The 55220-nt window shown below is 71.3% G+C and carries 51 protein-coding genes and 2 pseudogenes (1 of these 53 only partly in view); 32 read left to right on the plus strand and 21 right to left on the minus strand.

What is annotated here, in order from left to right:
* The 3 genes from lplAB to HNQ79_RS05295 all read left to right on the plus strand — a co-directional run.
* Positions 1–832: the 3' portion of a lipoate-protein ligase LplAB gene (gene lplAB / locus HNQ79_RS05285; RefSeq protein WP_185027365.1), read on the plus strand. 245 nt of this gene lie to the left of the window's left edge; 832 of the gene's 1077 nt are visible here — the last part of the coding sequence; its start codon lies beyond the left edge, outside the window; its stop codon occupies positions 830–832.
* Between the two features lie 298 nt (positions 833–1130).
* Positions 1131–2600 (plus strand): DNA-3-methyladenine glycosylase 2, encoded by a 1470-nt coding sequence (locus HNQ79_RS05290; protein WP_185027696.1) that lies wholly within the window; start codon positions 1131–1133, stop codon positions 2598–2600.
* A 14-nt stretch (positions 2601–2614) separates the two neighbouring features.
* Positions 2615–3118, plus strand: a complete 504-nt coding sequence (locus tag HNQ79_RS05295; RefSeq protein WP_185027367.1) for a methylated-DNA--[protein]-cysteine S-methyltransferase — start codon at positions 2615–2617, stop codon at positions 3116–3118.
* Positions 3119–3127: 9 nt separating this feature from the next.
* Here the strand turns inward: HNQ79_RS05295 and HNQ79_RS05300 are convergent.
* Both HNQ79_RS05300 and HNQ79_RS05305 read right to left on the minus strand, forming a co-directional pair.
* Positions 3128–3361 (minus strand): annotated as a pseudogene (locus HNQ79_RS05300) (hypothetical protein); the annotation flags it as partial.
* Positions 3362–3466: 105 nt separating this feature from the next.
* Positions 3467–4450, minus strand: a complete 984-nt coding sequence (locus HNQ79_RS05305; protein ID WP_185027369.1) for an ArsR family transcriptional regulator — start codon at positions 4448–4450, stop codon at positions 3467–3469.
* A 105-nt stretch (positions 4451–4555) separates the two neighbouring features.
* Between HNQ79_RS05305 and HNQ79_RS05310 the strand changes: the two genes are divergently transcribed.
* Positions 4556–5761, plus strand: a complete 1206-nt coding sequence (locus tag HNQ79_RS05310) for an MFS transporter (protein WP_185027371.1) — start codon at positions 4556–4558, stop codon at positions 5759–5761.
* 114 nt (positions 5762–5875) lie between these two features.
* Here the strand turns inward: HNQ79_RS05310 and HNQ79_RS05315 are convergent, their stop codons facing one another.
* Positions 5876–6373 carry an NUDIX domain-containing protein gene (locus HNQ79_RS05315; RefSeq protein WP_185027372.1) on the minus strand — a complete coding sequence of 166 codons (498 nt, stop codon included), beginning with the start codon at positions 6371–6373 and terminating at the stop codon, positions 5876–5878.
* 239 nt (positions 6374–6612) lie between these two features.
* Positions 6613–8310, minus strand: coding sequence for a BCCT family transporter (locus HNQ79_RS05320; protein ID WP_185027374.1), 1698 nt, complete (start codon positions 8308–8310; stop codon positions 6613–6615).
* Between the two features lie 151 nt (positions 8311–8461).
* On the opposite strand from HNQ79_RS05320, the gene HNQ79_RS05325 reads away from it, so the two are divergent.
* Positions 8462–9649 (plus strand): glycerate kinase, encoded by a 1188-nt coding sequence (locus HNQ79_RS05325; RefSeq protein ID WP_229923195.1) that lies wholly within the window; start codon positions 8462–8464, stop codon positions 9647–9649.
* Positions 9650–9890: 241 nt separating this feature from the next.
* On the opposite strand, the gene HNQ79_RS05330 is transcribed toward HNQ79_RS05325, so the two are convergent.
* The gene (locus HNQ79_RS05330) at positions 9891–11108 is read right to left on the minus strand and encodes a PucR family transcriptional regulator (protein ID WP_185027378.1); all 1218 of its coding nucleotides are present in this window, start codon (positions 11106–11108) and stop codon (positions 9891–9893) included.
* 228 nt (positions 11109–11336) lie between these two features.
* On the opposite strand from HNQ79_RS05330, the gene HNQ79_RS05335 reads away from it, so the two are divergent.
* The 5 genes from HNQ79_RS05335 (at position 11337) to HNQ79_RS05355 (ending at position 16362) form a co-directional block, all read left to right on the plus strand.
* On the plus strand, positions 11337–12167 hold the full coding sequence (locus HNQ79_RS05335) for an ABC transporter ATP-binding protein (RefSeq protein ID WP_229923194.1): 831 nt from the start codon (positions 11337–11339) through the stop codon (positions 12165–12167).
* Positions 12164–13033, plus strand: coding sequence for an ABC transporter ATP-binding protein (locus HNQ79_RS05340; protein WP_229923193.1), 870 nt, complete (start codon positions 12164–12166; stop codon positions 13031–13033). The genes HNQ79_RS05335 and HNQ79_RS05340 overlap by 4 nt, the downstream gene beginning before the upstream one ends.
* Positions 13030–13920, plus strand: coding sequence for a branched-chain amino acid ABC transporter permease (locus tag HNQ79_RS05345; protein ID WP_185027380.1), 891 nt, complete (start codon positions 13030–13032; stop codon positions 13918–13920). The genes HNQ79_RS05340 and HNQ79_RS05345 overlap by 4 nt, the downstream gene beginning before the upstream one ends.
* Before the next feature lie 76 nt (positions 13921–13996).
* Positions 13997–15082 carry a branched-chain amino acid ABC transporter permease gene (locus tag HNQ79_RS05350; protein ID WP_229923229.1) on the plus strand — a complete coding sequence of 362 codons (1086 nt, stop codon included), beginning with the start codon at positions 13997–13999 and terminating at the stop codon, positions 15080–15082.
* Complete coding sequence (locus HNQ79_RS05355; protein ID WP_185027385.1) at positions 15079–16362, plus strand: ABC transporter substrate-binding protein; 1284 nt, start codon at positions 15079–15081, stop codon at positions 16360–16362. Before HNQ79_RS05350 ends, HNQ79_RS05355 begins: the two co-directional genes overlap by 4 nt.
* Positions 16363–16422: 60 nt before the next feature.
* On the opposite strand, the gene HNQ79_RS05360 is transcribed toward HNQ79_RS05355, so the two are convergent.
* Positions 16423–17028: a cysteine hydrolase family protein gene (locus HNQ79_RS05360; protein WP_185027387.1), complete on the minus strand. Its 606-nt coding sequence runs from the start codon at positions 17026–17028 to the stop codon at positions 16423–16425.
* A gap of 469 nt (positions 17029–17497) precedes the next feature.
* Here HNQ79_RS05360 and HNQ79_RS05365 point away from each other — a divergent pair, with 469 nt between their 5' ends.
* From HNQ79_RS05365 to HNQ79_RS05375, 3 genes are all read left to right on the plus strand, one after another.
* Positions 17498–17701 carry a cold-shock protein gene (locus HNQ79_RS05365; RefSeq protein ID WP_069572018.1) on the plus strand — a complete coding sequence of 68 codons (204 nt, stop codon included), beginning with the start codon at positions 17498–17500 and terminating at the stop codon, positions 17699–17701.
* A 402-nt stretch (positions 17702–18103) separates the two neighbouring features.
* Positions 18104–19618, plus strand: a complete 1515-nt coding sequence (locus tag HNQ79_RS05370) for a DEAD/DEAH box helicase (protein WP_185027389.1) — start codon at positions 18104–18106, stop codon at positions 19616–19618.
* Between the two features lie 63 nt (positions 19619–19681).
* Complete coding sequence (locus HNQ79_RS05375; protein WP_185027391.1) at positions 19682–19990, plus strand: SCO5918 family protein; 309 nt, start codon at positions 19682–19684, stop codon at positions 19988–19990.
* 292 nt (positions 19991–20282) lie between these two features.
* On the opposite strand, the gene pssA is transcribed toward HNQ79_RS05375, so the two are convergent.
* The 9 genes from pssA to HNQ79_RS05420 all read right to left on the minus strand — a co-directional run bounded on the left by pssA (position 20283) and on the right by HNQ79_RS05420 (position 31180).
* On the minus strand, positions 20283–21137 hold the full coding sequence (pssA, locus tag HNQ79_RS05380; RefSeq protein ID WP_185027393.1) for a CDP-diacylglycerol--serine O-phosphatidyltransferase: 855 nt from the start codon (positions 21135–21137) through the stop codon (positions 20283–20285).
* The gene (locus HNQ79_RS05385; RefSeq protein ID WP_185027395.1) at positions 21124–21792 is read right to left on the minus strand and encodes a phosphatidylserine decarboxylase; all 669 of its coding nucleotides are present in this window, start codon (positions 21790–21792) and stop codon (positions 21124–21126) included. Before HNQ79_RS05385 ends, pssA begins: the two co-directional genes overlap by 14 nt.
* Before the next feature lie 168 nt (positions 21793–21960).
* The gene (locus HNQ79_RS05390; RefSeq protein ID WP_185027398.1) at positions 21961–23166 is read right to left on the minus strand and encodes an acyl-CoA dehydrogenase family protein; all 1206 of its coding nucleotides are present in this window, start codon (positions 23164–23166) and stop codon (positions 21961–21963) included.
* 3 nt (positions 23167–23169) lie between these two features.
* Complete coding sequence (locus HNQ79_RS05395) at positions 23170–23739, minus strand: MaoC family dehydratase (protein ID WP_185027400.1); 570 nt, start codon at positions 23737–23739, stop codon at positions 23170–23172.
* Positions 23740–23744: 5 nt separating this feature from the next.
* Entirely contained in the window at positions 23745–24704 is a 960-nt protein-coding gene (locus HNQ79_RS05400) for an HpcH/HpaI aldolase/citrate lyase family protein (RefSeq protein WP_185027402.1), read from the minus strand.
* Positions 24701–26713 (minus strand): ethylmalonyl-CoA mutase, encoded by a 2013-nt coding sequence (locus tag HNQ79_RS05405; protein ID WP_185027404.1) that lies wholly within the window; start codon positions 26711–26713, stop codon positions 24701–24703. Before HNQ79_RS05405 ends, HNQ79_RS05400 begins: the two co-directional genes overlap by 4 nt.
* A gap of 5 nt (positions 26714–26718) precedes the next feature.
* The gene (ccrA, locus tag HNQ79_RS05410; RefSeq protein WP_185027406.1) at positions 26719–28056 is read right to left on the minus strand and encodes a crotonyl-CoA carboxylase/reductase; all 1338 of its coding nucleotides are present in this window, start codon (positions 28054–28056) and stop codon (positions 26719–26721) included.
* A 405-nt stretch (positions 28057–28461) separates the two neighbouring features.
* Positions 28462–29295: a TetR family transcriptional regulator gene (locus tag HNQ79_RS05415; protein ID WP_373312457.1), complete on the minus strand. Its 834-nt coding sequence runs from the start codon at positions 29293–29295 to the stop codon at positions 28462–28464.
* Positions 29296–29374: 79 nt separating this feature from the next.
* Positions 29375–31180, minus strand: coding sequence for a 3-hydroxyacyl-CoA dehydrogenase family protein (locus HNQ79_RS05420; RefSeq protein WP_185027410.1), 1806 nt, complete (start codon positions 31178–31180; stop codon positions 29375–29377).
* Positions 31181–31599: 419 nt separating this feature from the next.
* On the opposite strand from HNQ79_RS05420, the gene HNQ79_RS05425 reads away from it, so the two are divergent.
* Entirely contained in the window at positions 31600–32175 is a 576-nt protein-coding gene (locus HNQ79_RS05425) for an adenylosuccinate lyase (protein WP_185027412.1), read from the plus strand.
* A gap of 44 nt (positions 32176–32219) precedes the next feature.
* Here HNQ79_RS05425 and HNQ79_RS05430 read toward each other — a convergent pair whose 3' ends face one another.
* Complete coding sequence (locus tag HNQ79_RS05430; protein WP_185027414.1) at positions 32220–33272, minus strand: Rv2578c family radical SAM protein; 1053 nt, start codon at positions 33270–33272, stop codon at positions 32220–32222.
* Between the two features lie 136 nt (positions 33273–33408).
* Here HNQ79_RS05430 and HNQ79_RS05435 point away from each other — a divergent pair, with 136 nt between their 5' ends.
* The 8 genes from HNQ79_RS05435 (at position 33409) to HNQ79_RS05470 (ending at position 43589) form a co-directional block, all read left to right on the plus strand.
* Positions 33409–33852, plus strand: coding sequence for an SRPBCC family protein (locus HNQ79_RS05435; protein ID WP_185027416.1), 444 nt, complete (start codon positions 33409–33411; stop codon positions 33850–33852).
* A 220-nt stretch (positions 33853–34072) separates the two neighbouring features.
* A complete protein-coding gene (locus HNQ79_RS05440) occupies positions 34073–36538 on the plus strand; it encodes an MFS transporter (protein WP_185027418.1) in 2466 nt (821 codons plus the stop codon).
* Positions 36539–36833: 295 nt separating this feature from the next.
* Entirely contained in the window at positions 36834–37559 is a 726-nt protein-coding gene (locus HNQ79_RS05445) for a class I SAM-dependent methyltransferase (protein WP_185027420.1), read from the plus strand.
* 113 nt (positions 37560–37672) lie between these two features.
* A complete protein-coding gene (locus HNQ79_RS05450; RefSeq protein ID WP_185027422.1) occupies positions 37673–38506 on the plus strand; it encodes a M55 family metallopeptidase in 834 nt (277 codons plus the stop codon).
* The gene (locus HNQ79_RS05455; protein ID WP_185027424.1) at positions 38499–39830 is read left to right on the plus strand and encodes a M20/M25/M40 family metallo-hydrolase; all 1332 of its coding nucleotides are present in this window, start codon (positions 38499–38501) and stop codon (positions 39828–39830) included. Before HNQ79_RS05450 ends, HNQ79_RS05455 begins: the two co-directional genes overlap by 8 nt.
* Before the next feature lie 63 nt (positions 39831–39893).
* The gene (locus HNQ79_RS05460) at positions 39894–41882 is read left to right on the plus strand and encodes a S9 family peptidase (protein WP_185027426.1); all 1989 of its coding nucleotides are present in this window, start codon (positions 39894–39896) and stop codon (positions 41880–41882) included.
* Complete coding sequence (locus tag HNQ79_RS05465; RefSeq protein ID WP_185027428.1) at positions 41879–42835, plus strand: S66 peptidase family protein; 957 nt, start codon at positions 41879–41881, stop codon at positions 42833–42835. Before HNQ79_RS05460 ends, HNQ79_RS05465 begins: the two co-directional genes overlap by 4 nt.
* 127 nt (positions 42836–42962) lie before the next feature.
* Positions 42963–43589, plus strand: coding sequence for a GNAT family N-acetyltransferase (locus HNQ79_RS05470; RefSeq protein WP_185027430.1), 627 nt, complete (start codon positions 42963–42965; stop codon positions 43587–43589).
* 95 nt (positions 43590–43684) lie between these two features.
* Here HNQ79_RS05470 and HNQ79_RS05475 read toward each other — a convergent pair whose 3' ends face one another.
* From HNQ79_RS05475 to HNQ79_RS05495, 5 genes and pseudogenes are all read right to left on the minus strand, one after another.
* Positions 43685–44053 carry a VOC family protein gene (locus tag HNQ79_RS05475; protein ID WP_185027432.1) on the minus strand — a complete coding sequence of 123 codons (369 nt, stop codon included), beginning with the start codon at positions 44051–44053 and terminating at the stop codon, positions 43685–43687.
* A gap of 95 nt (positions 44054–44148) precedes the next feature.
* Positions 44149–44994 (minus strand): methyltransferase domain-containing protein, encoded by an 846-nt coding sequence (locus HNQ79_RS05480; RefSeq protein ID WP_229923192.1) that lies wholly within the window; start codon positions 44992–44994, stop codon positions 44149–44151.
* Positions 44995–45181: 187 nt separating this feature from the next.
* A complete protein-coding gene (gene ligD / locus HNQ79_RS05485) occupies positions 45182–46153 on the minus strand; it encodes a non-homologous end-joining DNA ligase (protein WP_185027704.1) in 972 nt (323 codons plus the stop codon).
* Positions 46153–48000 (minus strand): transketolase, encoded by a 1848-nt coding sequence (locus HNQ79_RS05490; protein WP_185027706.1) that lies wholly within the window; start codon positions 47998–48000, stop codon positions 46153–46155. The genes ligD and HNQ79_RS05490 overlap by 1 nt, the downstream gene beginning before the upstream one ends.
* Positions 48001–48154: 154 nt before the next feature.
* Positions 48155–48920 (minus strand): annotated as a pseudogene (locus HNQ79_RS05495) (NAD(P)/FAD-dependent oxidoreductase); the annotation flags it as partial.
* A 469-nt stretch (positions 48921–49389) separates the two neighbouring features.
* Between HNQ79_RS05495 and HNQ79_RS05500 the strand changes: the two are divergent.
* The 10 genes from HNQ79_RS05500 (at position 49390) to HNQ79_RS05545 (ending at position 55089) form a co-directional block, all read left to right on the plus strand.
* Positions 49390–49743: a gas vesicle protein GvpO gene (locus tag HNQ79_RS05500; RefSeq protein ID WP_185027434.1), complete on the plus strand. Its 354-nt coding sequence runs from the start codon at positions 49390–49392 to the stop codon at positions 49741–49743.
* Positions 49744–49790: 47 nt separating this feature from the next.
* On the plus strand, positions 49791–50213 hold the full coding sequence (locus tag HNQ79_RS05505; RefSeq protein ID WP_185027436.1) for a gas vesicle structural protein GvpA: 423 nt from the start codon (positions 49791–49793) through the stop codon (positions 50211–50213).
* Positions 50210–50926, plus strand: coding sequence for a GvpL/GvpF family gas vesicle protein (locus tag HNQ79_RS05510; RefSeq protein ID WP_185027438.1), 717 nt, complete (start codon positions 50210–50212; stop codon positions 50924–50926). Before HNQ79_RS05505 ends, HNQ79_RS05510 begins: the two co-directional genes overlap by 4 nt.
* A 4-nt stretch (positions 50927–50930) precedes the next feature.
* Positions 50931–51170 carry a gas vesicle protein GvpG gene (locus tag HNQ79_RS05515; protein WP_185027440.1) on the plus strand — a complete coding sequence of 80 codons (240 nt, stop codon included), beginning with the start codon at positions 50931–50933 and terminating at the stop codon, positions 51168–51170.
* Positions 51167–51832 (plus strand): DNA primase, encoded by a 666-nt coding sequence (locus HNQ79_RS05520; protein WP_185027442.1) that lies wholly within the window; start codon positions 51167–51169, stop codon positions 51830–51832. Before HNQ79_RS05515 ends, HNQ79_RS05520 begins: the two co-directional genes overlap by 4 nt.
* On the plus strand, positions 51825–53087 hold the full coding sequence (locus tag HNQ79_RS05525) for an SRPBCC family protein (RefSeq protein ID WP_373312455.1): 1263 nt from the start codon (positions 51825–51827) through the stop codon (positions 53085–53087). The genes HNQ79_RS05520 and HNQ79_RS05525 overlap by 8 nt, the downstream gene beginning before the upstream one ends.
* Entirely contained in the window at positions 53087–53452 is a 366-nt protein-coding gene (locus HNQ79_RS05530) for a gas vesicle protein (protein WP_185027444.1), read from the plus strand. The genes HNQ79_RS05525 and HNQ79_RS05530 overlap by 1 nt, the downstream gene beginning before the upstream one ends.
* Positions 53449–54360 (plus strand): GvpL/GvpF family gas vesicle protein, encoded by a 912-nt coding sequence (locus tag HNQ79_RS05535; RefSeq protein WP_229923191.1) that lies wholly within the window; start codon positions 53449–53451, stop codon positions 54358–54360. Before HNQ79_RS05530 ends, HNQ79_RS05535 begins: the two co-directional genes overlap by 4 nt.
* Positions 54357–54572 (plus strand): gas vesicle protein, encoded by a 216-nt coding sequence (locus tag HNQ79_RS05540; RefSeq protein WP_221507338.1) that lies wholly within the window; start codon positions 54357–54359, stop codon positions 54570–54572. The genes HNQ79_RS05535 and HNQ79_RS05540 overlap by 4 nt, the downstream gene beginning before the upstream one ends.
* Before the next feature lie 190 nt (positions 54573–54762).
* Positions 54763–55089: a gas vesicle protein K gene (locus HNQ79_RS05545; protein WP_185027714.1), complete on the plus strand. Its 327-nt coding sequence runs from the start codon at positions 54763–54765 to the stop codon at positions 55087–55089.
* Positions 55090–55220: the final 131 nt, after the last annotated feature.

The following is a 55220-nucleotide window of genomic DNA, read 5'->3' on the forward strand; positions in this document are numbered from 1 at the left end:
GCTGACGGCGGAGGGAATCGCCGTCGCCGTGCGGCGGGCGCTGGCGCACGCCACCGACTGGACGGACTACGACTGGCAGCTCGTCCACGAGGGACCTCAGCCCCCGGCCCTGCACATGGCGCTCGACGAGGTCCTCACCGCCGAGGTGGCGGCCGGCCGTCGCCCGCCGACGCTGCGGGTGTGGGAATGGGGCGCCCCGGCCGTCGTCATCGGCAGCTTCCAGTCGCTGCGCAACGAGGTCGACCCGGCGGGCGCGCAACGGCACGGGATCCAGGTCGTACGGCGGATCAGCGGCGGCGGCGCGATGTTCATCGAGCCGGGGAACACGATCACCTACTCGCTGTCCGTGCCGACCGCGTTGGTGCAGGGGCTGTCGTTCGCCGACAGCTACGCCTACCTCGACGACTGGGTGCTGGGCGCGCTCGCCGACATGGGCGTCAATGCCTGGTACCAGCCGCTCAACGACATCGCGACCGACGCGGGCAAGATCGCCGGGGCCGCGCAGAAGCGGATGGTGAGTGACGCCGGCGGGGCGGTGCTGCACCACGTGACGATGGCGTACGACATCGACGCCGACAAGATGACGGACGTGCTGCGGATCGGCAAGGAGAAGCTGTCCGACAAGGGGACGAAGAGCGCGAAGAAGCGAGTCGATCCGCTGCGGCGGCAGACCGGGCTGGCGCGGGAAGCCGTCATCGAGCGGATGATCGGGTCCTTCCGGGGGCGGTACGGGCTGGAGAAGGGTTCCGTGACGGAGGCGGAGATGGCGCGGGCGGAGGAACTGGTGCAGGAGAAGTTCGGAACGGGGGAGTGGACGGGGCGCGTGCCGTAGCCCCGGCGGCGGGCGGGGGAATGTGGCCGGAGGCCTCGCGGGTGGCGAAGGGGCGCACATGGCGGAGGTCCCTCGGCGGCGGGGCGGGGCGGCCGAGGCGCACAGAACGGCCGGGGCGGCCCCCGCAGAGCGGCGCATCCCCCACCGCTGCCCGCCGGGCTGCTCGCCTTCCGCTGCCGCTCTTCCGGCAGCCGTTGGTCTGCGCAGGCTGTTGTCGGATTTCCGCCAGCGGACAGAGCGGTGGGTGGCGGATGCTGGGGTCATGTCACCCCCTCCGGCCGGCCAGGCCACGCGTGCCATGCACCACGACACCGAACGCTGCGTCCGCGCCGTGCAGTCCAAGGACGCGCGGTTCGACGGCTGGGTCTTCACGGCGGTGACGACCACCCGGATCTACTGCCGGCCGAGCTGCCCCGTCGTACCTCCCAAGCCGCAGAACATGACCTTCTACCCGAGCGCCGCAGCCTGTCAGCAGGCCGGGTTCCGGGCGTGCAAGCGCTGCCGGCCCGACACCAGTCCCGGGTCCCCCGAGTGGAACGCCCGTGCCGACTCGGTCGCGCGGGCCATGCGGCTCATCCGTGAGGGGGTCGTCGACCGCGAGGGGGTCCAAGGCCTCGCGGCGCGGCTCGGGTACTCGGCCCGGCAGATCGAGCGGCAGCTGCGTGCCGAGCTGGGCGCCGGGCCGCTCGCACTGGCCCGCGCCCAGCGGGCGCAGACGGCCAGACTGCTGATCGAGACGACCGCACTGCCGATGGCGGCCATCACCTTCGCCGCCGGGTTCTCCTCGGTACGCACGTTCAACGAGACGGTACGGGAGGTCTTCGGGCTGCCGCCGGGCGAGCTGCGGACACGGGTAAGGAAGAGGGACGGGGCACAGACGCCGGGAGTGATCGCTCTGCGGCTGCCGTTCCGTGCCCCGCTCAACCCGGACAACCTGTTCGGTCACCTCGCCGCGACCGCCGTCCCCGGGGTGGAGGAGTGGCGCGACGGCGCGTACCGGCGCACCCTGCAACTCCCCTACGGACACGGCATCGTGGCCTTGACGCCGCGCCCCGACCACATCGCCTGCCGGCTGGCGCTCACGGATCTGCGGGACCTGACCCACGCCATCAGCCGCTGCCGCTGGCTGCTCGACCTGGACGCCGACCCGGTCGCCGTCGACGAGCGGCTGCGAGCCGATCCGCTGCTCGCCCCTCTGGTGGCACAGGCGCCCGGGCGGCGGGTTCCGCGCACCACCGACCCCGCCGAGTTCGCCGTACGGGCCGTGCTCGGCCAGCAGGTTTCGACGGCTGCCGCCCGTACCCACGCCGGCCGGCTCGTCACCGCCCACGGCGCCGTCGTCGACGACCCGGAAGGCGGGCTCACCCACCTCTTCCCGACCCCCGACGCGCTCGCCGGCCTCGACCCCGAGGCGCTCGCGCTGCCCCGCAGCCGCCGCACCACGCTCACCACGTTGGTCTCCCATCTCGCTGACGGGACAATACGGTTGGGTGTCGACTGCGACTGGGACCGGGCCCGCGCCCAGCTCCTCGCACTCCCCGGCTTCGGGCCGTGGACCACCGAGGTCATCGCGATGCGCGCCCTCGGCGACCCGGACGCCTTCCTCCCCTCGGACCTCGGAATCCGGCGCGCGGCACAAGGGTTGGGGCTGCCGCACACCCCGGCGGCACTCACCGCGCGTGCCGCCGCCTGGCGGCCCTGGCGGGCGTACGCCGTCCAGTACCTGTGGGCGACCGATGCCCACCCCATCAACCACCTACCGCAGTAGGGGAGTCGTACCTCATGTCCTCCATCACGCAGCACACCGTCGTCGACAGCCCGTACGGGCCGCTCACCCTGGTCGCCACCGACGGCGTCCTCTCCGGCCTCTACATGGCCGACCAGCGCCACCGTCCCGCCGAGGAGAGCTTCGGCGTACCGGACCCGGAGCCGTTCCCCGAGGTGATCGAGCAGCTCGACGCCTACTTCGCCGGGGAGCTGCGGGAGTTCACCGTCCCCGTGCGCCTGCACGGCACACCGTTCCAGCGCGGCGTGTGGGAGCAGCTCCAGCGCATTCCCTACGGGGAGACCCGCTCGTACGGCCAACTCGCCGACCGGCTCGGCAAGTCGGGGGCCTCGCGAGCCGTAGGCCTCGCCAACGGCAAGAATCCCGTCGGCATCATCGTCCCCTGCCATCGGGTCATCGGCTCCACCGGCAGCCTCACCGGCTACGGCGGCGGCCTCGACCGCAAGCAGCGACTGCTCGCCTTCGAGAGCGGCGTCCCCGCCGTAGCCGCCCTCTTCTAGCGCGGCCCACTAGCGCCGTCCGGCACGGCGGCCCGAAACGGCCGCCCCGGCAGCGCCCGGCACGCCCCGCGTGCTGCTCCGGCTCTGGCCCAGACCCGCGAGCAGCGCGGGCAGCGCCGTCCCGATCGGCTCCCGCACCACCTCGTCGGCGAGGGCGTCGTACGGCGTCGGCTCCCCGTTCACGATGATCAGCCGCGCTCCGTGCTCCGCCGCCAGGCCCGCCAGAGACACGGCGGGCTGCACCGCCGGCGCTGCGCAGCGGCCCGTACACGACATGCACGTCCGCCGCGAGGTTCGTCGCCAGCACCGCGCACAAACGGATCCTGGTGCGCGGCTGATGAGCAATCATCAAGGCCCGGTCTCCAGCGAGTTCACCAGCACGTCGCCCGAGTCCGTCCGGTAGTACAGGACCGAGCGGCCGGCCCTCCTGCGGCGTACCAGACGGGCGTCCAGCAGCACCTTCAGGTGGCGGCCCACCGAGCCCAGTGCCAGACCCGTCAGCGCCACCAACTGGGTCGTGCTCTTCGGGGAGCCGAGGAGGACGAGGATGCCCGCCCGCGCCGGGCCCAGGAGTGCCGCCAGCGCCCCGGGCGCGGAGGTGCGGCCGCGGTCCGCATCGGCCAGGGCGCCCGCGCACGGGTACACCACGGCGAACCGGCGCCGTCCCTCCCACGACACCCAACTCGTGGCGAAACTCACCGGGACGAACAGCAACTGCGCCCGGGCGACTTCGCGCGGCGGGTGGTCCTGGGTGTTGATCTGCAACCGGTCGCCGCCCAGCCAGCGCATCCCCGGCCGCATGCCCCCCAGCGCCGCCACCCAGCCTGCCCGGCTCAACTGCGCCGTGCGCGCCACGATGTCCGCCTCCAGCACCCGGCGGCGGCGCGGCCATTCGGGGAGAACGGTCTCCTGCCACACCCAGTCGAGGAGGGCGGCGGCCCGTTCCGCCAGATCGGTGCGGAGGAGTTCGGCGGGCGGTGGCCCGCCGAGCGCGACGGCGAGATCGTCGAGGACGGACTCCGCGGGGGCGGCGCGCACCCGCTCCAGCTCCCGGGCGAAATCCTGCTTGCCGTCGCCGACCGGGGCCGGGGTGATGAAGTCCGCGTTCCAGGTCGGGCGGAACGCGCAGTGCAGGAGAAGGGGAAGCAACGGGTCCTCGGCGACCCTGCGACGGAAGGCGGGCAGGTGCGTGTCGAGCCAGGACCGATCGCCGGGGTGTGCGGCCGGTGCGTGCAACTGCAGCAGCTTGAGGCTCGAAATGGCCTCCGACAGCGGGGAGACGACGAACCGACCGCCCGCCAGGGTGTCCGTGTCGACCTGCCACCAGCCCATCTCCTCGGCGCCCCCGTCGCGTCGTCCGGCGTGCTGCCGTCGGGTTGTTTCGCCCCCGCGCGAAACACTAACCCCGCCCTCGGCCGCACGCCGAGACTCCCGGACATGCGCACCTACCGAGAGTTGTTCCTGCAGCCGGAGTTCACCCCGCTGTTCCTGACCGCCTCCGCCAAAGCGGCGGCGCAGACCGTCACCGGCCTCGCACTCGGCGTCCTCATCTACACGTCCACCGGGTCGCCGCTGCTGTCCTCGCTCGCCATGTTCGGGCCCTCCCTCGCCCAGCTGGTCGGCGCGACCACTCTGCTGTCCGCCGCCGACCGCGTACCGCCGCGTGCCGCCCTCGCCGGACTCGGGCTGATCTTCGGCATGGCCACCGCGGTACAGGCGATCCCGGGGCTGCCGGTAGGGGCGGCCTTCTCCGTACTGCTGGTGATCGGCGTCTTGGCGTCGCTCAACGGTGGTGTGACGTACGGTCTGTTGAACGAGATTCTGCCGATGAAGGGTTTCCTGATCGGCCGCTCGGTGATGAACATGGCCAACGGTGCCATGCAGATCTGCGGGTTCGCCGTCGGCGGTGTCCTGGTCGCGGCTCTCTCGCCCCGGGGCGCGCTCCTGGTCGGCGCCGTCCTCCATCTCGCGTCGGCCGGCTTCGCCCGCTTCGGGCTCGGTCGGCGGGCCGCGCGTGCCACCGGCCGGGCGTCGGTGGCGGCGACCTGGCGCACGAACGCCCTGCTCTGGTCGTCGAAGCCACGCCGGTACGTCTACCTCATGCTGTGCGTGCCCAACGGACTGATCGTGGGCTGCGAGTCGCTGTACGTCCCGTACGCACCGGAGCGCGCGGGGTTGCTCTTCGCCTTCGCAGCGGCCGGGATGCTGATCGGGGACACGGTGGTCGGCCGGTTCGTCCCGCGACGGTGGCGGGACGGGGGCGGCCCGCCGCTCCGGTTGCTGCTGGCCGTGCCGTACCTGCTGTTCTTCCTGAAGCCGGGCCTGCCGGTCGCCCTGGGCGTGGTACTGGTCGCCTCCGGCGGCTTCGCGGCGACTCTGCTGCTCCAGGAGCGGCTCATGGCGCTCACCCCGGACGAGCTGAGCGGGCACGCACTGGGGTTGCACACCTCGGGAATGCTGGCGATGCAGGGAGTGGGCGCCGCGCTGGCCGGCGGGCTGGCGGAGGTGACGTCGCCGGGGGCGGCCATGGGGATGACGGCGGCAGCCTCGGTTCTCGTCACGCTGGGGTTGGAGAGGGGGGTACGGGGAGACAGGCCGAAGGCGGCGGTGCCGGGGGCTTGCGAGGGCCGCGGCGTGGGCTGAGAACACGGTGGTGGGGTGCCCTCCACAAGCCGCCCGTCCGCCGCGCCCCGCGGCACCGCCACCCCGGCCCGGCGCCGCGTCCCGGCGCTCCCCGGCTCCTGGCGCCGCGTCCCGCTACGCGACCCGCCGCCCGTCCACCAGTTCCACCGCTCCCGTACCGTCCGCCTGGGCTGCCAGGGCGGCCAGGATCCGGTCGCCCAGCGCGTTGAGCGCGTAGTCCTTCACCTCGTCCACCGGCACCAGCCGCCACGACACCAGCTCGTCCTCCTGAAGCCGGATCGCGGCCAGTCGCTCCGCTTCGAGCACCCCTCCGTCGTACAGGTACGCGGCGATCGGCGGGCGGCCCTCGCCGCGCGCCCAGTCGGCGACGAGCAACGGGCCCAACTCGACGTCGAGACCGATCTCTTCGAGCGTTTCCCGGCGCGCGGCCTCGCGCGGCGTCTCTCCCGTGTCGGACTCCACCGTGCCGCCGGGCAGCGCCCAGCCCTCGCGGTAGTTCGGCTCGACGAGCAGCACCCGGCCCTCCGTGTCGCGGAAGAGGGCGGCCGCCCCGGCGAGGACGCGGGGGAGCGAGGAGATGTACGTGGCGTAGTCCTGAGGTTCCTGGGTCACCCGGCCAGCGTAGGGGCGCGCGGTGGGCGCCCGCACGCGGTCGCGGTGGGGAAGCGGCACGGGAACGTACGTCCTGGTGGACCACGTGCCGCGGGGGCATCGAAGCGGGAGCCGCACGGGACCGTGACCGAAGCGCAAGCCGTGCGGCCGTCGCCGGCCGGGGAGCCGGCGTACGACGGCGAACACGCCGGAGGGGCGCGGCCGTGGCAGGCCGCGCCCCTCCGGACAACCCACGGGTCTCACTCGTCCGTACGGGACTTCGCCGCACGCCGCAGCCGGGGATGCCGCCGGTCCGGGCCCTGCTCGGTGATCGCGTCGCCGACCATCGCCCGTACCGCGTCCCGCAGTCCGTGCAGCGCGTGATGGCGGGTCGGACCCGCACCCGGGTCCTCGCGCAGTTCCTTGATCAGCGCCCAGCACAGGCCGAGCATGACCAGGACGAACGGCAGCGCCACCAGGATCGTCGCCGTCTGGAGGGAGTTGAGGCCGCCCGCGACCAGCAGACCGGCCGCCACCGACGCCATCAGCACGCCCCACAGCACCACCAGCCAGGTGGACGGGTGCAGCGCGCCCCGGCTGGTGAGCGAACCCATCACCAGGGACGCCGAGTCCGCGCTCGTCACGAAGTACGTCATGACCAGCAGCATCGCGATGATCGAGGTGATGGTGCCGATCGGCAGCGCTTCCAGCATCGCGAACAGCGAGGCCTCCGCGCCGTCCTTGACCGTGCTCGCCAGGTCGGCGGCCTTCGTCTGGTCGAGCCGGATGGCCGAGCCGCCCATCACGCAGAACCACACGACCGTAGCGCCGCTGGGCACCAGCAGCACGCCGATCAGGAACTCGCGGATCGTACGGCCCCGGGAGATGCGGGCGATGAACGTGCCCACGAACGGGGCCCAGGACAGCCACCACGCCCAGTAGAAGATCGTCCAGGCGCCCAGCCAGTCCGCGTCGCCGAACGCGCCCGTGCGGGTCGCCATCGGCAGGAGCTGGTCGAGGTAGCCACCGACGGCAGCCGGGATCGCGTCCAGGATGTACACGGTCGGACCGAGGAGGAAGACGAACACCATCAGGCAGGCGGCCAGCACGATGTTGATCGTGCTCAGCCACTTCACCCCCTTGTGCAGCCCCGAGAAGGCGGACAGCACGAAGGCCGCCGACAGCGCGCCGATGATGATCAGCTCAAGGCCCTTGCTGTCCTCCACCCCGGTGACGATGTGGAGACCCTGGGCCACCTGGAGGGCGCCCAGGCCCAGGCTGGTCGCCGTGCCGAAGACGGTCGCGAAGACGGCGAGCAGGTCGATCACCTTGCCCTGCCAGCCCTCCGCCCGGCGGTCGCCGAGGAGCGGCACGAACGCCGCGCTGAGCCTGTTGCCGCGGCCCTTGCGGAAGGTCGCGTACGCGAGAGCGAGTCCGGCCATGCCGTAGATGGCCCACGGGGTGAGCGTCCAGTGGAAGAAGGAGTACTGGAGCGCGGCCTGCGCGGCGTCCCCCGTCCTGGAGGCGGCGTCGGTGCCCGGCGGAGGGGTGACGTAGTGCTGGAGCGGCTCGCCCACGCCGTAGAACATCAGGCCGATGCCCATGCCCGCGCTGAACATCATCGCGATCCAGGCCAGATTGGTGAACTCCGGCTCCGAGTCGTCCTTGCCGAGCCTGATCCGGCCGAACCGGCTCAGCGCGATGAACAGGCACATCAGCAGGAACACATCGGCGGCGATGACGAACAGCCACGCGAAGTTCTCGAGGACCCAGGCGAGCGCGTGCGACGAGGAACTCGCGAAGGAGTCCTTGCCGAGGAAGGCCCACGCCACGACGGCCGCCACGGCGAGTACACCGATGAGGATGACGGTGCGGTCGGGCCTGCCGTCCTGCAGCGGGCCCTCGCCGGGGGCGTCCGGCAGCGGTGGACCGGGGGATTCCGTTGTTTCGGTACTCATGCCGCACACCTTATGTCTCCCCATGTCGTGATATTGAAGGGTGGCGCGCCGTCAGAGGGCTTGCGGTGCGGTGCCTGGGCCCATGGGCAGGGGGCGGTGCCTGCGGTTATGGTCGTGGCGGCGCGACTGCCTGTTCGAAAGCAAGGGATGCATGGTGGCGGACGGAGCAGTACACAACAGCGGTACGCAGCACGGCGGGGTGGCCCACGTGCTCGTCGCCGCCGACAAGTTCAAGGGCTCACTCACGGCCGTACAGGTCGCGGAGCGGGTGACGGCCGGGCTGCGCAGAGCGGTACCCGGCCTGAGTGTGGAGGCACTGCCCGTCGCCGACGGCGGCGACGGCACGGTCGCGGCAGCGGTGGCCGCCGGATTCGAGCGCCGGGAGGTTCGGGTCAGCGGCCCCCGCGGCGAAGGCCTGACAGCCGCGTACGCCTTCCGCGAGTCGGACGGCACCGCGGTGGTGGAGATGGCGGAGGCGTCCGGCCTCCAGCACCTCCCGCCGGGCGTGTTCGCCCCGCTCACCGCGACCACGTACGGATCGGGCGAACTGCTGCGGGCCGCGCTCGACGCGGGTGCGAAGACGATCGTCTTCGGCGTCGGCGGCAGCGCGACCACGGACGGCGGGGCCGGGATGCTGGCCGCACTGGGCGCCCGCTTCCTCGACGCGGAGGGTGCGCAGGTGGGCCCCGGCGGCGGAGCCCTCGCCTCCCTCGCGTCCGTGGACCTGTCGGGTCTCGACGCGCGTTTCGGCACCGAGGGCGGCGTGGACCTCGTCCTCGCAAGCGACGTCGACAACCCGCTGACCGGCCCCAAGGGCGCGGCGGCGGTCTATGGCCCGCAGAAGGGCGCCGACGAGACGGACGTCGAGACGCTGGACGCCGCTCTGGCGCACTACGCGTCCGTGCTCGGCCCGGCGGCCGGCGGACCGGACGTCGCCGACTCGCCTGGCGCGGGGGCCGCGGGCGGCATCGGGTACGGGGCACTCACCGCGCTCGGGGCGCGTTTCCGTCCCGGCATCGAGGTCATGCTCGACGTGCTCGGCTTCACCCCGGCACTGGAGCGCGCCACCCTGGTCATCACCGGCGAGGGCTCGCTCGACGCCCAGACACTGCACGGAAAGGCCCCGGCGGGGGTCGCCGCGGCGGCCCGCGCACGAGGCATCGAAGTCATCGCGGTGTGCGGACGCCTGGCCCTGCCGCCGCAGGAACTGGGCCGCGCGGGCATCCGCCGGGCCTACGCGCTGAGCGCACTGGAGCCGGACGCGGCGAAGAGCATGGCGGAGGCGGGGCCGCTGCTGGAGAGGGTGGCGGAGCAGATCGGCAGGGACTTCCTGCGGTAGGCGGGGCTCGCGGGCACAGGGGCGTGCGAGGTGGGGAGGGAGGCTCGCCGGGACGGTGCGCGGCAGCAACCGGAGGCGGGTCGCGACGTGGGGCCGGGGGCGCGCCTTCGGTGGGGGCCGCCCCCTTGCCCGCCCGTTCCGGCCCCGGAGGGCGGCCCGCCGCACAAGAGGGCTGCCGGGGGCAGGGGGCCCACGTCAGGCGGCCCCGCCGTCCACGGGCGCTGCGGGCGGGGGACGCGCGCTAGCCCGTCGAGAGGCGGAACGCGTCCAGGGCCAGGGTCATCTCCGTGAGGTCCCGTGGCCGCGACAGCGACCGCGACGTCAGCTGCTCCAGGCGCCGCAACCGGTTGAACACCGTGTTGCGGTGGCAGTACAGCCGGGTCGCCGCCCGCCCCGCCGATCCCTGCGCCCCCAGCCATGCGTCCAGCGTCTCCAGCAGTACGGCCCGGTCCCCCGGATCCAGTTCCAGCAGCGGCCCGAAGACCTCCGCCACCAGTCGCGCCGCCAACTCCGGCTGGCTGACCACCAGCGCGGTGGGCAGCCGTTCGTCCAGCCGCACGATGCGCCGTACGTGCGGCAGGTCCGGCGACGCGCACGACCATGTCCGCAGCGCCGTCTCCGCCAGCCGACGGGCCAGCCCCAGTTCGCCCAGCCCGGACACCACCGGGCTCATCCCGCCGGTCCCCGCGCACCGCCGTTCCAGTTCCGCCGCCAGCTCGGCGAGTCCGGTCTCCGGCTCCAGTGCGACCACCGCCACCTCGTAGTCGGTCCGCATCCGCCAGAAGAAGCGCATCCCGGCGGCCGCCGTCACCCGGTGGAACTGCTCGCGGCCGTCCCGCCGTTCCGCCCGCAGCGCCACCACCGCGTACCGTCCCTGTTCGGGCAGGTCGAGTCCGGCCGCCGCCCGCGCGACCAGCCCCGCCGAGTCCTGTCCCTCCAGCAGGGCGTCCAGCAGTGCCTGTACGCGTTCGTCGGTGCGCCGGTGCATGTCCTCCTCCGTGTTCCGGTACGCCTGCGCGACGGTCGCCGCCTGCCGGTCCACCGCCGCCCACATCTGGGCCGCCGTGTGGACGAGGACGGGCAGCGACTCGGGGTCCTTGGCGGTGACGATGTCCAGGAGTTCGTCCCAGACGAGGTAACCCGCCTTGCGGTACGCGTGCAGCAGCAGGTCCAGCGGAAGGCCCTGCTCCGCCCGGCGCCGGCCGAGTTTCTCGGCGTACTCCAGGTCGCGCCGGGGCGCCGACCGGGGGGCCGGGATGGCCTCGATGCCGTACCGCAGTGCCTCGTTGATCTGCTGCCAGTGTTCGTCTGCCGGTACGGCGATGTCGTATTGCGGCGAGTGGGCGCGGAGTTCGGCGATGAGCAGGTCCGTGAGGTGCCCGACCCGTTCGACCAGGACCTCGGACGCGCTCTCCAGCACGGACCACTCGCGATCCGTGCGCGTTCTGCGGGCATCCATGACCGGTGAGGATGCCACTGGTGGGGCCTTCTGGACAGACCCTTTGTGCCCGAGCACAACGGCTGCCCAGGAGTGCTGGTCATCGGCAGCGATTACGGCATACCCGCTGGACGGTTACACGTGTCAACTGTTGGTGTGTGCCCCCACAGGGGTCCAGACGGCAGTCCCGGCGGAAGTCCGGACTGAGAGCCGCAGAGATCTGCAGACGTGGAAGGAGGTCCCACCCGCGTGTCAGAAACATCAGCCTCACCGCCCTCGGCCGCCGCACTCGAAGTGCGCGGTCTCTCCGTCGGGTACGGCCCGGTGCGCGCCCTGCGCGAGGTCTCGCTCGACGTCCCGGCCGGCGCGGTGGTCGCCGTACTGGGCGGCAACGGCGCAGGCAAGTCCACTCTGCTCCGAGCGATTTCCCGCACCCTCGGCTACCACCGGGGCGCGGTCACCGCCGGCACGGTCAGTTACGGCGGACGCGACCTGCACGGCGCCGGGGCCGCTCGCGCAGTGGCCGCCGGAATCGTCCAGGTGCCGGAAGGGCGGCAGGTGTTCGCCCGTATGACGGTCGCGGACAACCTCCGCGCGGGCGCCCTGGGCGCCACCGGCGGACGCACCGCCACCCGGGCCGCCCTCGCCCATGTGCACGAACTCTTCCCCGTACTCGCCGACCGCGCCCGCCAGCACGCCGGCCTTCTCTCCGGCGGCGAGCAGCAGATGCTCGCGCTGGGAAGGGCGCTGATGTCCGGTCCGAAACTCCTCATGCTGGACGAACCCTCCCTCGGCCTGGCCCCCCTGATGGCCGCCCGCATCGCCGAGACCATCCAGCAGATCAACGCCACCGGCACCTCGGTCCTGCTGGTCGAGCAGAACGCGGCCCTCGCCCTGCGGCTCGCCTCCACGGCGTACGTACTGGACGTCGGCGAGGTCGCCCTGCACGGCCCGGCCGCCGAACTGGCCGCCTCCGACGAGGTGCGCCGCCGCTACCTGGGCGTCGTCGACGAGACGGCCGCCGAGGACGCGGACCGGGCACGGACGGCGGCCCCGACGCTGAGCAGGTGGACCGCATGACCGACGCACCCTCCTCGCCCACCCGCTCCGGAGCAACGGACACGGCCTCGGCCACCCGCACCCCCGGAACGGCCGCCCCCGCTACGGCCGACAGCGCCGACGCAACCCTCCAGGTCACCGACGTGACGGTCCGGTTCGCCGGACTCACCGCTCTCGACCAGGTCTCCTTCACCGTCGAGCCGGGCAGCGTGCACGCGGTCATCGGCCCCAACGGCGCGGGGAAGTCCACCTGCTTCAACGTCCTCTCCGGGGTCTACCGGGCCACCTCCGGCAGCGTCCGCTTCGGCGGCACGGAACTGACCGGTCTCGCCCCGCACCGCATCGCGGCGCTCGGCGTGGCCCGCATCTTCCAGAACCTCGCGCTCCCGCCGCGGGCCACCGTCGCCGACAGCCTGATGCTCGGACGCCACCGGCTGACCCGCGCGGGCTTCCTCGCGACCGGCCTGCGACTGCCCTCCGCGTCCCGCGAGGCACACAGGCACCTCGAACGCGTCCGCGAGATAGCCGACTTCGTCGGTCTCGCCGACGACCTCGACCGGCCGGCCGGAGAGCTTCCGTACGGCAAACAGAAACTCGTCGAACTCGCCCGCGCCCTGTGCATGGAACCCAAGCTCCTCCTCCTGGACGAGCCGGTCGCCGGCATGACCGCGGACGAACGGCGCGACACCGCCGCCGTCGTCGCGGGGGTACGGGACAGCCTCGGCATCTCGATCGTCCTGGTGGAACACGACATGGGGGTGGTGATGCGGCTCGCGGACGCGGTGACCGTACTCGACTTCGGAAAGCGCATCGCCGGCGGCACACCCGCCGAGGTGCAGGACGATCCCGCAGTCGTCCAGGCGTACCTGGGAGCGCCCACGCCATGACGACACTCATCGAACTCCTCCTCGGCGGCCTGTCCATGGGCGCCGTCTACGCACTGATCGCACTCGGCTTCGTCGTGATCTTCAAGGCGACCGAAGTCGTCAACTTCGCCCACGCCTCGCTGCTTCTGGCGGGCGGCTACGTCACCGCGGTCCTCCACGACGACCTGGGGTTCTGGTTCGCGCTCGCCGTCGGCATCGCGGGCGCGGCGGTCGTCGGCGCGGCGGTGGAATTCTTCGTGATGCGCCGGTACCGGGGCAGCGACCACAGCGTCCTGGCCATCGTCACGATCGGTGTCGACATCCTCCTGGTCACCGAACTGACCCGGCGCATCGGCACCCGGGTGCTCTCGCCCGGCGACCCGTGGGGCGACAAGGTCGTCACCTTCGGCGCCGTCTCCATGGCCCAGACCCGGATCGCCGCACTCCTCGCCGCGGCCCTCCTGATCACCGCGTTCCTGCTCGCCTTCCGCTACACCTCGTGGGGCGTGGCCATGCGTGCCGCCGCCGAGAACCCGCAGACGGCAGCGCTGATGGGGGTGCGTCTGGGCCGGGTCTCGCTGTCCGCCTGGGCGGTGGCCGGCGCACTCGCCGCGGTCGCCGCGCTCTTCCTGACGGTCTTCCCCACCCCGGGCCTGGAACGCGCGACCTCGCTCGCCGCGCTGAAGGCCTTCCCGGCGGCCATCCTCGGCGGCCTCGACTCCACCACCGGCGCCCTCGCGGGCGGCCTCATCGTCGGCGTCATCGAGTCCCTCGCCACCGGCTACCAGAGCGACCTGTCCTTCCTCGGCAGGGGTATCGGCGACCTTGCGCCGTACCTGGTGATGGTCGTGGTGCTGCTGATCCGTCCCGCGGGTCTCTTCGGCACGAAGGAGCCTGCCCGTGTCTGACACCGACCAGCGCACCCCGCCCGTCGCCCCGCCCGCCGAGGAGGCGAAGTCCGGGCGGCCGGGCAGGAGCGCGGCCCTGCGCACCCCCCGTACATACGCCTGGGCGGCTTTCGCGATCCTCCTGCTGGCGCTGCCCTTCTACCTGGACCGCTTCTGGCTCCAGGCCGGCCTGTTCGCCATGGCCGCCGCCATCGCCGCCATCGGGCTCAACCTCCTCACCGGGGCCACCGGGCAGCTCTCCATGGGGCACGCCTTCTTCCTCGCCGTCGGCGCGTACAGCTACTGCGTGCTCGCCGCCGACCCCGTCACCGAGAACGGCCACACGCTCACCGGCTTCGGCCTGCCCGGCTGGATCGCCGTCGTCCTCGCGGTCGGCATCTCGGGCATCGCGGGCGGCCTCTTCAGTCCCATCGCGGGCCGCCTGCGCGGTGCCTACCTCGGTATCGCCACCCTCGCGCTGATCTTCATCGGGCAGCACGTGCTGTTCAACGCGAGCAACCTCACCGGCGGCTTCAACGGCCGTTCGGTTCCGCCCCTTTCGCTCTTCGGCATCACCTTCGACGACTCGCAGACCCTTGTCGGGGGCATCCCCTTCGAGTCCGCCGAGAAGCTCTGGTACGTCGCCCTGGCGGCCCTCCTGTTCTGCGCGTTCTTCGCCCGGGGTGTCCTGCGCGGACGCCCCGGCCGTGCGATGAACGCCATCCGTGACCACCGCATCGCGGCCGGCGTCATGGGCGTGCCCGTCGCCCGCTACCGGGCGTCCGTCTTCGTCCTGTCCTCGATGTACGCGGGAGGGGCCGGTGTCCTTCTGGCGCTGGTCTTCCAGCGGACCGTGCCCGAGTACTTCGGCATGATCCTCTCCCTCGAGTTCCTCGCCATGATCGTCATCGGCGGGCTCGGCTCGGTGCGCGGCGCGGTCATCGGGGCCGCGTTCGTCTCGCTGCTTCCCCAACTCCTCACCCGCTACAGCGAGTCACTGCCGCTGGTCACCGCGCCGGGCACCGGCGCGGGTGGCATCGCACCAGGGGAGGCGTCCCGCTACCTGTACGGCGCGGCGGTCGTCGCCGTCGTCCTGTTCCTGCCGGGCGGCCTCTCCCGTCTCCGTTTCCCGAATCTCCGAAGCATCCGCAGCACTCGCACGCCGCGAAAGGGCTCGAAATGAAGGCTCGCACCGTACGGAAGAACAGCCGCGCCCGCGCCGCGGTCCTCGCCACCGCCCTCGCGCTCACTCTCGGGGTGACCGGATGCAGCAGCAAGGCCGGGACCGGCAGTGAGGGCAAGGAGGACGAGAAGGGCGTCAGGGTCGGTGACGGCATCACCGACAAGACCATTCCGCTCGGCGCCCTCACCGACCTCACGGGCGTCTACGCCTCACTGGGCAAGAGCATCACCCAGGCCCAGCAGCTGTGGGCCAAGGAGGTCAACGCGGCGGGCGGCATCTGCGGGCGCAAGGTCGAACTGGTCGTCCGCGACCACGGCTACGACCCGCAGAAGGCCGTCTCCGCCTACACCGAACTCGAACCGAAGGTCGCCGGGTTCGTCCAGTTCATCGGCTCCCCCTTCGTCGCCGCCGTCAAGCAGCGCGTGGACGGCCAGGACAAGGGCCTCGTCCTCCCGCAGGCCTGGTCGGCGTCCCTCCTCGGCAGCCCGTCCATCCGTACCATCGGCACGACGTACGACATCGAGACCATCAACGCGATCGACTTCCTCCTCACCCAGAAGAAGATCACCAAGGGCGACCGGATCGGTCACGTCTACTTCGAGGGCGACTACGGCGAGAACGCGCTCCAGGGCTCCAAGTACGCGGCCGAGAAGGCCGGGCTGACGATCGTCGAGCAGAAGATCAAGCCCACCGACAACGACATGTCGGCCCAGGTCGCCGCCCTCAAGCAGGCGGGAGTCAAGGCCATCGTCGTCAGCGCGGGACCGCGCCAGGCGGCCTCCCTCGTCGGCGTCGCCGCGGCCGGCAGGTTCGGCGTGCCCGTCATCGGCAACAACTCGGCCTTCGCACCGCAGATCCTCGCCACCCCGGCCGGACCCGCCCTGATGAAGAACTACCACGTGGCCAGCCCCTCGCTGCCCATCGGTTCCCCGGAGCCCGGACCCGCCAAGCTCGCCAAGGACTACGCCGCGGCCTACCCCAAGGACGACCTCGACAACGGCGTCGTCGCGGGCTACTCGGCGGGCAAGGTCTACGGCGAGGCCCTGACCAAGGCGTGCGCGGACAAGAACCTCACGCGCGAAGGCATCGGCAAGGCACTCCTGACCATGAAGTCCTACGAGAACGGCTTCGGCATCACCCACGACTTCTCCGACCCCAAGGCCCCCAGCACCCGACAGTCGGTGATCATGCAGCCGGACTCGAAGACACCGGGCGGGCTGAAGGTCGTGCAGGAGCCGACGGCGTCGAAGGCCGCGGAGGAGTTCACGTTCGGCGAGTAGCAGGCGGGACGGGCGAGGGGCGCGTGCCCGGTGGGCGCCGCGTCCCTCGCCCGTCCGTGTTCAGCGCTTGGCCGCCGCCACCAGCTCCGCCGTCGTCGTGACCGTCGCGAAGCCGCCGCCGTGCAGCGTGACCGCCGTGGCGCGGGCGAGTTCGTCGGCGGACTGCCGCCAGCCGAAGGGGCCCTCCAGATCGAAGGTGTAGGTCGCGTCGAGGGCGAACAGGACCTCGTAACCGAGGTTTCCGCCCATGCGCGCCGTGGTCTCCACACACATGTTGGTCTGGATGCCGACCACCACGAACCGGGTGATGCCCGACGCCCTGAACCAGGCGTCCAGGTCCGGAGTGCCGTAGAAGGCGGAGTTGACGGTCTTGGTGACGAGGAGCTGGGGCCCCGCGCCCAGGCCGCGCCGTTCCTCCACGTAACCCTTGAACCCGTTTCCGGGCTGCCCGGGGCGCAGCGGCGAGAGCGGCTCGACGGAGTCGTGGCGCACGAGCACCACCGGGCGGCCGGTGGTCTGCCACACGTCGAGGAGGGTCTCGATGTGCGCGTCGGCCGCCGGGTTGTTGCGGCGTCCCCAGTGTTCCGACTCTTCGAGGCCCTGCTGTACGTCGACCACGACCAGGGCGGTGTCCTGCGTGACGACGGGCGGTGTCTGCGTGTTCATGGGCCGATCCTGCCGCCCGCGACGGGCGCGCCCCAGTGGGCAGAACGTCGAAACCCCACCAATTCCTGCCAGTTGCCGGTGCCGCACCCCGATCCCGGCCCGGCCGGTGACGGACGCCGACACGCCGACGGCTCCGGCACCTCCGGGAGTCCGCGGCGGGGGAGCAGGGGCCCCTGGACCGGCGAGCACCGGAAATACTGTCGCGGCCGGTGCAGAAAAGCCCTCCGGCGGGGCTGGAGATAATGTCCCGCGGAAACCCGCCCGGGAAATGTCGCCGTGCTGCGCCGGTTCTTCCGTGCTACTGTCCATCTCAGTTGCAGTTGTGGTTCCCATAGACTTCAAGCGTTCACATTCGGATCTCTTTTCGATCGGACGCTTTGTATTTCCGGTTCTCCGGACGGGGCAATCATTGCGGCGACGCGGGATCCGCACAGTGCGGGACCCGGGTACTGCCCCAAGGAGATTTGACATGGCTACTGGCACCGTGAAGTGGTTCAACGCGGAAAAGGGTTTCGGCTTCATCGAGCAGGACGGCGGCGGCGCTGACGTCTTCGCCCACTACTCGAACATCGCCGCCCAGGGCTTCCGTGAGCTGCAGGAAGGCCAGAAGGTTAACTTCGACGTCACGCAGGGCCAGAAGGGCCCGCAGGCGGAGAACATCACCCCCGCCTGATCACTCAGGCCAGGCCTGATCGCTCAGGCCCGCCCGGTATGACCGGGTGACGCACGACGCAGCTGGGGCCCGCACCTTGGGGTGCGGGCCCCAGCTCGCTGCATTTCTGGAGCGGTGGACCTGCGGTTCGGTGTTTCTTCCCCTCCCGCGCCACGTTCCGTCCGCATCTCTCGTACGCCGCACGCACTCGCGCAGCGGCCGTACGGCGGACATACCGGATCCCCTGGATCATGGTCGGCCGGCCCCTGCGCCCGGCGACCCCCCTGTTCTACGAATTCGGCCGGCTGTCGAATGGCCGTAATTCGTTTTCGCATTTTTCCCGGCTCGTTCCTGCGATTCCACCCGGTGTTCACCCACCGCCCGGAATTCCTCGATACGTGCCGCATCGAGGAAAGGTTCCGCATGGACCGCACCACCCGTACCGCTCGTACCAACGACCGGTACTCCCGTACCCGCACCGGTGGCTCCTCCGCCGGCACCGCGGGCTCGGGCCGCGGAGGCTACCGCTCCGCACCCGCGGGTCGCTCCCGCACCGGCGGCGGCTACGGACGCCGACCCGCCGCGATCCAGGGCGAGTTCGCCCTGCCGGTCTCCGTGACGCCGCCGCTGCCGGCCGTCGAGGCGTTCGCCGACCTGGAGATGCCCACCCAGCTGCTCGCCTCGCTCGCCACGCAGGGCGTGACCGTGCCGTTCCCGATTCAGGGCGCGACGCTCCCCAACTCCCTCGCCGGACGTGACGTACTCGGCCGTGGCCGCACCGGTTCCGGCAAGACCCTCGCCTTCGGGCTCGCCCTGCTGGCCCGTACGGCAGGAAAGCGGGCCGAGCCGCGTCAGCCGCTGGCCCTCGTACTGGTGCCGACCCGCGAGCTCGCGCAGCAGGTCACCGACGCGCTCACCCCGTACGCCCGCTCCCTGCGGCTGCGCATGGCCACCGTCGTCGGCGGCATGTCGATCGGCCGCCAGGCGCACATGCTGCGCGGTGGAGCCGAAGTCGTCGTCGCCACGCCGGGCCGGCTGAAGGACCTCATCGAGCGCCGGGACTGCGTCCTGGACCAGGTGGAGATCACCGTCCTCGACGAGGCCGACCAGATGGCCGACATGGGCTTCATGCCGCAGGTCACCGAGCTCCTCGACCAGGTGCGTCCCGGCGGCCAACGGATGCTGTTCTCCGCGACCCTGGACCGCAACGTGGACCTGCTGGTGCGCCGCTACCTGAACGACCCGGTGGTCCACTCGGTCGACCCGTCGGCGGGCGCGGTCACCACGATGGAACACCACGTCCTGCACGTGCACGGTGCCGACAAGCACGCGACCACCACCGAGATCGCCGCCCGCGACGGCCGGGTGATCATGTTCCTCGACACCAAGCACGCGGTCGACAAGCTCACCGACCACCTGCTCAGCAGTGGGGTACGGGCGGCGGCGCTGCACGGCGGCAAGTCCCAGCCGCAGCGAACCCGCACCCTGGAGCAGTTCAAGACCGGTCACGTGACCGTCCTGGTGGCGACCAACGTCGCCGCCCGCGGCATCCACGTCGACAACCTCGACCTGGTCGTCAACGTGGACCCGCCCAGCGACCACAAGGACTACCTGCACCGCGGCGGCCGTACGGCACGGGCGGGGGAGTCCGGCAGCGTCGTCACGCTCGTCACGCCGAACCAGCGCCGTGACATGAGCCGCCTGATGAACGCCGCCGGCATCACCCCGCAGACCACCCAGGTGCGTGCGGGCGACGCCGAGCTGAACCGCATCACCGGCGCCCAGGCCCCCACCGGGGTACCGGTCGTCATCGCCGCGCCGGTCACGGAGAGGCCCCGCAGGGGCGGCTCCGCCTCCCGCGGCCGCCGCCGTCCCGCCCAGGCACGGCGCGGCACCGGGGCCCCGCAGCAGGCGGCTCCGGCCCGCCGTGCGGCCTGACCCGTACCGCCCGAACGTGCTCGAAAGCTTCCCGCACCATCCCTTCCACCTTGTTGAGGCACCATGCGCGTAGTCATCGCCCGCTTCCCCTTCGAGCTGGTCAAGAGCGAGGTGCAGGACGCGATGAAGGGGATCAAGCCCGAGCCCGTCACGGGTGAGTCCGTCACCATCGGCCGCCGGACCTACCCCGTCAAGCAGGTCGGCGAGGTCATCACCCGGCAGGACCGCCGCGACTTCACCGCGAGCGAGGTGAGCCGGGCGCTGACCCGTCTCGGCTTCACCTGCCGCGACACGTTCGCCCCGGTGCCGGCTCCGGTGCTCACACCGCTGCAGAACGCGGCGAGCCTGCTGGGCTCGGCCGCGCACGTCTGACCCTCCGGGGCTTCGGCCCCCATGGTTCTGCCCCCGTCCGGGGTTCCGGGCGGGGGCAGAATTATGTGCGGGTGGGTGGAGGCCGGACGCGCGGTTCCGTCCCCCCCGTCTGGACGCTCTGTCCCGCCCCGTCCCGCCCCGTCCGCTCGGGCGACGGGCCCGGCTCCGTACGCGCGCGCGGCCCTGCCCTCCCGGGGCCGCCCCGCTCGCGTGCGGGACGCAGAACGAGGGAGGGCCCTCACCCCGGTGAACACCGGGGTGAGGGCCCTCCCTCGTTCGTACAGGCCGACCGCTACGGCAGCTGTGCCGCCCTTGCCTCGCGCCGGTTGTCCCGGAACGTGTTCACCCGTCGCGCCGTCGCGAACAGCGGGATGACCGCGCCCATGACCACCTGGAGCGCACAGCCCGTCTGGAGCAGGAGCTGGCCGCCGGGCGCGTCGAACGCCCACGCCGCCAGCAGGCCCATCGCGCCCACGATCCAGCTGAGCATCGCCACCGCGAGGATTCCCCGCGGCTTGGGGTATTCGACCCGCGACACCATCAGCCACGCCACGCCGATCACGGCGAGAAGAGTGGGGATGAAGGGCAGCTCGAGCAGGACGATGGAGACGACCGTGAGCGCACCGAAGGGGCTCGGCATGCCCTGGAACATGCCGTCCTTCATCGTGACGACCGAGAACCTCGCCAATCGCATGACCACCGCCAGCAGCACCACGATCGCGGCGAGGGCCGCGACCCGCTGCTGGGCGTCGTCCGCGACCATTCCGTACACGAGCACGAAGTAGGCCGGGGCGAGCCCGAAGCTGACCAGGTCGGAGAGGTTGTCCAGTTCCGCGCCCATCGGCGAGCTGCGCAGCTTGCGGGCCACCAGTCCGTCGCACAGGTCGAAGATCGCGGCGAGGAGCATCAGGATGACGGCGGTGGCGGCGCTGTTGCGCGCCATGCCGGTCTCCTGGCTGCCCTGAAGGTGCGGAATGAGGATTCCGGTGGTGGTGAAGTACACCGCCATGAAGCCGCACGTCGCGTTGCCGAGCGTGAGGGTGTCCGCTATCGACAGCCTCATACTGAGCGGCATGTCCTCCGCGTCGTCGTCCGCGTCGGCCTCCGGAACCCAGCCGGCCTGCGTCTCGGGATCAGTCACGGTCAATTCGAGTCACCCCCGCGGTAGTGGTTTGGCCCACCTCGACCGCGACATCGACACCTTCCGGAAGGTAGATGTCCACGCGCGAACCGAAGCGGATCAGGCCGATCCGCTCGCCCTGCTCGACCTTGGTCCCCTGCGGGATGTAGGGCACGATGCGGCGGGCCACAGCCCCGGCGATCTGCACCATCTCGATGTCGCCGAGCTCGGTGTCGAAGTGCCAGACAACGCGCTCGTTGTTCTCGCTCTCCTTGTTGAACGCCGGAACGAACCCGCCGGGCACGTGCTCGACGGAGGTCACCGTGCCGGCCAGGGGTGCGCGGTTGACGTGGACGTTCAGCGGGCTCATGAAGATCGCGACACGTGTACGTCCGTCCTTCCAGGGCATGATGCTCTGGACCACGCCGTCGGCCGGCGAGATGACCCGGCCCTCGGCGATCTCGCGCTCGGGGTCGCGGAAGAACCACAGCATCCCCGCCGCGAGAGCGGTGGTGGGGACGGCTGCGGCGGCCCAGCGACCCGACTTGCGCGCCTTGGCCATGGTGAGGGCCGCGGTGGCGACGGTCGGCAGGAGCCACGGCGATGCTCCGCGCGCAAGGCGGCCCTTGGGGAGTCCCAGGGGGGAGCCATCGCGTGGTGCAGAGGTTTGGCTGTGGGGCATGGAAGACCTTCGTAGCGGATGATGCCGCGCGGTGACGGGGGACGGCGGCTTTCCGGCGATGCTATCGGTTGCGGGGTGCAACTGGGCAAGCCGGAAAGCGAGTCAGCGTCCGGAGGACGATGACAGGGTGTGATCTTCTTCGCGTCGAAATCGCCGCAAATCGAACATTCAGCCCTGGAACCGGTATTCCTCCAGCAGGCGCCGCCCAATGATCATTTTCTGGATCTCGGCGGTACCTTCACCGATCAGCAGCATGGGAGCCTCGCGGTAGAGGCGCTCGATTTCGTACTCCTTCGAGAAGCCGTAGCCGCCGTGAATGCGGAACGCGTCCTCGACGACCTCCTTGCAGTACTCGGAGGCCAGGTACTTGGCCATCCCTGCTTCGAGGTCGTTTCGCTCCCCGCTGTCCTTTTTGCGTGCTGCATTTACCATCATCGCATGAGCGGCCTCGACCTTGGTGGCCATCTCGGCCAGCTTGAACTGGATCGCCTGGTGCTGGGCGATCGGTTTGCCGAAGGTGTGCCGCTGCTGGGCGTACGAGACCCCCAGCTCGAAGGCACGCTGCGCGACTCCGCAACCACGGGCGGCGACGTTGACCCGGCCGACCTCTACGCCGTCCATCATTTGGTAAAACCCTCGTCCGGTGGCGCCGCCGAGAACGCGATTGGCCGGAATGCGCAGGCCGTCCATGATCAGCTCGGTGGTGTCGACACCCTTGTATCCCATTTTGTCGATTTTGCCGGGAATGGTGAGCCCCGGGCGGACTTCGCCGAAGCCCGCTTCCTTCTCGACCAGGAACGTCGTCATCGACTTGTGCGGAGCCGTGCCTTCGGGGTGACCCTCGTCACTGCGGCACAGGACCGCGACGAGCGTGGACGTGCCGCCGTTCGTCAGCCACATCTTCTGGCCGTTGAGCACGTACTCGTCGCCGTCGCGGACGCCCTTGGAGCTGATCGCGGAGACGTCGGAGCCGAGCGCCGGCTCCGACATCGAGAACGCGCCGCGCACCTCGCCGAGCGCCATCCGCGGCAGGAACGTGTCCTTCTGCTCCTGCGTGCCGTGCTGCTTGAGCATGTACGCCACGATGAAGTGCGTGTTGATGATGCCGGACACGCTCATCCAGCCGCGGGCGATCTCCTCCACACAGAGCGCGTACGTGAGAAGCGACTCACCCAGCCCGCCGTACTCCTCGGGGATCATCAGGCCGAAGAGGCCGAGTTCCTTGAGGCCTTCGACGATCTGCGTGGGGTACTCGTCGCGGTGCTCCAGCTCGGTGGCGACCGGGATGATCTCCTTGTCGACGAAGTTCCGGACGGTGGAGAGGATTTCCTGCTGGATGTCGGTCAGACCTGCGGTCTGGGCGAGACGGGCCATGGCTCACTTCTCCTTGAGCTTCGGTTCGGAAGCCGAGGGGCCACCCCGCAGGGGCGCCGACTGAGAGTGCTGGGGGGAGACGGGCGGGCGGCCCGGCTGTTCGCCGCCGCGCTCCTTGATGTACGTCTGGGTCGGGACCATCACCTTGCGGCGGAAGACGCACACCACGGTGCCGTCCTGCTTGTAGCCCTTGGTCTCGACGTAGACGATGCCGCGGTCGTTCTTCGACTTGGAGGGCGTCTTGTCGAGGACGACGGTCTCGCCGTAGATGGTGTCGCCGTGGAAGGTCGGCGCGACGTGCTTGAGCGACTCGACCTCCAGGTTGGCGATCGCCTTGCCCGAGACGTCCGGCACCGACATGCCCAGCAACAGGGAGTAGATGTAGTTCCCGACGACGACGTTCTTGCCGAAGTCGGTGGTCTTCTCCGCGTAGTTGGTGTCCATGTGGAGCGGGTGGTGGTTCATGGTGAGCAGGCAGAACAGGTGGTCGTCGTACTCGGTGACCGTCTTGCCGGGCCAGTGCTTGTAGACCGCGCCGACCTCGAACTCCTCGAAGGTGCGTCCGAACTGCATGGTGATCAGGCCTCCGGGGCTTCGAACTTCGAGGTGCGCTTCAGGCCGGCGGCCCGGCCCTTGCCCGAGACCACGAGCGCCATCTTGCGGCTGGCCTCGTCGATCATCTCGTCGCCGAGCATCGCGGAGCCCTTCTTGCCGCCGGCCTCCGAGGTGTAGTACTCGTACGCGTCCAGGATCAGTTCGGCGTGGTCGAAGTCCTCCTGGGACGGCGAGAAGATCTCGTTCGACGCCTCGACCTGCCCCGGGTGCAGCACCCACTTGCCGTCGAAGCCGAGCGCCGCCGCTCGCTTGGCGACCTCGCGGTAGCCGTCCACGTTGCGGATCTGCAGGTAGGGGCCGTCGATCGCCTGGAGGTCGTTGGCGCGGGCCGCCATCAGGATCTTCATCAGGATGTAGTGGTACGCGTCGGCGCCGTAGCCGGGCGGCTGCTCACCGACGACCAGGGTCTTCATGTTGATCGACGCCATGAAGTCCGCCGGACCGAAGATGATCGCCTCGGTACGCGGGGAGGCCTCGGCGATCGCGTTCACGTTGTTGAGGCCGCGCGCGTTCTCGATCTGCGCCTCGATGCCGATCCGGCCGACCTCGAAGCCCATCGTCTTCTCGATCTGGGTGAGGAGGAGGTCGAGCGCGACGATCTGCTGGGCGTCCTGCACCTTCGGCAGCATGATGCAGTCGAGGTTCGGGCCGGCGCCCTCGACGACGGTGACGACGTCGCGGTACGTCCACTCGGTCGTCCAGTCGTTGACCCGGACCACGCGCGTCTTGTCGGTCCAGTCGCCCTCGTTGAGGAACTTCACGATGGTGTGCCGCGCCTCCGGCTTGGCGAGCGGCGCGCAGGCGTCCTCCAGGTCGAGGAAGACCTGGTCGGCGGGCAGGCCCTGGGCCTTCTCCAGGAAGCGGGGGTTCGACCCGGGGACCGCGAGACAGGAGCGGCGGGGGCGAAGGCGGTTGACGGTCATGCGGGGACCTCCAGAGGGTCGAGCTTGTTCGCTTTCCGGATCTCGTCGACGATACGGCCGATGATCTCCGTGATGCCGAAGTCCTTCGGGGTGAAGACGGCGGCGACGCCCGCCCGCTTCAGCTCGGCGGCGTCGGCGTTCGGGATGATCCCGCCGACGATGACGGGGATGTCCGGTGCCCCGGCCTCCCGCAGACGCAGCAGGACGTCGGGTACCAGTTCGGCGTGCGACCCGGAGAGGATCGACAGGCCGACGCAGTGCACGTCCTCGGCCAGCGCCGCGTCCACGATCTGCTCGGGCGTGAGCCGGATCCCCTGGTAGACCACCTCGAAGCCGGCGTCGCGCGCGCGGACGGCGATCTGCTCGGCGCCGTTGGAGTGCCCGTCCAGGCCGGGCTTGCCCACCAGCAGGCGCAGCCGTCCGGCTCCGACGTCCTCGGCCGTACGCCGCACCTTCTCGCGTACCAGGGCCAGCGGCGTCCCGGGCTCGGCGGTGACCGCCACCGGTGCACTGCTGACCCCCGTCGGCGCGCGGAACTCGCCGAACACGTCCCGCAGCGCCCAGGACCACTCGCCGGTGGTGACGCCCGCGCGGGCGCACTCCACCGTCGCCTCGAACAGGTTGCCCGTGCCGGCCGCGGTGGCCTTGAGGGCGGCCAGTGACTCCTGCGCCCGGGCCTCGTCGCGGTTGTCGCGCCATTCGTGGAGCTTGGCGACGACGCGGGCCTCGTTCGCCGGGTCGACCGTCATGATCGCGGCGTCGAGATCGGCGGTGAGCGGGTTCGGCTCGGTCGTCTCGTACACGTTGACGCCGACGATCTTCTCGTCGCCGCTCTCGATGCGGGCCCGCCGTTCGGCGTGCGAGGAGACGAGCTGCGACTTGAGGTAGCCGGACTCGACGGCGGCCATCGCGCCGCCCATCTCCTCGATGCGGCCCATCTCGGCGAGGGACTCCTCGACGAGTTCTTCCACCTTGGCCTCGACGACGTGCGAGCCCGCGAAGATGTCCTCGTACTCCAGCAGGTCGCTCTCGTGCGCCAGGACCTGCTGGATGCGCAGGGACCACTGCTGGTCCCAGGGCCGGGGGAGGCCCAGTGCCTCGTTCCAGGCCGGGAGCTGGACGGCGCGGGCGCGGGCGTCCTTGGAGAGGGTGACGGCCAGCATTTCCAGGACGATGCGCTGGACGTTGTTCTCCGGCTGTGCCTCGGTCAGCCCCAGGGAGTTGACCTGGACCCCGTAGCGGAAGCGGCGCTGCTTGGGGTTCTCGATGCCGTACCGCTCGCGCGTGACCTTCTCCCAGATGCGGCCGAAGGCGCGCATCTTGCACATCTCCTCGATGAAGCGGACGCCCGCGTTCACGAAGAAGGAGATGCGGGCGACGACCTCGCCCTTGCGCTCCTCGGGGACCTGGCCGGAGGCGAACACCGCGTCCAGGACGGCGATCGCCGTGGACATCGCGTAACTGATCTCCTGGACCGGGGTGGCTCCCGCCTCCTGGAGGTGGTAGCTGCAGATGTTGATCGGGTTCCACTTGGGAATGCGGTTGACCGTGTACGTGATCATGTCGGTGGTCAGCCGCAGGGAGGGGCCGGGCGGGAAGACGTGCGTCCCGCGCGACAGGTACTCCTTGACGATGTCGTTCTGCGTCGTCCCCTGGAGCTTCGTCGGGTCGGCACCCTGCTCCTCGGCGACCACCTGGTAGAGGGCCAGCAGCCACATGGCGGTGGCGTTGATGGTCATCGAGGTGTTCATCTGCTCCAGCGGGATGTCCTGGAACAGCCGCCGCATGTCGCCGAGGTGGGACACCGGGACCCCGACCCGGCCGACCTCGCCGCGGGCGAGGACGTGGTCGGGGTCGTAGCCGGTCTGGGTGGGCAGGTCGAAGGCCACCGAGAGGCCGGTCTGCCCCTTGGCGAGGTTGCGCCGGTACAGCTCGTTGGACGCCTCGGCGGTCGAGTGACCGGCGTAGGTCCGCATGAGCCAGGGGCGGTCCTTCTTGCGCTCAGTCATCTGACTCAGACATTCCGGAAGCGGTTGATGGCGTCGAGGTGCTTCTCGCGCATCTCGTGGTTGCGGACGCCGAGTCCCTCGCGCGGGGCGAGCGCGAGCACGCCGACCTTGCCCTGGTGCAGGTTGCGGTGGACGTCGTACGCGGCCTGGCCGGTGTCCTCCAGGGAGTACACCTTGGACAGCGTCGGGTGGATCTTGCCCTTGGCGATCAGGCGGTTGGCCTCCCACGCCTCGCGGTAGTTCGCGAAGTGCGAGCCGATGATCCTCTTCAGCGACATCCACAGGTAGCGGTTGTCGTACTCGTGGTTGTAGCCGGACGTCGAGGCACAGGTGACGATGGTGCCGCCCTTGCGGGTGACGTACACGCTCGCGCCGAACGTCTCGCGGCCCGGGTGCTCGAAGACGATGTCGACGTCCTCGCCGCCGGTGAGCTCCCGAATGCGCTTGCCGAAGCGCTTCCACTCACGCGGGTCCTGCTCGTGCTCGTTCTTCCAGAACTTGTAGTCCTCGGCGTTGCGGTCGATGATCGCGTCCGCGCCCATCGCCCGGCAGATGTCCGCCTTCTGATCGCTGGAGACCACGCAGATCGGGTTCGCGCCACCGGCGAGGGCGAACTGCGTGGCGTAGGAACCGAGTCCGCCGCTCGCGCCCCAGATGAGGACGTTGTCGCCCTGCTTCATGCCGGCGCCGTTGCGCGAGACCAGCTGGCGGTACGCGGTGGAGTTGACCAGCCCGGGGGAGGCGGCCTCCTCCCAGCTGAGGTGGTCGGGCTTCGGCATGAGCTGGTTGGACTTCACCAGGGCGATCTCGGCGAGGCCGCCGAAGTTCGTCTCGAAGCCCCAGATGCGCTGCTCCGGGTCGAGCATGGTGTCGTTGTGGCCGTCGGAGCTCTCCAGCTCGACGGACAGGCAGTGCGCGACGACCTCGTCACCGGGGTTCCACGCGTTCACACCGGGGCCCGTACGCAGCACGACGCCCGCCAGATCGGAACCGATGATGTGGTACGGCAGGTCGTGACGCTTCGTCAACTCACTGAGGCGGCCGTACCGTTCGAGGAAGCTGAAGGTCGAGACCGGCTCGAAGATCGAGGTCCAGACCGAGTTGTAGTTGACCGAACTGGCCATGACCGCCACCAGGGCCTCGCCCGGCCCGAGTTCCGGCACCGGCACGTCGTCCAGGTGGATCGACTTGCGCGGGTCCTTCTCACGGGTGGTGAGCCCGTCGAACATCTCCGTCTCGTCCTTGTGCACGGTGATCGCGCGGTACGACTCGGGAACGGCGAGAGCGGCGAAGTCGGCGGCAGTCGCTTCCTGCGACTGGATCGCGTCCAGGATTTCCTTCACGGGAGGCCTCCGGCGGAGCTCGGTCTTGAGGGGAGTGAGGGTGTGGAGCGTGAGGTGGAGGTGTGCCGTCGGTTCGGCGGTGATGCGGGTGGTGCGGCGGCGCGGGGTGGTGCGCGAGAGGTGCCTGTGACGCAGGCGTCCGGGCGCGCACACCAGTGGTGTGCGGGGACAGCCGGCGTACGAAAGGACTCTGCACGCCGGCCGCCCGGACGACTTCAACGTATGGCACCCCGTGACAAGTGACAAGGCACTGAGTGCCAACAATTTCCTACAGAGATGCTCTCACCCCTTCCTGACCTGCGCATATGAGCGATGATCGATCGGTGCCTGTCCGATCGGGCCCGTATTGCCATACGGAAAAGGCCGCCCCCGGGGTCGGGGACGGCCTTCAGCGTGGCGTGCGTCTCAGCGCTGCTTCAGCGCCTCTTCGATGGTGCGCATGACCTCGTCCAGCGGGGCGTCGGTGCGGGCCACCGCGACCAGCACCTCGCCGTTCGTGTGCACCGTCGTCTCCGCGGCGGCGCCGGGCTCCGGCCTCGTGCTGCGGCCCGCGCCGATCCCCGAGCCGAAGGTGTCGCGGACGATGGCGAACGCGTGGTCGAGCTGGGTCTCCACGTCGCCCTGGCCGCCGGCCCGCAGCCAGCGGCGCAGGACGTGGTTGTGCGCGGTCACGACCGCCGACGCGGCGACCTCCGCGAGCAACGGGTCGTCGTTGCCGGGCTGGTGGTCGTGCTCGTCGAAGTGGCCCAGCAGGTAGCGGGTGAAGAGGCGCTCGTAGCGGGCCACCGAGGCGATCTCCGCCTCTCGCAGGGTGGGCACCTCGCGCGTCAGCTTGTAGCGGGCCACCGAAACGGCCGGAGCCGCCGCGTACATCCGCATGACTTCCTTGATGCCGCGGCACACGGTGTCCAGCGGGTGCTCGTGCGGGGGAGCGGCCTGCAGGACCGCCTCCGCCCGGACCAGGGTGTCGTCGTGGTCCGGGAAGATCGCCTCCTCCTTCGAACGGAAGTGGCGGAAGAAGGTCCGGCGGGCGACCCCGCCGGCCGCGGCGATCTCGTCGACCGTGGTCGCCTCGTACCCCTTCGTCGCGAAGAGCTCCATCGCGGCGGCCGACAGTTCACGGCGCATCTTGAGTCGCTGGGCCGCCGCGCGGGTGCCCGCGGCACTTTCCGGGGCGTCGGGCGCAGAGGTCGTACGAGAAGTCCTGGGGGCCTGGGGCATGCCCTGAACGTAACCCATCCGCGCAGGGGGCCGCGCCTGCGGGGGCGGGCTGCCGGCTCCTGCCAGCAGTCCGCCCCAGCCAGGCCCGCCCGCCTGCTTACCGGCGCGCATACTCCCGGAAGCCGCGCCCGGTCTTGCGGCCCAGACAGCCCGCCGCGACCAGGTGCTCCAGCAGCGGCGCGGGCGCCAGGCCCGGGTCGCGGAACTCGCGGTGCAGGACCTGTTCGATGGCGAGCGAGACGTCCAGGCCGACCACGTCCAGGAGTTCGAAAGGCCCCATCGGGTAGCCGCCGCCCAGCTTCATCGCGGCGTCGATGTCGTCCAGCGACGCGTAGTGCTCCTGGACCATCTTGATCGCGTTGTTCAGGTACGGGAAGAGGAGGGCGTTGACGATGAATCCGGCCCGGTCGCCGCAGTCCACCGGGTGCTTGCGGATCCTCGTGGTGAGGTCGCGGGCGGTGGCGTGCACGTCGTCGGCGGTCAGGACCGTGCGGACGATCTCCACCAGCTTCATCGCCGGGGCGGGGTTGAAGAAGTGCATCCCGACGACGTCCTCGGGCCGCGAGGTGGCGCGGGCGCAGGCGACCACGGGCAGCGAGGAGGTGGTGGTGGCGAGGATCGCGCCGGGCTTGCAGACCTTGTCGAACGCGGCGAACAGCTGCTGCTTGACCGCGAGGTCCTCGGCGACGGCCTCCAGCGCCAGGTCCACGTCCGCGAGGGCGTCCAGGGAACCCGTCGGGGTGATCCGCGCGAGGGCCTGGTCACGGGCCTCGGCGGTCATCCTGCCCTTGTCGACGGAGCGCGAGAGCGACTTGTGGACACGGGCCTTGGCGGCGTCCGCCTTCTCCTGGCCGCGGGCCACGAGGACGACCCCGTACCCCGCCTTGGCGAAGACCTCGGCGATGCCGGAGGCCATCGTTCCGGAACCCGCGACGCCGACGGTGCGGATCTCCCGGCCGGTGGTCAGCGGCGGAGCCTCCAGTGGCGTCAGCGCGTCCCGCACGACCGTTCCGCTGCCGGCCTCTTCGTACGTGTAGAAACCGCGGCCCGCCTTGCGGCCGGTCAGCCCGGCCTCGCTGAGCTGCCTGAGGATCGGCGCGGGGGCGTGCAGCCGGTCGTGCGACTCCGAGTACATCGCCTCCAGGACCGTGCGGGCGGTGTCGATGCCGATCAGGTCCAGGAGGGCGAGCGGACCCATCGGCAGGCCGCAGCCGAGCCGCATCGCGGCGTCGATGTCCTCGCGGGAGGCGTACTTGGACTCGTACATCGCGGCCGCCTGGTTCAGGTAGCCGAACAGCAGCCCGTCCGCGACGAAGCCGGGGCGGTCGCCGACCGCGACCGGCTCCTTGCCCAGGTCGTGCGCCAGGTCGGTGACGGCGGCGACGGCCGTCGGGGCGGTGAGGACCGAGGAGACGACCTCCACCAGCTTCATCGCCGGGGCCGGGTTGAAGAAGTGCATGCCCAGCACCCGCTCGGGGCGCGCCGAGTCGGCGGCGAGCCGGGTCACCGAGAGGGCGTTGGTGCCGGTGGCGAGGATGGTATCCGGGCGGACGAGGGTGTCCAGCTCGCGGAAGACCTGGTGCTTGACCTCGTACGACTCGGGAACGACCTCGATGACCAGGTCCGCGTCGGCGGCCGCCGACAGCTCGACGGAGGTGCGGAACCGGGCGAGGATCTCCGCCCGCTCGACCGCGTCCAGCCGCTCCTTGCGCACCGAGCGGGCCGTGGACGCTTCGAGAGCGGCGACCGCCCGGTGGGTGGCGGCGCTGCTGATGTCGATGCCGATCACCGTGCGGCCGGCGCGGGCCAGCACCTCGGCGATGCCGGTGCCCATCGTGCCCAGACCGACGACGGCGACGGTGCGGAGGGAGGAGAGAGGGGTGGTGGAGGCAGGGATGTCCATCACGGGACTCCAGAGGAAGAAGGTGACGACTGAAAGGGGGCGTCTGCGAGCGGACCCGGTCCGCGGGGGACGGGCCGAACGGAAAGACGGACGCCGACGCACAGGAAGTGTGCGGACGCCGCGTGCCGTACCGGGTGGAGGATTTCGGCGGGCCCTGTCCCGGGCCTTGCCGTACGCGTACCGAAACGCCGAACCGACTGAACTTCTCCGTGCCGCGCGGGCCCGGAGTACCCCCTCGTGGCGGCTGCGTCACCAGGCCGCCAAGAGTTGATCGTGCAGCGGGTGTTGAGCCCTGTGGTGGGGGCGACCCGCTCACTTGAGACTAACCGGCGGGTAACGAGCGCGCCAGCCCCCGGCGGGCGCCCCCGCATGTGATCCATGTCGCGTCCGCGGTCCACGGGCTGGCTAGGCTGACGGGCATGGACGAGGAACTGCGGTCCCTGATCGACCGGCTGGGCGAGGAAGCGGAGGGCGCCGAGGAGTCCGCGGCGTACGAACGGCTGATCGCGACGGAGGACCAGGAGGCACTGGTCCGTGTCCTCACCGAACCCCAACAGCCCCTCTGGGCGCGCGAGATCGCCGCCTTTCGGCTGGGTGTCGCCGGGGACCGGCGGGCCTTCGAAGCACTGGTCCTGCTGCTCAACCACCGGGATCCGGAACGCTGCGTGTCCGCCGCGTACGCGCTGGCCCGGCTCGGCGACCCGCGCACCGCCCGCGCCGCCGCGGCCCTCGCCACCAACACCATGCGCACCGCGTACGCCCTGCATCCGGTGCGGCTGCTGACCGAACTGCGCGCCCCGGAGTCCGTACCGGCACTCATCACCACCCTGCGCGGGCTGCTCGCGCCGGGCGAGCCGCACTGGCGGGTGGCGCTGGCCTGCGTGGAGGGCCTGGGTCAACTGCGGGACGCACGCGCGCGCCCGGTACTGGAGGCGGCACTGGGTCAGCCGCGCCTGCGCGCGGCAGCCGCCGCCTCGCTGAGCCGGCTCGTGTAACGCACCTCGGCTTTTGCCGTGGCACACCCGGTTCCCCGCCCCCGTCACATCAGGCTGAGCTGGGTGGGTCCGGTCGGCTCCGGGTGTGGGGGTGCTGGGGCGATGCGGCGGGCTTCCGCGCTGCGGGTGGGGCCGATTCCGTACTCGGCCGCCAGTTCGTGGACGGTACGGGTGATGCGCCGCTGGTACCAGGTCGGGGCGTAGGCCCCGGAGGCGTACAACTGCTCGTACCGGCCGACCAGTTGCGGGTGGTGCGCGGACAGCCAGGACATGAACCACTCCCGTGCCCCCGGCCGCAGGTGCAGGGCGAGCGGGGTGACGGAGGCCGCCCCGGAGGCGGCGATGGCGCGGACCGTGGCGCGCAGCTGCTCCCGGGAGTCGCCGAGGAAGGGGATCACCGGGGCCATCAGCACGCTGCAGGAGAGGCCGTGATCGGTGAGGGTGCGCACGGCGTCCAGGCGGCGCTCGGGGGAGGGGGTGCCGGGCTCGACCGTGCGCCACAGCTCGCTGTCGACGAAGCCGACCGACAGGGAGACGCCGACCTCGGTCACCTTCGCCGCCTCCTGGAGGAGGGGCAGGTCGCGCAGGATCAGGGTGCCCTTGGTGAGCAGCGAGAAGGGGTTCGCGTAGTCGCGCAGGGCCTCGATGATGCCCGGCATCAGCCGGTAGCGGCCCTCCGCGCGCTGGTAGCAGTCGACGTTCGTGCCCATCGCGATGTGCGCGCCCTGCCAGCGGCGGTCGCCGAGCCTGCGGCGGACCAGCTCGGCGGCGTTGACCTTGACCACGATCTGGGAGTCGAAGCCGAGGCCGGTGTCAAGGTCCAGATAACTGTGGGTCTTGCGCGCGAAGCAGTACACGCAGGCGTGAGAGCAACCGCGGTACGGGTTCACCGTCCATTCGAACGGCATCCGGGACGCGCCCGGCACCCGGTTGACGATCGACCGGGCCCGCACCTCGTGGAAGGTGATCCCGCGGAACTCCGGGGTGTCGAAGGTACGGGTGCGCACCGAGTCCGCGTCGAAGAGCGCGGCCCCCGGTGCTGCGTCGCCGTCCGTCGGGCCATCGGCCGCGTTCTCGGTCAGCTGGTTCCAGCGCATGGACGCCTCCTAGGCAGTGCGGACCAAGAATAGAACACATGTTCCCTTCGGTGCCACCACCCGGATTGTGGCGGTCGCCCCCGAGGTGGTTGGGTGAGCGCAGCCACCCGGAAGACCGACTACTGGAGGAAGAGGCATGGCGCAGGTAGAGGCCACGACCGAGCGGATCATCGCGGCGGATGCGGAGACGGTGTTCGACACGCTGGCCGACTACAGCGGCACGCGCGAAAAGCTCCTGCCCGCACACTTCAGCGAGTACGAGGTGCGCGAGGGCGGCGACGGCGAGGGCACCCTCGTCCACTGGAAGCTCCAGGCCACCAGCAAGCGCGTCCGGGACTGTCTGCTGGAGGTCACCGAGCCGACCGACGGCCAGCTCGTGGAGAAGGACCGCAACTCCTCCATGGTGACCACCTGGACGGTCACCCCGGCCGGGGACGGCTCGTCCAAGGCCGTTGTCGCCTCCGTGTGGACGGGTGCCGGCGGAATCGGCGGATTCTTCGAAAGGGCCTTCGCGCCCAAGGGACTTGCCCGCATCCACGACGAGCTGCTGGCCAACCTCGCCCACGAGGTCGAGAAGTAACTCCGCCCACTCCCGCGGCCGTTACGGGAAGCTCCGCCACTCACCGGTTCGAGTGGTCTTCCGTGACGGCCGGTTGTGCGTCGTCAGGGCTCCCACCGGCCCAGATGCCCACCCCGTAGCTGCCGCGCGTCAATCATCGTGCTTGCCCCGCCTTGTCGCCGAATGCAACAAATGGGCGGCGCAGGCGCGACGAGACGGCGCGACGAAGGGGAGCGGAAACGTGGGCGGCATCACTCTGGTCAAGGACGGCAGGGACGCGCCGCAACCCGGCGACCTGCCCGCCGGGACACCGGCGTTCGAGGAGACGCGGGGATGGCCGGCGCCGGGCCCGGCGCACGGGGAGGCCCCGCCGGGACCGTACGGCAGCCCCCGCCGGGTCCGGCTCGTCTTCTGCGGACTGATGCTCGCGCTGCTGCTCGCCGCGCTGGAGCAGATGATCATCGCCACCGCCCTGCCCGCGATCGTCGGCGACCTCCAGGGCCTGGACCGGATGTCCTGGGCGATCACCGCGTACCTGCTGACCTCCACCATCGGGCTGCCGGTCTACGGGAAACTCGGCGATCTCTTCGGCCGCAAGGGCGTCTTCCTCTTCGCCATCGTCGTCTTCGTCGTCGGCTCCGCACTGGCCGGCTGGTCCCGGACGATGGACCAGCTCATCGCCTTCCGCGCGCTTCAGGGGGCAGGCGCGGGCGGGCTCATGATCGGCGTGCAGGCGATCGTCGCGGACCTGGTGCCGCCCCGTCGGCGCGGCCGCTTCATGGGCCTCATCGGGGCCGCCTTCGGACTCGCCTCGGTGGCAGGACCCCTGCTCGGCGGCTTCTTCACCGACCACGCCTCCTGGCGCTGGTGCTTCTACATCAACGTCCCCTTCGGCCTGGTCACCTTCGCCGTCGTCGCCGTCGTCCTGAAGCTGCCGAAGCCCGCCGTCCGCCCCCGCCTCGACCTCATGGGCGCCGCACTGCTCGCCGCCGCGTCGACCTGCCTGGTCCTGCTGAGCAGCTGGGGCGGTACGGAGTACGCATGGGACTCCCGGGTGATCCTCGGGCTCGCGGCGGGCGCGGCCGGAACGTCCCTGCTCTTCGTGGTCGTCGAGTACCACGCCGCCGAACCGCTCATCCCGCTGCGGCTGTTCCGCGACTCGGTCTTCAACGTCACCGGACTCGTGGGAGCCGTCGTCGGCGTCGCCCTGTTCGGCGCGGCGAGCTACCTCCCCACCTTCCTCCAGATGGTCGACGGCGCGAGCGCCACCGAGTCCGGGCTGCTCATGCTGCCGATGATGGGCGGCGTCGTCATCGCCTCGATCGTCTCCGGACAGCTCATCAGCGCCACCGGCCACTACCGCGTGTACCCGGTCCTCGGCTGCGCGCTGTCGGCGGCCGGGATGTGGCTGCTGTCCCGGCTGGAGCGGGGCACGCCGCAGCTCGACTACAGCATCTGGATGGCAGTACTCGGCGTCGGCGTCGGGCTGGTCCTGCCGGTGCTGGTGCTCGCCGTACAGAACTCCGTGCACCCGGGCGACCTCGGCACCGCCACCAGCGCCAACAACTACTTCCGTCAGATGGGCGGCTCCCTCGGCGCCGCGGTCTTCGGCACGCTCTTCGCCGGGCGGCTCGTCGACGCACTCGCCGATTCGCTGCCGGCGGGCGTCGCTCTGCCCGACGCCTCCTCCCTCACCCCGCAGCTGGTGCACGCGATGCCGCCGCGACTGCGCGACGCCTACGTGGAGGCGTATGCCGTGGCCATGCCGCGGATCTTCCTCTACTTGGTGCCGGTGCTCGTGCTCGGCCTGCTCATCGCCTGCTTCCTCAAGGAGAAACCGCTGGTGTCCGCGCACAACGCCCCCTCCGCCGCGGCCGTGGAACCCGCCGGGCCCGCCGTCCCGCACCCGCTGCCCGCGCCCCACCTCCCCTCGCCCGCACAGCAGTCGGGCGGCCTGCCGGTCCGCGGAACCGTCCGGCACCACGACGGCAACACCGTGCCGCGCGCCGCCCTCACCCTCATCGACGTGCTGGGCCGGCAGGTCGGGCGGTGCGCGAGCGGCTCCGACGGGCGGTACGGGCTGAGCGTGCACGGCCCCGGCGCGTACGTACTGATCGCGGCGGCCGACGGGTACCAGCCGCAGGCCGTCACGGTGACCGTGGGGGAGCGGCCGGTCGAGCTGGACGTGGTCCTCGGCGGCGCGGGACGCCTGGCCGGGTCCGTCGTCGGCGCCGACGGGAGTCCGGTACCGGACGCGGCCGTCACCCTCACCGACGGGCGCGGCGAGGTCGTCGCCTGCACGAGGAGCGGGCGCGAGGGGACGTACGTCCTGCCGGACCTGCTGGCCGGCGAGTACACGCTGGCCGCCAGCGCGCCGGAGCACCGGCCGACCGCGCTGCCGGTGCGCGTGCGGTCCTCCGGCGAGACCCGGCAGGACATCGAGCTGGCCGGGGGCGCGGTGCTGAGCGGCACGGTACGGGCGAACGGCGAGCGGCCGGTGGAGGACGCCAGAGTGACGCTGCTCGACGCGGCGGGCAACGTGCTGGACACCCTCACCACCGGGCCGGACGGCGCGTTCCGCTTCGCCGACCTGGCCTGCGGCGAATACACCGTCATCGCGGCCGGATACCCGCCGCTGGCGACCGTGCTCCGGGTGACGGGAACCGACCGCACGGAACGTGACCTCCGACTCGGCCACGAGGACTGAGAACCCGCCTCTCGGCGTACGGCGGACTGCCGCGCGGACCGGGCCCCGCGCACGGGCCTGAGGCTCCCCGCACGGTCGGTGACATCGAACTGCCGGTGCGGACACGGGAGTTCTCCCAAGCCGGAAAGCGCATGTTGTCAACCCCGGCGTGCACGGCGCACACGCGGCGTGCACGGCCGACTCCGCAGCTCGAACGGCCGACAAAGGTGTATGTCGACACCTTGCCGCGCTCCCGCGGCGGCAGGGACGGTAGAAGCGATCTTCGCCACTCTCCGTCACACCTCAGGAGCTGCGCATGAGCGTGACCCGCCGGTACCGGGACGTCTGGGAGGGTTTCTGGGAAGCCGCGCCGGAGCGGGTGGGCGCGGTCCTGTGGGACGCGGAGCCCGCCCTCACGGCCGGCGTCCACCTCGCTCTCTTCGAGCCCCACATGACCGAGCACGTACTGCCCGTCGTCGACCTCGGCTGCGGCAACGGCACCCAGACCCGCTACCTCGCCGACCGGTTCCCCCTGGTGGCGGGCGTGGACCTGGCGCCTGCCGCCATCGCGAGGGCCCGCAGCCTGGACCCCGGCGGGCGGGTGCGGTTCACCGTCGCCGACGCCACCGACCCGGCCGCCGTACGGTCACTGCGCACGGAGCTGGGCGACGCACAGGTGTATCTGCGCGGTGTGCTGCACCAGGCCGGACCCGCCGACCGGGAGGCGCTCGCCGGAGCCGTGGCGGAGCTGGTGGGGGAGCGGGGGCGGGCCTTCGTGGTGGAGCCGGCGGAGGCGGCCGGCGACATCCTCGACGCGCTGGCCCGCGACCCCGAGGGACCGCCGCCCAAACTGCGCCCGCTCCTCGCCCACGGGATAGCCACCGGAGGGCTCGCCGAGGACCAGGGGCCGGAGCTGTTCCGGGCGGCCGGACTGCGGGTTCTCGCCGCCGGGGAACTGCCGCTGACCACCACCGAGTACCTCGTGGACGGCACCCGGATCGAGCTGCCGGCGCGCTGGCTGGTGGTGGGCCGGGGGCGGTGAGCGCCGGGAGGGGCTGCGCGGTGCCACCGGATTCCGTACGTACACTCACCAGGCATGACGCAGCTGTGCACGGGTGATGACCGCGGTATGCCGAGCGAAGGGTGTGAGCATCGGTGAAGATCCTCATCAGTGCCGACATGGAGGGCGCCACCGGGGTCACCTGGCCGGCCGACGTCCTGCCCGGCACCCCGCAGTGGGAGCGCTGCCGGGCGATGTTCACCTCCGACGTGAACGCGGCCGTCCTCGGCTTCTTCGACGGCGGCGCGGACGAGGTCCTCATCAACGAGGCCCACTGGACCATGCGCAACCTCCTGCTCGAACGGCTCGACGAACGCGCCCTGATGCTCACCGGGCGCCACAAGTCGCTCAGCATGGTCGAGGGCGTCCAGCACGGCGACGTCGACGGCATCGCCTTCGTCGGCTACCACACGGGCGCCGGCGCGGAAGGCGTCCTCGCGCACACCTACCTCGCCAACTCGCTCACCGGGGTGTGGCTCAACGGCAGGCGCGCGAGCGAGGGGCTGCTCAACGCGCATGTCGTCGCCGAGTACGGGGTACCGGTCGTCCTCGTCACCGGCGACGACCTGACCTGCGAGGACGCCGACGGGTACGCGCCCGGGGCGCGCAAGGTGGCGGTCAAGGACCACGTCTCGCGGTATGCGGCCGTGTGCCGGACACCGGCTCGTACCGCGGCCGACATCCGGGCCGCCGCCGAGCGGGCCACCGCGCTGGCGGTGCGTCACGAGCCGGTGCGCGGCGGACCCTTCACGGTGGAGCTGGAGTTCGACGCCGCCCACCTGTCCGACGTGGCCACCGTCGTGCCGGGAGTGGACCGAAGCGGCGAACGGCGTGTCGCCTACTCCAGCCCGACGATGTATGAGGGCATTCGTACCTTCAAGGCGGTCACCACGATCGTCTCGTCCGCTGTGGAGGAGCAGTATGGGTGACCACGACATCGACCGGACCGCGCTGGACGAGGTGGTCGCCTTCACGTCCGACCTCATCCGCATCGACACCACCAACAGGGGCAGCGGCGACTGCTTCGAGCGGCCGGCCGCCGAGTACGCCGCCGAGCGCCTCGCCGACGCGGGCCTCGACGTGCACCTGCTGGAACGCACCCGGGGGCGCACCAACGTCGTCGCCCGCATCGCCGGGACGGACCCGTCCGCGGACGCGCTCCTGGTCCACGGCCACCTCGACGTCGTTCCGGCCGAACCCGCCGACTGGTCCGTGCACCCCTTCTCCGGGGAGGTCCGCGACGGCGTGGTGTGGGGGCGCGGCGCCGTCGACATGAAGAACATGGACGCGATGGTGCTGTCCGTCGTCCGTGCCTGGGCGCGTACCGGGGTGCGGCCGCGCCGGGACATCGTAATCGCCTACACCGCCGACGAGGAGGCCAGTGCGATCGACGGCGCCGACTTCCTCGTCGAGGAACACGCGCATCTCTTCGAAGGCTGCACGGAAGGCGTCAGCGAGTCCGGCGCGTACACCTTCCACGCCGGACCAGGCATGGAGATCTACCCCATCGCCGCGGGTGAGCGAGGTACGGGCTGGCTCAAGCTCACCGGCTACGGGACGGCGGGGCACGGCTCCAAGGTCAATCCCGCCAACGCGGTGAGCCGTCTGGCAGCCGCCGTCGCCCGGATCGGCGAGCACGAGTGGCCGGTGCGTCTGACCCCGACGGTACGGGCCTGCCTGCGGGAGCTGGCCGCACTGCACGACCTGGACACCCCCGATCCGGACGACCCCGCCTTCGACGTGGACGCCCTGCTCAACAAGCTCGGCCATTCCGCCCGCCTGGTGGAGGCGACCGTGCGCAACAGCGCCAACCCGACCATGCTGACCGGCGGTTACAAGGTCAACGTCATCCCCGGCAGTGCGACCGCGCACGTTGACGGAAGGTTTCTGCCTGGCAGCGAGGAGGAATTCGCCGCGACCATGGACCGGCTGACCGGGGAGTACGTCGACTGGGAGTTCCACCACCGCTCGCCCGCCGTCGAGGCACCGGTCGACTCACCGACCTACCGGCAACTGGCGCGCTCGGTGAGGAAGTTCGCGCCGGAGGGGCGCGTCGTGCCGTACTGCATGTCGGGGGGTACGGACGCCAAGCAGTTCGCCAGGCTCGGTATCACCGGCTACGGGTTCTCGCCGCTGAAGCTGCCCGAGGGCTTCGACTACGAGGCGCTCTTCCACGGGGTGGACGAACGCGTCCCGGTCGAAGCACTGCACTTCGGGGTGCGCGTGCTGGACCATTGCCTTCGCAGGGCTTGACGCCCGCGCAGTCCGACGACCACAGGGCTCAGGGAAGTCCGACCACAGCCGGGGAGTTGCAGCATGGTGCCCATCGGGCCTTACGGAAGCTGGCCGTCACCGATCGACGCCGCGCTCGCCGCCTCGCACGACGGGGCACCGCAGTTCGTCGGCACGGTCGGCGACGAGGTGTGGTGGACCGCCCCCCGCCCCGAGGAGGCCGGCCGCCGGGCGCTGCTGAGGCTGCTGCCGGACGGCGGCGAGGAGTCCGTCCTGCCGGCCCCCTGGAACGTGCGCAGCCGGGTCGTCGAGTACGGCGGACAGCCCTGGGCCGGAACCCCGCGGGCCGCGGGCGGGCCGCTCGTCGCCTTCGTGAACTTCGCCGACCAGCGGCTGTACGCCTACGAGCCGGACGCCCCCGCCGCCGCCCCGCGCCCGCTGACCCCCCTCTCGCCCGTCGGTGGCGGACTGCGCTGGGTCGACCCGGTGATCCACGGCGACGAGGTGTGGTGCGTACTGGAGGAGTTCACCGGCCCGGCGGCCACCGACGTGCGCCGGGTGATCGCCGCCGTGCCGCTGGACGGATCGGCGGCCGGGGACCGCACCCGGGTACGGGAGCTGAGCGACGGCCGGCACCGTTTCGTCACCGGGCCACGGCTCTCCCCGGACGGCCGGCAGGCCGCCTGGATCGGCTGGGACCACCCCCGGATGCCGTGGGACGGCACGGAGGTGCTGGTCGCCGAGATCCCCGCCGGCCGAGAGCCGTTCACGGGCGCGCGCACCGTCGCGGGCGGCGAGCAGGAGTCGGTCTGCCAGGTCGAGTGGGACCGTGACGGGACCCTGCTGTTCGCCTCCGACCGGGGCGGCTGGTGGGAGCTGTACCGGCTGCGCAGGGACGGGACCCGCATCAGCGGGGCGCTGTGCATGGGCCGGGAGGAGGAGTTCGGCGGACCGCTGTGGCAGATCGGACTGCGCTGGTTCCACCCCCTGGACAGCGGACTGATCGCCGTCGTGCACGGCGGGGGCGCCACCGCGCTCGGCATACTCGATCCCGAGACCGGCGAACTCGTCGACGCGGCGGGCCCCTGGACCGCGTGGTCGCCCACCCTCGCCGTGTGCGGCGACCGGGTCGTCGGCGTCGCCGCCAGCCCGCGAAGCGGCCACGAGATCGTGGAACTCATCCCCGCCACCGGCCGTGCCCGTGTCATCGCCTCCCCGCACGACGACCCGGTCGACCCCACGTACTACCCCGAACCCCTCATCCGTACCTTCGTCGGCCCCCAGGGCCACGACATCCACGCCCACATCTACCCGCCGCACCACCCCGAACGGATCGCCCCCGCCGACGAGCTGCCGCCCTACGTCGTCTGGGCACACGGCGGTCCCACCGACCACGCGCCCCTCGTCCTCGATCTGGAGATCGCCTACTTCACCTCGCGCGGCATCGGCGTCGCCGAGGTCAACTACGGCGGCTCCACCGGCTACGGGCGCGAGTACCGCAACCGGCTGCGCGGCCAGTGGGGCGTCGTCGACGTCGAGGACTGCGCGGCGGTCGCCCTCGCCCTCGCCGAGGAGGGCACCGCCGACCCGCGCAGGCTCGCAGTCCGCGGCGGCAGCGCGGGCGGGTTCACCGTGGCCGCCTCCCTCGCGACGACGGACGTGTACGCGTGCGGCACCCTCAAGTACCCCGTACTCGACCTGGCGGCGTGGGCGACGGGGGAGACCCACGACCTGGAGTCCCGCTACCCCGAGTCCCTGGTCGGTCCGCCCGCGACCTGCCCCGAGGTCTACGCGCAGCGCTCGCCCGTCGAGAACGCCGACCGGATCACCGCCCCCTTCCTGCTGCTCCAGGGGCTCGACGACCCGGTCTGCCCGCCCGCGCAGGCCGAACGGTTCCTCGCTCTGATGACGGGGCGCGGCATACCGCACGCCTACCTCGCCTTCGAGGGCGAGGGGCACGGATTCCGCAGGGCCGACACCATGACCAGGGCACTGGAGGCCGAACTCTCGCTGTACGCGCAGGCCTTCGGCGCCGACCGCACCGACGTTCCACGACTGGAGCTCGACAAGTGACGCATCGCTCGCCCGAGTTGTCCCGGCCGGCACGGTTGCGCCCCGGTGCGCGGGTGGCCGTGGTGGCCCCCAGCGGCCCGGTGCCCGAGGACCGGCTGGCGCAGGGCCTCGACATCCTGCGCGGCTGGGACCTCGACCCGGTGGTGCTGCCCCATGTCCTGGACCGGCACCCGGAGTTCGGGTACCTGGCCGGGGACGACGCCGCCCGCGCCCGGGACCTCACCGAGGCGTGGTGCGACCCGACCGTGTCCGCCGTGCTGTGCGCACGCGGCGGGTACGGGGTCCAGCGCATGGTCGACCTCGTCGACTGGGCGGCCATGCGTGCGGCCACGGCGGCGTACGGCAGGCCCAAGGTCTTCGTCGGGTACAGCGACATCACCGCACTGCACGAGGCGTTCGCCCGGCGCATGGGCGTCGCCACCCTGCACGGCCCGATGACCGCGACGCTCGCGTTCCTCAAGGACGGCCCCACCCAGGAGTCCCTGCGCGCCACTCTCTTCGCCCCGGAGACCGTCCGTACGCTCGGCCTGCCCACCGCGCGCACCCTGGTGCCCGGACGGGCGCACGGCGTCACCCTGGGCGGCTGCGTCTCGCTGCTCGCCGCGGACCTCGGCACCCCGTACGCCAGGCCCTCCGCGCGCGGCGGTCTCCTCCTCATCGAGGACGTCGGCGAAGAGGCGTACCGGCTGGACCGCGTCCTCACCCAACTCCTGCGCTCCGGCTGGCTGGACGGCGTCGCGGGGGTCGCCCTCGGGTCGTGGGCCCAGTGCGGAGCGTACGAGCAGGCGGTCCGGCCCGTGCTGCTGGACCGGCTGGGCGGACTCGGGGTGCCCGTGGTCGAGGAACTCGGCTTCGGACACTCGGCGACCGCGCTGACCGTGCCGCTCGGTCTGCCCGCCGTGCTGGACGCGGACGCGGGAACGCTGACGCTGGACGCGCCCGCGCTGGTGTGAGCGCACCGCCGCCGCCCGCGGCGTCACTCGGGGCCGACGGTGTGGCCCGGCGCCCGGCGGTGCGGTGCCCGGTGGCGTGCCGGGCCGGTGACGAGGGGAGGCGCGCCACCGGACGTACCATCGCCGGATGTTCGAACCAGCCTCCCCCGCCCCCCACCACTCCGCCCCGGGCCCGCGGGTGGCCATCCGGCCGTTCCGCCTGACCGACGCGGAGGAGTTCACCGCGCGGGTCCGCGAGAGCCGAAAACTGCACGGGCCGTGGCTCGCGCCGCCGGACACCCCGGCGAAGTTCCGCAGGTACGCGGGCGCGCTGATCGACGACCCGACCCGCGTCGGTTTCCTCGTCTGCACCCGCGACGACGACCGCATCGCGGGCTTCGTCAACATCAACAACATCGTCGAGGGAGCCTTCCAGAACGGCGCCCTCGGCTACGGCGCGTTCGCGCACGCCGTCGGCCGCGGCCTGCTGTCCGAGGGACTGGACCTGGTGCTCGACCGCGCCTTCGGGCGTCTGGGCCTGCACAGGCTGGAAGCGAACATCCAGCCCGGCAACGAGGCGTCCCGAGCCCTCGTCCGTAAGGCCCACTTCCGGTACGAGGGCTTCTCGCCCGACTTCCTGTTCCTCGCCGGCGCCTGGCGCGACCACGAACGCTGGGCGCTCACCGCACCCGAGTACCGGCCCCGGATTCCTTCGCGGGAGCCCGGGCGGCGCGACGAGTGCGAGGCCCGCGCCGAGCACGAGGCGCGTGACTGAGCACCTCCCCGCGTCGGCACGCGCCCGCCCGGTCCGGCCGGGAGCCGGACGCCGGGCCGGGGAGCCGCGGCGTCGGACGCGCGCGGGGCCGGGGGTCAGGAACCCTCGGAGCCTCGCCGGTCCACGTACTCGAAGACCGATCCGTCCGGGTGCAGGACGACCAGGTTGCGGCCCGCCGGGGTGACCACCGGACCTGCCACGATCTGCGCACCGGCTGCGGTGAGGGTCAGGCGGGCCTCGTCCACGTCCTTCACCGCGACCGTCGCCGCCACCTTGCGCAACAGGTCGATCTCCTCGCGGGGGCCGCTCATCACCAGGAAGCAGCCGACGGCGGCCACGGACACCCCGCCGCGCTCGAAGCGCAGGGCGCGCGATCCCGTGATGCGCTCGTAGAAGGCGGCCGTGGTGTCCAGTGCTGCGGTGTCGTCCACGTAGACGCGCAGGGTGGTTCCCAAGATCTCCATACGGAGAAGGGTAGTTGGGCGGGGGAGCGGAGGAGGTTCGTTCCGCCCTGCGAGCCGTCGTGCGGTGCGAGGGCGCGGGGCGCCGGGCGGGCGGGTCAGGGGCGGCAGAGGACCTCGCCGTGCGGCACCATGAACCAGGCGTCCTGGTGCGCACCCCACTCGCGCCAGCCGTCCGCGATCTCCGCGAGACGGTCGGCGGTGGTGTGCCCGCCCTCCACCGCGAGCGCCGCGTACGAGGAGGACACCGTGCGGTCCGCCCAGAGCCCGCTCCACCAGGCGAGTTCGTCCGGCTCCGCGTAGCACCAGACGCCCGCGGAGGACGTGATGTCGGTGAAGCCGGCCCGCTTGGCCCAGGAGCGCAACCGGCGTCCGGCGTCCGGCTCTCCGCCGTTGGATCGGGCCACCCTCCGGTACAGGTCCAACCAGCTGCGCATCTCCGGGAGTTCGGGAAACCAGGTCATCGCCGCGTAATCGCTGTCCCGGGCCGCGACGACACCGCCCGGTCGGCAGACACGGCGCATCTCGCGCAGGGCGGCCACCGGGTCACCGACGTGCTGGAGCACCTGGTGGGCGTGGACCACGTCGAAGGAGTCGTCGGGGAAGCCGAGGGCGTGGACGTCGGCCGTGGCGAACTCGACCTGGCGAAGATCGCGTTCGGCGGCCGTGGTGCGGGCCTGGACGAGTACGCCCGCCGCCGCGTCGACGCCGGTCACCCGCCCCTTCGGGCCGACCAGCTCCGCCAGGTCGGCGGTGATGGTCCCCGGACCACAGCCCACGTCCAGTACGCGGTCGCCCGGCCGGAGGTGGGGGATCAGGTACGCGGCGGAGTTGGCCGCGGTGCGCCAGGTGTGGGAGCGCAGTACGGACTCGTGGTGGCCGTGGGTGTAGACGGCGCTCTCCGCACCCGTTTCCCCGGCCGTTCCCGGCATCGCCTCGGTCATGGTGGTACCCCTTCGCACTCGCTAAGCGGTGAGTGCGTCTACGGTACGTCCGGGTTCTGCATGTTGAGATATGTGTCTCGCCGTACGGACACGAGGTAGAGGGGAACCGGCCGGTACGCCGACAGAGCAGGGCGGTCGCGAGGCGGCGCACCCCACTCGTCCGTCGGCCCTTCGCGCCCGCGGCGCCCTACCCCAGCGCCCGCAGCCTCTTGCGGGCGGGCCCCAGGGCGCGGCCCCGGGTCAACAGTCCTGCCCAGGGGTTGCGCTTGGCCTGTTCGATGACGGCCTCCACGTCGCCCAGGGACCACGTCCGCGCGTCCACCTCCGGATCCTCCACCTGGTCCCAGGAGACCGGCACCGCGACCGGTGCCCCCGCCAGGGCCCGGGGCGACCACGGTGCGACCGCCGTCTGGGCGTACCCGTTCCGCTGCACGTCCAGGTAGAGGCGTTCGCCGCGGGCCCGCTTGCGCACCGCTGTCGTGAGACGCGACGGATACCGGGCCGCCAGCGCTTCCGCGACGTCCTTGGCGAAGCTCCGTGACTGGTCGAAGGTGGTGTGGCCGTTCAGCGGCACCACCACGTGCAGCCCCTTCGACCCGGTGGTCATGACGGCGGACGGCAGCTGCAACTGGTCGAGCAATTCGCCCAGTTGGTGTGCCGCATCGCGCACCGCCCGGAAGTCGTTCCCGGGCGGGTCGAGGTCGAAGACCATCCGGTCCGGCCACGGCAGCCGGTCGGTGCGCGACAGCCAGCGGTGCACCGTCAGGCACGCCTGGTCGGCGAGAAGGACCAGGGTGGCGCTGTCGTCGCACACGACGTGCCGCACGATCCCGCCCTCCTTGTCGACCGGCGCCCGCCGTACCCACGGCGGCCAGCTCTCCGGGGTGTCCTTCTGCATGAACCGCGGACCCCTGAGGCCGTCCGGCAGGCGCTCCAGCATCAGCGGCCGGTCACGCAGTTGCGGCAGCATGAACATGGCGATCCGCCGGTAGTACGCCGCCAGATCGGCCTTGCTGACGCCGGGGTCGGGGAACAGGACCTTGCCGGGGCGGCGGACGGTGACATGGCGCCGACCGGCACGTACGACGAGCGTGCCGTCCGGATCCGCCGCGCCGGCACTGCCGTACGTCCCCGTTCCTGCGCCGGCAGCGCTGCGGATCACCGCACCACGCCCTTCTCCACCATCAGCCGCACGGCCGCGGCCACCGACCGGGCGTCGATGCCCGCGCCGTACAACTGCTCCTCGGGGCTCGCCGACCCGGGCATGCTGGACACCGAGAGGCGCACCATGCGCGGCGTCGGACGGCCGTCGGCGAACGCCTCGGCCACCGCGTCGCCGATGCCGCCCTCGGGGTGGTGGTCCTCGACCGTCACCAGGCAGCCGGTCTCCTCGGCCGCCGTCCACAGGGTCGGTGCGTCGACGGGCTTGACGGAGTACAGGTCGACCACCCGCACATCGATGCCGTCGGCCGCCACCAGGTCCGCCGCCGCCAGGGCCTCCGGTACCGTCGTCCCCGCCGCCACGAGCGTCAGCCGGTCCGCGTCGGAGCGCCGCAGGACCTTGCTGCCGCCGATCGGGAACTCCTCGTCGGGGCCGTACAGGACGTCCGTGGCGCCCCGGCCGGTACGCAGGTACCGGATCCCGCGCAGGTCGGCCATGGCCGCGACGAGCTTCGCGGTCTGGTTGGCGTCACTGGGGCACAGCACCGTGCTGCCGTGCACGGCCCGCATCATCGCCAGGTCTTCGAGGCCCATCTGGGAGGGCCCGTCCTCGCCGATGGCGACGCCCGCGTGCGAGCCGATCACGTTCAGGTCCGCCCGGCTGACCGCCGCCATCCGCAGGAAGTCGTGGGCGCGGGTCAGGAAGGCCGCGAAGGTCGACACGTACGGGACGTGGCCGCGCACCTGCATGCCGACGCCCGCCGCGACCAGGAGCTGCTCGGCGATGTAGTACTCGAAGTACCGGTCGGGGTGCTCCTTGCCGAAGTACTCGGTACGGGTCGAGTCGCCGACCTCGCCGTCCAGCGCCACCACGTCGCCGCGTGCCGCACCCAGCGCGGCCAGCGCCCTGCCGAACGCGTCGCGGGTGGCGACCTGCTCGCCGCCCTTCTCGAAGCGGGGCAGCGTGAGGTGCCCGCTGGGCACCGCGTGCAGGGTGCGGGCCGCCGACGGCTTGTGCACGTCGACGTGGACCGCCCGTACGCCGCCCAGCTCCGCGATGGCCTCCGTGGCGTCCTCCAGCGGCTTGCCGTGCTTGCCCTCCTGGTCGGCGACCGCGTCGACGCCCTTGCCCTTGACAGTCTTCGCCAGGACCGCGGTGGGCCGGCCGGTGGTCGAAGCGGCCTCGCGGTACGCCCGGTCCACCGCGTCCACGTCGTGCCCGTCGATCTCGACGGTGTGCCAGCCGAACGCCTGCAGACGGCGGGCGTACGCGTCGAGGTCGTGGCCGTGCCGGGTGGGGCCGCGCTGGCCGAGCCGGTTGACGTCGACGACCAGTGTCAGGTTGTCGAGGCCCTCGGCGGCAGCGTGCTCGATCGCCTCCCACACCGACCCCTCGGCCATCTCGCTGTCGCCGCTGATCACCCACACCCGGTAGGGAATCCGCTCCAGCCGCTTCCCGGACATCGCGATGCCGACGCCGACCGGCAGCCCCTGTCCCAGCGAGCCGGTCGCCACGTCCACCCACGGCAGCCGGGGCGTCGGGTGCCCTTCGAGACGACTGCCGCGGGTGCGGAAGGTGAGCAGCTCCTCGTCCGTGACGGCGCCCGCCGCCCGGTACAGCGAGTACAGGAGCGGCGAGGCATGTCCCTTGGAGAGGATCAGGTGATCGTTGCCGGGGTGGTCGGGGCGGTCGAAGTCGTAGCGCAGGTGGTTCGCCAGGAGTACGGCGGCCAGTTCGGCGGCGGACATCGACGAGGTCGCGTGACCTGACCCGGCCGTGTCAGTGGCGCGGATGGAGTCCACTCGCAACTGCTGTGCGAGGTCGATGAGTTCGGCGGTGGGCAGGCCCTGCTTCGGCATGTTGCTCCTCTGTGTCGTCGGTCTGCGGTACAAGTGGTCCCGCCGGACCCCCTGGGCCCGGCTGCGGAGCCCGTAGGACCGGTCGGCCGCTGGGGTCGCATCCGCGGCCGGATCCTCTGGACGGCTGGCCCGGCACCCTCGTCAGCTTCGGACCGACCAGGAGGCGACGGCGGACGGGGTGCTGCTGGACGACGGGGAGTCCGCGTCGGCGCGGGACCCTGGCCGCCGTCCTGGACAGCCGCTGGTCCAGCTCGGGCAGGACACGGTCCGCGATGTCCAGGAGCAGCCGGCGCGGCCGCCGCTGCGGGGTGCGGTCGCGGGCACCTCGGCCCCTCGGCCCCAGGGCGAGCGCATCGGTGAACATCGAGCCCTGGGCGGCGACTTCGCCCCCGTGTAACCGGCGCCCGCGACCACGAAGGTGCGGCGCGCGGCAACCTCGGTGGAGTCCGTCGCCGCGCGGCGGACATCTCGATCTGCCGGGTCGGGTGGTCCCGCAGGCAGAGCGCCTCCGCGAGCCCGCGGAAGCCGTGCGCGTGCTCGGCGGCACCGGGTATCGGCAGCAGCTTGTTGACGCTGCCCGCGGCCAGCACCAGCCGGTCATAGGGCAGTTCACTTGTCTGCCCCTCGGGATCGGTGCAGTGCACCCGTCGGCCGGAGAGGTCAGTGTGTTCGGCCTCGCCCGGTACGAGCCGTACACCCGGCAGCGTTCCGGTGAGTGAGACGCGTGCCCGGCGCGGCTCCAGGATCCCGGCCGCGACCTGGGGGAGCAGGGGAAGGCAGAGGAAGTAGTCGGTGGGGTTGAGCAGTACGACCTCGGCCCGGTCGCGTACCTGCCGGGAAAGGGTCCGCGCGGCCTGGGGGCCGGCGAATCCTGCACCTACGACGACGATGCGCGGACGGTTCACGATGGACTCCGGTGCAGTCGGGGCGGGTGCACGGACCTGTCCCGCGTGCCCTTCACCGGGACGCCCAAACGGCGTGATCGGTGTGTTTCCGGACGTCGTTGTGGTTACCCGGGAGATGTGCGCGTACACCGCGTACCGAAGCGCACGGATGGTGCGCCGCCGTACGCCCCAAGCCGCACGCACCCCGTGCGGAAGGCGCACCCCATGACTGACGCCGGGTACTTCCTGACGTGAGGTCTCGCCGCGTGTGGTGCGCGACGCGGTCGCCCCTTCCACCCCCGGCCACGGTCTGACCCTGCGCCACGAAGAGGCCGAACCCTACCGCCTCCCTGGACGAAACCCGCGGCCACCCCACCCCACGCCGGCCCTTCGGCGCGAGGGCGCACACCTCCACCGCAAATCGAACACCGCCGCGCCCACGAAGGGTTTGCGCCGAACGTGCGGGGTTACACGAAGCCCCGAGGCAGCCATGGCAAATACATCAGAGAACACCCCGAAGAAATCATCAACCAAGGCCGACGAAGAGCAGAGCGAAGGGCGTTCCCCGGAAAAGGGGAACGCGCGCAAGCCGGGCCCGATGCAAGTTCTGCGCGCAGCCCGCGAGCAGATCTCGGAACTCACCGGCATGCCTGCGGAATCCGTGTCCTCGTTCGAACAGACGGAGAACGGCTGGGTGCTTCTGGTGGAGGTGCTCGAACTCGAGCGCGTCCCCGACACCATGAGCCTGCTCGCTTCGTACGAGGTCCAGCTGGACCCGGACGGCGAGCTCACGGGATACCGCCGCGTCGGCCGTTACGAGCGCGGCCGGGCCGACAAGAAGTGAAGGCCCGGTCCGTACATCCGTACCCGAACTAAGGAGGGCCGGTCGGTATGAGCGTTGTTCCGGCACAGCAAGGTGGAGGCGGAGGCGGCACCAGCGGCCTCTACGACGTTTTGGAGCTCGTCCTGGACCGCGGACTCGTCATTGACGCGTTCGTCCGTGTGTCCCTGGTCGGCATCGAAATCCTGAAGATCGACATCCGTGTCGTGGTCGCGAGCGTGGACACCTACCTGCGCTTCGCCGAGGCGTGCAACCGCCTCGACCTGGAGACCGGCGCCAAGAAGCCCTCCGGTCTGACCGACATCACCGGCGACATGATGGAGAAGGGCGCGTCCGGCAAGACCAAGGGCGCACTGTCGGGGGCCGCCGAGACCATATCCGGCGCGTTCCAGCAGGCCCGCGACGAGAGCCAGTCGGAGTCGAAGCCGCGCGCCCGCCGCACCACGTCCCGCCGTAAGGAGGAGCAGGAATGAGCACGTACGTCTACGGCATCACCCGGGCGGGACACCCCGGGCTCCCCGAGGAGCTGACCGGCGTCGGCGACCCGCCACGCCCGGTCCACCTCGTGCGGACCGGTGAACTGTCCGCGATCGTCAGTGAGGCGCCGGAGGGACTACGGCCCAAGCGCCGCGACCTGCTGGCCCACCAGACGGTCCTCTCCGAGGCCGGCGCGGGCGGCGCGGTTCTGCCGATGCGCTTCGGCAGCGTCTCGCCGGACGACGAGGCCGTGCACACCGTCCTCGCCGAGCGCGAGAAGCACTACCTGGAGCGGCTCGACGCCCTGGAGGGCAAGGTCGAGTACAACATCAAGGCCTCCCACGACGAAGAGGCCGTGCTGCACCACGTCCTCGGCTCGAACGCCGAACTGCGCGCCCTGAGCGAGGCGAACAGGGCCGCCGGAGGCGGCACGTACGAGCAGAAGATCCACCTCGGCGAGCGCGTCGCCGCCGCCGTGCAGGCGCAGGAGAAGCACGACGGGCAGCTGGTGCGCCAGGTGCTCGAAGGCCACGCCGAGGACACCAACCCGGGCCCCGAGAGCACCGGTTGGCTGGCCAACGTGTCCTTCCTCGTGGAGCGTGACAACTCCGCGCCCTTCACCGAAGCGGTGGACGCGCTGCGACGCGAGGCCCCGCACCTGGTGCTCCAGGTCAATGGACCGCTCCCCCCGTACAGCTTCGTGGAGTAGCCCCGTGGGCCTCCTGGGAGAACTGCTCCTGCTTCCGCTTGCTCCTGTCCGCGGCACCAATTGGGTGCTGCGGCAGGTGGTCGCGGAGGCGGAGAAGCAGTACTACGACCCGTCGGCCATCCAGAGCGAGCTCCGCCGTCTTGAGGAGAGCCTTGAGGCCGGCGAGATCGACGAGGCCGAATTCGACCGCCGCGAGGACGAGCTTCTCGACCGGCTGGAGCAGAAGAGGATCGAAGGAAAATGAACAACAGGCTCGGACTGGGGCTCGCCGTGGGCGCGGGCTATCTGCTGGGGCGGACCAAGAAGCTGAAGTTCGCCTTCGCCGTCGGCACTTTCGTCGCGGGTAAGAAGCTGCAGCTGAGCCCGAAGGCGCTGATGGACCTCGCGTCCTCGCAGCTGCAGAACAACCCGCAGTTCAAGGAACTGGGCGACCAGCTGCGCGAGGACATGCGCGGCGCGGGCAAGGCCGCCACCGGCGCGATCATCAACCGCCAGCTGAGCGGTCTCGCGGACAAGCTGCACGACCGCACGCTCAACGTGCAGGACAAGGCGGCGGGCGTCGTCCCCGACATCACCAGCATGAAGGACCAGGACCAGGACGAAGAGCCCGAGGAGGAAGAGGAGGAGGAGCAGCGCGAGGCGCCCCGGCGGCAGACCCGCAAGAAGGCCGCCTCCTCCGACACGGATGCCGAATCCGGCTCCCGCGGCCGCCCCGGTTCGGGCTCCGGCTCCCGTACGGCGAAGAAGACCGCCTCCTCCACCGGCAGCAGGACCGCCTCCTCCGCGGCGAAGAAGACCGCCTCGGGCACGGCGAAGAAGACCGCCGGTGCCTCGAAGACCGCCGGCGCCACGAAGAAGACGGCGGCGAAGAAGACCGCCGCGAAGGGGGGCCAGCGCCGTGGCTGACATCAAGGACACCACCAAGGGCGCCGTCGGCGCCCTCAAGCCGGACAGCGAGATCACCGACCGGCTCAAGCAGGAGGCACAGGCGTACCTCACCGCTCAGGTCACGCGGATCCTGACCGGCGCGGGCCGCAAGCTCGGCGAGTCCACCGTGAAACTCAACGACATAGCCGAGGGCAACAGCCCCGGCTTCGCCAAGCTCGCGCTGGACGGCGGCCGGAAGATGGCCGAGGGCAAGGGCCCCATGCGCACCGCCGTGGAACTCGGCGCGGGCCACGTGAAGGACAAGGCCAAGGACGCCTTCTCCGGCCTCTTCGGCGGCAAGGGCAAGCGGAAGAAGGGCGGCGGCGGAGGCAAGCCGATCGTCATCCTGGAGACCATCGACGTCGGCGTGCCGGTGCGCACCGCCTACGACCAGTGGACCCGGTACGAGGACTTCTCCACCTTCGCCAAGGGCGTCAAGAGCGCGACGACCGCCGACGACACCACCTCCGACTGGAAGCTCAAGGTCTTCTGGTCCAACCGCAGCTGGAAGGCACACACCACCCAGCAGGTTCCCGACCAGCGGCTGTCCTGGACGTCCGAGGGCGCGAAGGGCACCACCAAGGGCGTCGTCACCTTCCACGCGCTGGGCGACAACCTCACCCGAGTGCTGCTCGTCATCGAGTACTACCCCAAGGGGCTGTTCGAGAAGACCGGCAACATCTGGCGCGCCCAGGGCCGCCGGGCCCGGCTCGACCTCAAGAACTACGCCCGTCACATTTCGATGAAGGGTGAGATCGACGACGGCTGGCGGGGCGAGATCCAGGACGGCGAGGTCGTCAAGACCCACGAGGACGCCATCGCCGAGGAGGAAGAGGCCCGCGCCGAGCAGGAGGAGCAGGACGGTCGGGAGGAGGGCGAGCAGCCCGACGACGACCGTCCCGAGGACGAGCACGAAGAGTACGACGAGGACGACGAGCAGGACGAGGAGCAGGACCCCGAGGCGGAGTACGAGGAAGAGGACGAGGCCGCGGAGGAAGAGGACCCGGAGGCCGAGTACGAGGAGGAGGGTGAGCCGGTCGACGAGGACGAGGAAGCCGACGCAGAAGGCGAGCCGGAGGCCGAGTACGACGAGGAGGCCGGGGAAGCGGACGAGGAGGAAGAGGACCCCGAGGCCGAGTACGAGGACGCCGAGGTGGTCGACGAGGACGACGAGGAGGACGCGGACTCCCGCAAGCAGCGTGAGTACGAGGACTCCGGAGACAAGGGCCGCTGATGACGACCGCGAGCAGAATGCCGGACCCGTACGGGTCCGGCGGCGGGGCCAACCTCGCCGACATCCTGGAACGGGTCCTGGACAAGGGCGTCGTGATCGCAGGCGACATCAAGATCAACCTGCTGGACATCGAGCTCCTCACGATCAAGCTCCGGCTGATCGTGGCCTCGGTCGACAAGGCCAAGGAAATGGGCATCGACTGGTGGGAGGACGACCCGTCGCTCTCCTCGGGAGCCAGGCGGCGCGAGATCACCGAGGAGAACGAGCGGCTGAAGCGGCGCATCGCCGACCTTGAGGCGGACTCCGCGGGAAGCACGGAGCGGGAGCTTGAATCCGCTCCGGACGGGAACACAGAAAAGGCATGACGGCAGCGAACGAGATGAACCACCCGCAGAGCGGCACGAACGCGGAGACGGACGGCCGGGCCCCGGCCCGCCCGGAGTCCCAGCAGGCCCCGTCGGGGCACCCCGGGCTCCCGGAGGACGAACTCCGCTACGTGTACGCCGTGACCCGCCCCTTCGAGGGAGTCCTCCCCGAAGAGGGCGGGCGCGGGCTGGACGGCGAGCCGCCGCGGCTGCTGCACCACGGGGACCTGGTGGCGGTGGTCAGCCCGGTGCCGGCCGCGGACTTCGACGAGGCGCCCCTCAAGGCCCACCTCGAAGACCTCGACTGGCTCGCCGAGACCGCCCGCACCCACCAGCGGGTCATCACCGCACTGACCACCGTCACCAGCCCGCTGCCGCTGCGGCTCGCGACGATCTGCCGCGACGACAGCGGGGTCCGGCGGCTCCTGGAATCCGGACGCGCCAGGTTCGTCTCCGCCCTCGACCGGCTCGACGGACGGGTCGAGTGGGGGGTGAAGGTGTACACCCACACCCCGCCTCCCGCCGCGCCGTCCCCCGAGCAGGCCCCGGCACCGAGCGCGGACGCCCCCGGCGCCGGACGCAGCTACCTCCAGCAGCGGCTCGCGCACCGGCGTACCCGGGAGACCGCGGCGAACCGGGCGGACGCGGTGTGCCGCAGGCTCCAGGAGGAACTGTCGCAGTCCGCCGAGCACACGGTGCTGCACCGGCTGCAGGACGGCAGGCTCTCCGGCCGCAGCGGCCAGAACGTCCTCAACGCCGCCTTCCTGGTGCCCCGCGCCGCCAGCGAGGCCTTCGTCGAGCGGGTGCGCGCACTCACCCCCGGCGACGACGAGAGCGTCAAGGTCGAGCTGACCGGCCCCTGGGCCCCGTACTCCTTCACCGACATCGGCGAGGAGGAGCCCACATGAGCCACTACACCGACGACCACGACATCGACGCCCTCGCCCAGCGCGAGATCGCCCTCGTCGACCTGCTCGACCGGCTGCTCGGCGGGGGAGTCGTGATCAGCGGTGACCTGACCCTGCGGATCGCCGACGTCGACCTCGTACGGATCGACCTCAACGCGCTCATCAGCTCGGTCAGCGAGAACGTGCCCTCTCCCTTCGAGGACATGAACTGACATGGCCTCGACCGACGAGGAGCAGAGGGGAGTTGCCATGAATGAGAAGCGGCCGACGGGTCTCGACAAGGTCCTCGACGGCCTCGACGAAGCCCTCACCGGCGTCACGGACCTGCCCGGCACCACCACGAGCGCCGAGTTCGGCGCCACCGACCTGGACACCGCGGTGGCCACCGGCCGCGCCGGGAACATCAGCCTCGGCTCCAGCGCCGCCGCACCGGCCACCACCGGGGACGAAGCCAGGCGCAAGCAGGTCGAACTCGACGCCGACACCGTCGAGCACGACCTGGCCAAACTGGTACTGACCGTCGTCGAGCTGCTGCGCCAGCTCATGGAACGTCAGGCGCTGCGGCGGGTGGAGACCGGTGAACTCACCGAGGACCAGGAGGAGCGCATCGGCATGACGCTGATGCTGCTGGAGGACCGGATGGGCATCCTGCGCGAGAAGTTCGGGCTGAAGCCGGAGGACCTCAACATCGACCTGGGCCCGCTCGGACCCCTCCTCCCGCGCGACTGACGCGACTGAGACGCCCGCCCGGGCGCGGGGGGGGGGGGCCCCCCCCCCCCCCCCCGGGGGGGGGGGGGGCCCGCCCCCCCCCCCCCCCACAACGCACGAAGCCCACCACACCAAACACCAACACCACACCA

This window comes from Streptomyces candidus (genome assembly GCF_014207445.1).
Lineage (GTDB): Bacteria > Actinomycetota > Actinomycetes > Streptomycetales > Streptomycetaceae > Streptomyces > Streptomyces candidus.

Coding starts and splice junctions, on each gene's coding strand:
- HNQ79_RS05290 (WP_185027696.1), top strand. CDS start 1,131: ATGCACCACGACACCGAACGCTGCGTCCGCGCCGTGCAGTCCAAGGAC.
- HNQ79_RS05295 (WP_185027367.1), top strand. CDS start 2,615: ATGTCCTCCATCACGCAGCACACCGTCGTCGACAGCCCGTACGGGCCG.
- HNQ79_RS05305 (WP_185027369.1), bottom strand. CDS start 4,450: ATGGGCTGGTGGCAGGTCGACACGGACACCCTGGCGGGCGGTCGGTTC.
- HNQ79_RS05310 (WP_185027371.1), top strand. CDS start 4,556: ATGCGCACCTACCGAGAGTTGTTCCTGCAGCCGGAGTTCACCCCGCTG.
- HNQ79_RS05320 (WP_185027374.1), bottom strand. CDS start 8,310: ATGAGTACCGAAACAACGGAATCCCCCGGTCCACCGCTGCCGGACGCC.
- HNQ79_RS05325 (WP_229923195.1), top strand. CDS start 8,462: ATGGTGGCGGACGGAGCAGTACACAACAGCGGTACGCAGCACGGCGGG.
- HNQ79_RS05330 (WP_185027378.1), bottom strand. CDS start 11,108: ATGGATGCCCGCAGAACGCGCACGGATCGCGAGTGGTCCGTGCTGGAG.
- HNQ79_RS05340 (WP_229923193.1), top strand. CDS start 12,164: ATGACCGACGCACCCTCCTCGCCCACCCGCTCCGGAGCAACGGACACG.
- HNQ79_RS05345 (WP_185027380.1), top strand. CDS start 13,030: ATGACGACACTCATCGAACTCCTCCTCGGCGGCCTGTCCATGGGCGCC.
- HNQ79_RS05355 (WP_185027385.1), top strand. CDS start 15,079: ATGAAGGCTCGCACCGTACGGAAGAACAGCCGCGCCCGCGCCGCGGTC.
- HNQ79_RS05360 (WP_185027387.1), bottom strand. CDS start 17,028: ATGAACACGCAGACACCGCCCGTCGTCACGCAGGACACCGCCCTGGTC.
- HNQ79_RS05365 (WP_069572018.1), top strand. CDS start 17,498: ATGGCTACTGGCACCGTGAAGTGGTTCAACGCGGAAAAGGGTTTCGGC.
- HNQ79_RS05370 (WP_185027389.1), top strand. CDS start 18,104: ATGGACCGCACCACCCGTACCGCTCGTACCAACGACCGGTACTCCCGT.
- HNQ79_RS05375 (WP_185027391.1), top strand. CDS start 19,682: ATGCGCGTAGTCATCGCCCGCTTCCCCTTCGAGCTGGTCAAGAGCGAG.
- HNQ79_RS05385 (WP_185027395.1), bottom strand. CDS start 21,792: ATGCCCCACAGCCAAACCTCTGCACCACGCGATGGCTCCCCCCTGGGA.
- HNQ79_RS05390 (WP_185027398.1), bottom strand. CDS start 23,166: ATGGCCCGTCTCGCCCAGACCGCAGGTCTGACCGACATCCAGCAGGAA.
- HNQ79_RS05395 (WP_185027400.1), bottom strand. CDS start 23,739: ATGCAGTTCGGACGCACCTTCGAGGAGTTCGAGGTCGGCGCGGTCTAC.
- HNQ79_RS05400 (WP_185027402.1), bottom strand. CDS start 24,704: ATGACCGTCAACCGCCTTCGCCCCCGCCGCTCCTGTCTCGCGGTCCCC.
- HNQ79_RS05405 (WP_185027404.1), bottom strand. CDS start 26,713: ATGACTGAGCGCAAGAAGGACCGCCCCTGGCTCATGCGGACCTACGCC.
- HNQ79_RS05415 (WP_373312457.1), bottom strand. CDS start 29,295: ATGGGTTACGTTCAGGGCATGCCCCAGGCCCCCAGGACTTCTCGTACG.
- HNQ79_RS05420 (WP_185027410.1), bottom strand. CDS start 31,180: ATGGACATCCCTGCCTCCACCACCCCTCTCTCCTCCCTCCGCACCGTC.
- HNQ79_RS05425 (WP_185027412.1), top strand. CDS start 31,600: ATGGACGAGGAACTGCGGTCCCTGATCGACCGGCTGGGCGAGGAAGCG.
- HNQ79_RS05430 (WP_185027414.1), bottom strand. CDS start 33,272: ATGCGCTGGAACCAGCTGACCGAGAACGCGGCCGATGGCCCGACGGAC.
- HNQ79_RS05435 (WP_185027416.1), top strand. CDS start 33,409: ATGGCGCAGGTAGAGGCCACGACCGAGCGGATCATCGCGGCGGATGCG.
- HNQ79_RS05445 (WP_185027420.1), top strand. CDS start 36,834: ATGAGCGTGACCCGCCGGTACCGGGACGTCTGGGAGGGTTTCTGGGAA.
- HNQ79_RS05455 (WP_185027424.1), top strand. CDS start 38,499: ATGGGTGACCACGACATCGACCGGACCGCGCTGGACGAGGTGGTCGCC.
- HNQ79_RS05460 (WP_185027426.1), top strand. CDS start 39,894: ATGGTGCCCATCGGGCCTTACGGAAGCTGGCCGTCACCGATCGACGCC.
- HNQ79_RS05470 (WP_185027430.1), top strand. CDS start 42,963: ATGTTCGAACCAGCCTCCCCCGCCCCCCACCACTCCGCCCCGGGCCCG.
- HNQ79_RS05475 (WP_185027432.1), bottom strand. CDS start 44,053: ATGGAGATCTTGGGAACCACCCTGCGCGTCTACGTGGACGACACCGCA.
- HNQ79_RS05480 (WP_229923192.1), bottom strand. CDS start 44,994: ATGACCGAGGCGATGCCGGGAACGGCCGGGGAAACGGGTGCGGAGAGC.
- HNQ79_RS05500 (WP_185027434.1), top strand. CDS start 49,390: ATGGCAAATACATCAGAGAACACCCCGAAGAAATCATCAACCAAGGCC.
- HNQ79_RS05505 (WP_185027436.1), top strand. CDS start 49,791: ATGAGCGTTGTTCCGGCACAGCAAGGTGGAGGCGGAGGCGGCACCAGC.
- HNQ79_RS05510 (WP_185027438.1), top strand. CDS start 50,210: ATGAGCACGTACGTCTACGGCATCACCCGGGCGGGACACCCCGGGCTC.
- HNQ79_RS05520 (WP_185027442.1), top strand. CDS start 51,167: ATGAACAACAGGCTCGGACTGGGGCTCGCCGTGGGCGCGGGCTATCTG.
- HNQ79_RS05530 (WP_185027444.1), top strand. CDS start 53,087: ATGACGACCGCGAGCAGAATGCCGGACCCGTACGGGTCCGGCGGCGGG.
- HNQ79_RS05535 (WP_229923191.1), top strand. CDS start 53,449: ATGACGGCAGCGAACGAGATGAACCACCCGCAGAGCGGCACGAACGCG.
- HNQ79_RS05540 (WP_221507338.1), top strand. CDS start 54,357: ATGAGCCACTACACCGACGACCACGACATCGACGCCCTCGCCCAGCGC.